Origin of the sequence: Mycobacteroides immunogenum (assembly GCF_001605725.1) — a bacterium.
Taxonomy (GTDB): Bacteria; Actinomycetota; Actinomycetes; order Mycobacteriales; family Mycobacteriaceae; genus Mycobacterium; species Mycobacterium immunogenum.
This window is the reverse complement of sequence record NZ_CP011530.1, coordinates 5291455-5349125: the sequence shown is the minus strand read 5'-3', so window position 1 is coordinate 5349125 and position 57671 is coordinate 5291455. Positions and strand designations below refer to the sequence as shown.

Annotated in this window: 30 protein-coding genes (2 of these 30 only partly in view); 19 read left to right on the top strand and 11 right to left on the bottom strand. The window is 63.0% G+C overall.

The annotated features are described in order from the left end of the window. Together ABG82_RS26325 and ABG82_RS26320 are read right to left on the bottom strand one after the other, a co-directional pair. A protein-coding gene (locus ABG82_RS26325) for a GAP family protein (RefSeq protein WP_043078401.1) crosses the window boundary here: on the bottom strand, nt 1-565 show its 5' portion. 221 nt of this gene lie to the left of the window's left edge; only the first 565 of its 786 coding nucleotides appear in the window; its start codon is at nt 563-565; its stop codon lies beyond the left edge, outside the window. Nucleotides 566-693: 128 nt separating this feature from the next. Next, nucleotides 694-1485, bottom strand: coding sequence for a GAP family protein (locus ABG82_RS26320; RefSeq protein ID WP_043078372.1), 792 nt, complete (start codon nt 1483-1485; stop codon nt 694-696). 89 nt (nt 1486-1574) lie between these two features. On the opposite strand from ABG82_RS26320, the gene ABG82_RS26315 reads away from it, so the two are divergent. From ABG82_RS26315 to ABG82_RS26305, 3 genes are all read left to right on the top strand, one after another. Continuing rightward, on the top strand, nt 1575-2555 hold the full coding sequence (locus ABG82_RS26315; protein WP_043078373.1) for a class I SAM-dependent methyltransferase: 981 nt from the start codon (nt 1575-1577) through the stop codon (nt 2553-2555). A 145-nt stretch (nt 2556-2700) separates the two neighbouring features. Beyond that, nucleotides 2701-3981 (top strand): glycosyltransferase, encoded by a 1281-nt coding sequence (locus ABG82_RS26310; RefSeq protein WP_043078374.1) that lies wholly within the window; start codon nt 2701-2703, stop codon nt 3979-3981. A 40-nt stretch (nt 3982-4021) separates the two neighbouring features. After that, complete coding sequence (locus ABG82_RS26305) at nt 4022-5299, top strand: glycosyltransferase (RefSeq protein ID WP_043078375.1); 1278 nt, start codon at nt 4022-4024, stop codon at nt 5297-5299. Here the strand turns inward: ABG82_RS26305 and ABG82_RS26300 are convergent. Then, on the bottom strand, nt 5275-6678 hold the full coding sequence (locus ABG82_RS26300; protein WP_043078376.1) for a cytochrome P450: 1404 nt from the start codon (nt 6676-6678) through the stop codon (nt 5275-5277). The two genes, ABG82_RS26305 and ABG82_RS26300, sit on opposite strands and share 25 nt — an antisense overlap. Nucleotides 6679-7216: 538 nt before the next feature. Here ABG82_RS26300 and ABG82_RS26295 point away from each other — a divergent pair. From ABG82_RS26295 to ABG82_RS26280, 4 genes are read left to right on the top strand one after another with little or no spacing between them, the layout of a single operon-like run. Next, on the top strand, nt 7217-7447 hold the full coding sequence (locus tag ABG82_RS26295) for an MbtH family protein (protein ID WP_043078402.1): 231 nt from the start codon (nt 7217-7219) through the stop codon (nt 7445-7447). Between the two features lie 17 nt (nt 7448-7464). After that, nucleotides 7465-31785, top strand: a complete 24321-nt coding sequence (locus tag ABG82_RS26290; RefSeq protein WP_054173123.1) for a non-ribosomal peptide synthetase — start codon at nt 7465-7467, stop codon at nt 31783-31785. Nucleotides 31786-31820: 35 nt separating this feature from the next. Next, nucleotides 31821-39920 carry an amino acid adenylation domain-containing protein gene (locus ABG82_RS26285; RefSeq protein WP_456152422.1) on the top strand — a complete coding sequence of 2700 codons (8100 nt, stop codon included), beginning with the start codon at nt 31821-31823 and terminating at the stop codon, nt 39918-39920. Between the two features lie 13 nt (nt 39921-39933). After that, a complete protein-coding gene (locus tag ABG82_RS26280) occupies nt 39934-40608 on the top strand; it encodes a methyltransferase family protein (RefSeq protein WP_043080268.1) in 675 nt (224 codons plus the stop codon). A gap of 17 nt (nt 40609-40625) precedes the next feature. Here ABG82_RS26280 and ABG82_RS26275 read toward each other — a convergent pair whose 3' ends face one another. After that, complete coding sequence (locus tag ABG82_RS26275) at nt 40626-41048, bottom strand: hypothetical protein (protein ID WP_043080277.1); 423 nt, start codon at nt 41046-41048, stop codon at nt 40626-40628. Nucleotides 41049-41073: 25 nt separating this feature from the next. Continuing rightward, complete coding sequence (locus tag ABG82_RS26270; protein WP_043080267.1) at nt 41074-41949, bottom strand: helix-turn-helix transcriptional regulator; 876 nt, start codon at nt 41947-41949, stop codon at nt 41074-41076. A 103-nt stretch (nt 41950-42052) separates the two neighbouring features. On the opposite strand from ABG82_RS26270, the gene ABG82_RS26265 reads away from it, so the two are divergent. From ABG82_RS26265 to ABG82_RS26240, 6 genes are read left to right on the top strand one after another with little or no spacing between them, the layout of a single operon-like run. Further along, a complete protein-coding gene (locus ABG82_RS26265) occupies nt 42053-42961 on the top strand; it encodes an alpha/beta hydrolase family protein (RefSeq protein ID WP_043080266.1) in 909 nt (302 codons plus the stop codon). Nucleotides 42962-43006: 45 nt separating this feature from the next. Next, nucleotides 43007-43924, top strand: a complete 918-nt coding sequence (locus tag ABG82_RS26260) for an alpha/beta hydrolase (protein WP_043080265.1) — start codon at nt 43007-43009, stop codon at nt 43922-43924. Nucleotides 43925-43938: 14 nt separating this feature from the next. Next, complete coding sequence (locus tag ABG82_RS26255) at nt 43939-44319, top strand: DUF2255 family protein (RefSeq protein WP_043080276.1); 381 nt, start codon at nt 43939-43941, stop codon at nt 44317-44319. A gap of 3 nt (nt 44320-44322) precedes the next feature. After that, nucleotides 44323-45264 carry an alpha/beta hydrolase gene (locus tag ABG82_RS26250; RefSeq protein WP_043080264.1) on the top strand — a complete coding sequence of 314 codons (942 nt, stop codon included), beginning with the start codon at nt 44323-44325 and terminating at the stop codon, nt 45262-45264. A gap of 12 nt (nt 45265-45276) precedes the next feature. Then, nucleotides 45277-46212 carry an alpha/beta hydrolase gene (locus ABG82_RS26245; RefSeq protein WP_196770498.1) on the top strand — a complete coding sequence of 312 codons (936 nt, stop codon included), beginning with the start codon at nt 45277-45279 and terminating at the stop codon, nt 46210-46212. 27 nt (nt 46213-46239) lie between these two features. Continuing rightward, on the top strand, nt 46240-46761 hold the full coding sequence (locus tag ABG82_RS26240; RefSeq protein ID WP_043080263.1) for an ester cyclase: 522 nt from the start codon (nt 46240-46242) through the stop codon (nt 46759-46761). A 15-nt stretch (nt 46762-46776) separates the two neighbouring features. Here ABG82_RS26240 and ABG82_RS26235 read toward each other — a convergent pair whose 3' ends face one another. The 3 genes from ABG82_RS26235 to ABG82_RS26225 form a co-directional block, all read right to left on the bottom strand. Next, complete coding sequence (locus ABG82_RS26235) at nt 46777-47397, bottom strand: TetR/AcrR family transcriptional regulator (protein WP_043080262.1); 621 nt, start codon at nt 47395-47397, stop codon at nt 46777-46779. Nucleotides 47398-47621: 224 nt separating this feature from the next. After that, complete coding sequence (locus tag ABG82_RS28385) at nt 47622-48854, bottom strand: glycosyltransferase (protein WP_043080261.1); 1233 nt, start codon at nt 48852-48854, stop codon at nt 47622-47624. Next, entirely contained in the window at nt 48854-49498 is a 645-nt protein-coding gene (locus tag ABG82_RS26225; protein WP_043080260.1) for a TetR/AcrR family transcriptional regulator, read from the bottom strand. Before ABG82_RS26225 ends, ABG82_RS28385 begins: the two co-directional genes overlap by 1 nt. 253 nt (nt 49499-49751) lie before the next feature. On the opposite strand from ABG82_RS26225, the gene ABG82_RS26220 reads away from it, so the two are divergent. The 4 genes from ABG82_RS26220 to ABG82_RS26205 all read left to right on the top strand — a co-directional run bounded on the left by ABG82_RS26220 (nt 49752) and on the right by ABG82_RS26205 (nt 52841). Further along, nucleotides 49752-50057, top strand: coding sequence for a hypothetical protein (locus tag ABG82_RS26220; RefSeq protein WP_043080259.1), 306 nt, complete (start codon nt 49752-49754; stop codon nt 50055-50057). 49 nt (nt 50058-50106) lie between these two features. Next, complete coding sequence (locus ABG82_RS26215; protein WP_043080258.1) at nt 50107-50412, top strand: hypothetical protein; 306 nt, start codon at nt 50107-50109, stop codon at nt 50410-50412. 1041 nt (nt 50413-51453) lie between these two features. Next, on the top strand, nt 51454-51945 hold the full coding sequence (locus tag ABG82_RS26210; RefSeq protein ID WP_043080257.1) for a C40 family peptidase: 492 nt from the start codon (nt 51454-51456) through the stop codon (nt 51943-51945). A 119-nt stretch (nt 51946-52064) separates the two neighbouring features. Further along, complete coding sequence (locus ABG82_RS26205) at nt 52065-52841, top strand: glucose 1-dehydrogenase (protein ID WP_043080256.1); 777 nt, start codon at nt 52065-52067, stop codon at nt 52839-52841. Here the strand turns inward: ABG82_RS26205 and ABG82_RS26200 are convergent. Both ABG82_RS26200 and ABG82_RS26195 read right to left on the bottom strand, forming a co-directional pair. Next, nucleotides 52835-53635, bottom strand: coding sequence for an alpha/beta fold hydrolase (locus tag ABG82_RS26200; protein WP_043080255.1), 801 nt, complete (start codon nt 53633-53635; stop codon nt 52835-52837). The two genes, ABG82_RS26205 and ABG82_RS26200, sit on opposite strands and share 7 nt — an antisense overlap. Nucleotides 53636-53645: 10 nt before the next feature. Further along, on the bottom strand, nt 53646-54065 hold the full coding sequence (locus ABG82_RS26195) for a TIGR03618 family F420-dependent PPOX class oxidoreductase (protein WP_043080254.1): 420 nt from the start codon (nt 54063-54065) through the stop codon (nt 53646-53648). A 133-nt stretch (nt 54066-54198) separates the two neighbouring features. On the opposite strand from ABG82_RS26195, the gene ABG82_RS26190 reads away from it, so the two are divergent. Further along, nucleotides 54199-54879: a hypothetical protein gene (locus tag ABG82_RS26190; RefSeq protein WP_043080253.1), complete on the top strand. Its 681-nt coding sequence runs from the start codon at nt 54199-54201 to the stop codon at nt 54877-54879. A gap of 3 nt (nt 54880-54882) precedes the next feature. Here ABG82_RS26190 and ABG82_RS26185 read toward each other — a convergent pair whose 3' ends face one another. Continuing rightward, nucleotides 54883-56448, bottom strand: a complete 1566-nt coding sequence (locus ABG82_RS26185; RefSeq protein WP_043080252.1) for an acyl-CoA carboxylase subunit beta — start codon at nt 56446-56448, stop codon at nt 54883-54885. A gap of 120 nt (nt 56449-56568) precedes the next feature. Between ABG82_RS26185 and ABG82_RS26180 the strand changes: the two genes are divergently transcribed. Next, nucleotides 56569-57671: the 5' portion of a LuxE/PaaK family acyltransferase gene (locus ABG82_RS26180; RefSeq protein WP_043080251.1), read on the top strand. The gene runs 55 nt beyond the window's last position; 1103 of the gene's 1158 nt are visible here — the first part of the coding sequence; it begins with the start codon at nt 56569-56571; the stop codon falls past the right edge of the window.

Below are 57671 nucleotides of genomic sequence, written 5' to 3'. Positions count from 1 at the left end.
AGGCCACCACGGGCGTGAGCACAAAGATAACCAGCATGGGTGGTGGCACACCGCAGAGGCCGAACACCAATGCGACCCATAAAGCTCCCTCTTCCCAGGCGCTTTGGAGGCGGCGCAGTGTCCGCCTGAACACTGAGCCGCCCGCTGTCTCGGTATCGCTGTGAGTGCCGAACGGCGACGTGATCGGGTTTGGCCTTTCAGAGATGGCCGTGCCTGCGGGCACGCTGCAGGCAGGGACCGGTTGGTGTGAACGTTCGCGGACCGAGCGCACGGCCAGCAGTGTCACGATCGAGAGCATGAGAAGACCCATGCCGAGGTTCACGACGCGGGTGGTGATGCTGCTGCCTGGGGTGGCCATATCTTCGACAAACGAACGAAAGGATGGCGCTATGTGCAACACCATCAGCGGTATCAATAGGCCGGCGAGACTTACGATCAGGGTGCCGAGCCAGTAGGCCGCCAGATTCTGCAGAGGCCGAGGCCGCGAGATCATCAAGACAATGATGGCGAGCAAGACCGGATTGACGGCGAACATGATTGCCATCGCGAGCAGTAGACCCCACACGGCCCCGAACACTACCCAGGCGGTGGCGGTTTCTTGGCGAAATTCACAACCAAATTACGCCGATGGTGCGAACCACGAGTTTGGCGAATCATTGTGCCCGAATAGGTTTCGCATCAGCTCCGACAGTGTCAAATGGCGCCGCTCCCGTGGAGGAGAAGGGAAACTCCAGCCACTATGCACATGGCGATCAGAATTTTTCGGCGGTGAGTCAATGCCCAATCGTGTAAGAGCTGCACAACCGCTTGAGTTTTCGCCGGTGCAACCGCGTAGCTGACCAGGGTGAGTTCGACGATGCCCAATACCCCGACGGCGAATACGATGGCGACGATGACTTGTGTCGCCGTGCCGGCCCCTGACGTCACTAGGATGGCGATGAGGAACAAACCCGCGTCCGGCTCGATACCACCGAGCAACAGGCCGATTGCGAATGAGACCCACAGGGCTCCGTTCTCCCAGGCATCGGTGGCGCGGGCCAGTAGCCGTCTGCCTGGAGAGCGACCCGCTGCCGTCACGGCATCATCGTCGCGTCCCAATAGCCGCGAGAGGGGATTTGTGGTTGGTGGATTCACTTCTGGTGCAGGCGCATTACCGCTGGACGCCATCTGAAGGTCGCGCTTCCGCAACATCGGTCGGACCGCTATCAGTGCGGCGACGGACAGCGCCACTAAACCCATGCCGAGCTGAATATGACGAATGGTGGGACTGGCCGCGGCATTCTCGGCGAAAGATCTGAACATCGGCGTGACATGCAGCAGGGTGAGCGGAAGCACCATGGCTGGGATGCAGCCGATAAGACAACCTGCCCAGTAGACGAGCAGGTTCTGTACGGGTCGTGACCGGGAGATCACCAGGAGCGTGATGCCGAGGCGTATCGGGTTGAGGGCCACCAGTACCACGAGCGCCAGTACCGATCCCCACACGTTCGGACACACTACGCGGTAGGTTCGTCGTCTGTGGTTCCTTTGAGAGTTGTTCTGTGGCGCACGGTCACCAGCGCTTGGAGATCTGAATGATGTTCGTTACCAGTGAGTGCCGGCTGTGTGGTTCATCCGGTCCCCATCGGAAGCTTGAAATCCGCGAGATGATGTTCGGGACCCGGGAGGTGTTCGACTATTTCAGTTGTGCCTCGTGTGACACCTTGCAGATCGTAAACGCACTGGAGGGCGACGACCTCATGCGTCACTATCCAGAGACTTATTACTCACACAATGGGTCAGGGCAGCCGAGAGCTCTTCAATGGTTGGTTACCCAGCGTGATCGATTCAAATTGCGAAGCGGTGGAAGAGTATTCGGTCCGATTATGACGGCGCCAGTGCCGGAGGGTGTCTTTCGTGTGTTGTTGGGAGGAGACGTCATCAGCATGCTCGCCCAGCTTGGCACCGAACGTGGCGCCCGGATCCTGGATGTTGGCTGTGGCAGCGGCGCCTTGTTGGACAGACTTGCCAGAGTTGGATTCAGCAGCCTGATCGGCGCCGACCCATTCATCACGGCAGACGGCGAATCGCAGGAAGGTGTACCGCTGCAGAAGCGGTATCTGGGCGATGTGACAGGCGAATTCGACCTGATCATGTTCAACCACTCGCTCGAACACATGCCCGATCCGGTGGCCACACTCCGGCTTGCGGCACAGAAACTCGCCGTCGGTGGTTTGTGCCTGGCGCGGGTGCCCACGACGTCATCGGAAGCATGGTCCATCTACGGGGCCAACTGGGTACAGGCCGATGCCCCTCGGCATATGGTCGTACCCTCGCGAGAAGGCATGGCGCTGGCCGCCGAACAAGCCGGATTGCGTATTTCCCGGACATTCGACGACTCAACGTTCGGTCAGTTCACGGGGAGCGAGGCCTACCGAGTTGACGTTCCGGTGACCGACCCCAAGATCCTTACGATGTTCCGCCCCAAGCAGATCTGGGAATGGGAGAAGCGCGCCAAGCGTCTCAATCAGCAGAACCGCGGTGACCAGACTGGATTCGTCCTTCGGCGCGCATGATGTGAAATCTGGACGTTCTGCCCAAATCTGTTGGATTTCAGGTTGATAGCGTGCGTACCGGGTTATGCTGCCGGGCGGTCGAGCCGTGGCAAGGCTCCCGCTTTCATTCCGCAGGAACACGGGAAGTGAAGGGCTGAGATCCGCGATGAAATTCGTACTGTCGTTTTATGGGACACGTGGTGATGTAGAGCCCGGTGTTGCTATCGGGCGGGAGCTGTTACGCCGGGGACATGAGGTGCGCATGATCGTGCCGCCCGACCTGGTGGGCTTCGTCGAAGCCGTGGGCTTGGCGGCGGTCGCCTGCGGCCCTGATGTGCGCGTCTGGCAGGACGTGAATCGGGACTTCTGGGCTAGATTCCTGCGGAATTTTTGGAAGAACTTCTGGCGGATCAGCGATCTCAAGGAGCTGTTGCGCGAGGACTGGCGTTTTCTCACGCAGTGCTGGGAAGAGGTCAGTTCGACGCTGCGTTCCCAGGCAGGGGATGCGGATCTGCTCTTCACAGGCGTACTCGGAGAAGAGTCGGCCGGGAACGTCGCGGAGTTCCTCGACTTACCCTTCGCCACACTGCACGTTTTTCCGATACGTGCCAACGGTCAGCTTGTCCCGGGTATGCCGGCGCGGGTGGGCCGCTCCATCATGAGGTTTTCGGAGTGGCTCGGGTGGCCGCTGTTCAAGAAACTTGAAGACCCTCAACGCCGTGAGCTGGGTCTTCCCAAGGCCACCAAGCCATCGCCGTGGCGGATCACCGAGCGCGGAGCGCTCGAAATCCAGGCATACGATGAGGCCTGCATGCCGGGGCTGGCGGCCGAATGGGCAGAGTTCGGGAACCGCCGTCCCTTTGTCGGGGCGTTGACATTGGACTTGCCAACGGATTCCGATGATGAGGTGGCGTCGTGGATCGCGGCGGGGACGCCCCCGATTTGTTTCGGATTCGGCAGCATGCCCGTCGAGTCTGCTGACAAGACGCTCGCCATGATCAGCGCGGCCTGCGAGGAACTGGGTGAGCGGGCTCTGCTGTGTGCGGGTGGCAGTGACTTCACGCATGTCCGGCATTTTGAGAACGTCAAAGTGGTTGCCGTGATGAACTACTCGACGGTCTTTCCGGCATGCAAGGCGATCGTGCATCACGGCGGGGCGGGCACCACGGCGGCCAGTTTGCGGGCAGGGGTTCCTACCTTGGTGTTGTCCACGGATTTGGACCAAACACTGTGGGGAGCCCGTGTGAAACGTCTGAAAGTGGGCACGGCCAGGCGGTTCTCGGCCACCACGGTGAAGACCTTGGTCGCGGACCTGCGCAGCGTCCTCGATCCGCGGTGCGTGAGTAGAGCTCACGAGGTGGCAACCCGCATGACCAAACCCGCCGAAAGTCCGGTGAACGCCGCAGATCTGCTGGAGAACTTCGCCCGCCTCAAGCGGGCCGGTTGATGACCCGACGTGTATCGGTGGCTTCCTGTAGGGACCTGCGATGAAGTTTGTGCTGGCAAGCTATGGGACGCGCGGTGACATCGAGCCGTGCGTCGCCGTCGGCCGTGAGCTCATGCGGCGGGGCCACGATGTGCGTATGGCGGTGCCGTCGGATCTGATCGACTTCGTCGCGGCCGCCGGGCCTCAGGCCGTTCCCTACGGACCGGATCTGCAGAATGTGCTGGACGCGCACCGTGAGTTCTGGACGCACTTCTTCCGTAATTTCTGGAAGATTCCGGAGTTGGTCGAGAAGCGGCGCGAAGTGGTCGAACCGTTCCTGCAATGCTGGAAGGACATCGTTGCCACGTTGACCTCGTTGGCGGATGGGGCCGACTTACTCTTTACCGGCGTGAACTTCGAAGACGCGGCGGGCAATGTCGCGGAGTATTACGACATTCCGTTGGCCACGTTGCATCTCTTTCCACTGCGGTCCAATGGTCAGTTCGTGCCGTACCTGCCGGGCTCGCTCGGCCGGTCGGCCATGAAGGCGGGGGAGTGGCTGGCTTGGCAGAACGCGAAAAAGGTCGAGCGTGTACAGCGCGGTGAACTGAAGCTGCCGAAGGCAATAAAGCCCTCGCCGTGGCGGATCACCGAGCGCGGTTCGCTCGAAGTTCAGGCCTACGACGCGGCGTGCTTTCCGGGGCTGGCGGCGGAGTGGGAGAGGTTCGCAACTCGCCGGCCCTTTGTTGGTGCGTTGACACTGGATTTGCCAACCCGTTTCGATGACGAGGTGGCCGCGTGGATCGCCGCAGGTGCGCCACCGGTCTTCTTCGGATTTGGCAGCCTGCCCGTCGAGTCCGCGGACAAGACACTGGCCATGATCAATGGGGCCTGTGCGCAGTTGGGTGTCAGGGCTCTCGTGTGTTCGGCCGGATCTGACTTTGGCGATGTGGTCGATCCCGAGAACCTCAAAATTGTGAGCGCGATGAACTATTCGGCGGCCTTCCCGAGGTGTCGTGCGGTGGTCCACCACGGCGGCACCGGTACCACGGCGGCCGGCCTGCGTGCCGGTGTCCCCACGCTGATTCTGTCCACGGATTTGGACCAGACACTGTGGGGCAGGCGCGTCAAACAACTCAAAGTGGGTACTGCCAGGCGGTTTTCGGGCACAACGGAGAAGACCCTGGTGTCAGACCTACGCTCCATCCTCGATCCACAATGCGCGGCCAGAGCCCGGCAGCTCGCCAGCCGCATGACCGAGGCCGCCGAAAGCGTCAAGGCCGCAGCAGATCTTGTGGAGAAGCTGGCGACCGACTACCGCTGTGGCTCCCGCGACTGACCAGATCCGTGGGAGCCTGCGGGGCACGTCGGGGCCACCGCGGGTCCGCAGGTCTTGATCGCTCGAACCCTGATAGCACCTCCGCGATGTGGCACGAAGGTGACGTGTTTGGCCTGCTGCTTTTCATCCGGCGCGGTGGTGGTGCCCAATTCCACGCGTCGCAGAATTTCGCGCAGCACAACACGTATCTCGACCATGGCGAAGGTGGCACCGAGGCAACGGCGGTTGCCGCCGCCAAACGGCAGCCAGGTTGTGGGGCTCAACGTCGTACCGACCATCCGCTCCGGGTCGAACCGTTCCGGGTCGGGATAAACCGCGGAGCTGGCGTGTACAAGGCCGATTGCGGGGTCCACCATGATGCCCGCGGGCAGTTGATAGCCGCCCACCGCTACGGATTCCTTGAGGACCCTGCCCGAGCTGAAGATGACCGGGCGGATCCGTAGGGTCTCTTTCACCACGGCATCGAGGTATTCGTCACCGGCGGGATCTCCCTCTGCGCTGGCATCGGCGGCTTCTGCGGCCTTGGCGAGCGCGGCCGGATGGCGGGTCAGTCGTTCCAATACCCAGGACAGCGCCGTTGCGGTGGTCTCGTGTCCCGCGGCGATAGACGTCAAGAGGTGGTCACGTAGTTCTTGATCTGACATGGTGCGGCCGTTGTCGTCGGTGGCACGGACCAGCATGGCGAGCACATCGGTGCGTTCTGCCAGGTTTGGATCGGCGCGGCGTTCGGCAATCTCGGCGTAAAGCAAGGCGTCGGTCTCCGCCATCCGTCGACCGACTCCTCGCCATGGCCAGTAGCGCCGCAGGTTCGGATTGGTGATTGCCGGGGTCTCCCACGGCTTCATGTACAGCAGACGCGGCACGACCTTACGCAGCGCAGCCAGCCGGGCGGGATCGGATGCGCCGATGACAGTTCGCAGGATCACCTCAAGGGTGATATCGGTTGTGCGGGGAGCAACGGGAAAACTCTCGCCGACCGGCCATTCGGCTATGTTTGCGGCGGCGATGTCGGCCATCTGGGCGGTCTGACGGGCGACGGCATCTCGGTGGAACGCGGGCATCAGCAGACGGCGCTGATCGTGGTGTTCGTCCTCGTCAAGGACGAACAACGAGCTGTCGCCGAGCAGACCGCGGAAGAACCAATGAGCTTCACCGGAATGGAAAACGTGCGGATCGCCCGCGTACACAGTTTTGATGTCGGCGGGGTCGGCAAGGTATACCACCTTGCCCGACAACGGAATACGCAATGTGAACATGTTTCCGTAGCGGCGCTGACAGCCGGCCAGGAAGCGAAGGCCGTAGCTCGCCATCAATATGGACTGGACTGCCAGAGGCAGCGGAGGCCCGGGTGGCAATGCTGTTTTCGCAATTTTGCTCACTATGCGTGATCCTAAGCACTAGACGGTATTCCAGCTCACTTACCGATGGCCCTGACTGTGACTGGCGTGAGTTTGCCTGTCTTGGACGATGACTCGGTCCGGGCCACGACGGCGCCTTTCAACCGTACGAGTGTTCGGCTCGCCGTGCGGGCACTTTCGATGGTTGGGCATGTCACGTGGAGGGCTCCGGGCCCGAGAATGGACGCCCTTGCCGCCCAAAGAATCTGGTCACGCCCAATACCTTGTCGGGCTTCCGTGAATGCGTGCCGCGAAGCTTGTAGCAAACTGTGAGACAACGGTGGTTGTCTGTGTCGTCACCGTGGCGGCCAGCTGTTCACGCCCGGTTTGGTCACGACTAGCAGCCAATTTAGGCCTGGTGGGACGGTTGTGGCGGGCAATCGAAACCGGCGCCGAGCATTTCCAACTGGCCAGTAGCAAGTATTGGCGATTTCTCTAAAAACGTGCACCGGTGACCTCTTCTCGGTTAGGTTCTAGAACAGGTTCCACTTATCTCGGGTGGATGGTTTCGGGAGAACTGTTGAGCATCAATCCATTTGACGACGACAATGGCAGCTTTTTCGTTTTGACCAACGATGAGGAGCAGCACAGTTTGTGGCCGGCGTTCGTCGACGTGCCGGCTGGCTGGCGAGTCGTCTTCGGCGCGGCTGACCGCGCCGCGTGTCTGGACAACATTGAGCGGCAATGGCCCGATATTCGGCCAAAAAGTCTGCGCGAGAGGGTGGCACAGGGTCGGACTGTTGATCAATAGGCGGCGGGTCGAGATCAATGGGATGTGAACATGAGGCGCTCCCGCTTACGCGGGGCCAACTGGATATTTGGCTTGCCGAGGAGTCCGGCGGTTCCGGCGCCAAGTGGCATTTGGGCATGCTCGGCCGCATCGAGGGCGTCATCGAGCACGAGCTGCTCGAGCGGGCCGTGCGTCAGGTGGTGCAAGAAGCCGAACCGCTCAGGGCCGTCTTTTCTGAAATCGATGGTCAGGTTTTGCAGACGGTCGTCGACTACCCGGATGTTGCGCTAGCCCATCATGACCTGAGTGGGTCCACGGACCCCATGGGTGATGCCTATCGAGTTGCGGGATCGATCCAGCGCGCGCCGATGCCCCTGGACGGGCCGTTGTTTCGGTTCGCCCTCATGCGGGTGCGATCCGACGACTTCTATTTCTTCGTGTGTTGCCATCACATCGCGACAGACGGAATCGGCATGGGACTGCTGTGTCATCGAATCGCGGCCGTCTACTCGGCGATCGCTACAGGTGAGCCGATCCCTCCGCCCATCTTCGGCTCACTGAAGAGCCTTGTGGATTGCGAGTCGAATTACGAGTCGTCCGAGGACTATCTGGACGATGAGGCCTACTGGGCCGACTGCGGTCCGCTCGACAGTGAACCTCGGTATGGGGTTGTACCTGCTATTTCCGGCCTCCGGAACGAATACGAGCCGTCTGCGCCAATCCAACTGGATCCCGAGGTGGTAGCCAAAACCCGTGAGCTGGCGCATGTGCTGGGGGTGCGGCGCGCCGCGGTGATCACCGCGGCGTGCGCCCTGCTGGTGCATGGTGAGGTCGGCGGTGCCGAGGTAGTGCTCGACTTCCCGGTGAGTCGGCGAGTGCGGCCAGAGGCGATGCTGGTGCCCGGCATGAGCTCCGGGGTGGTGCCACTGCGATTGACAATATCGCCGGCGGGCACCGTGACCGGCCTGTGTGAACAGGTTGCTGACAGGATCCAAGAAGCCCTGCGGCATCAGCGTTTTCCGCTGCGGGCGCTTGAGAGCAAGACCGGATTGCGGCGGGGCAGGCATGCGTCGGACCATGCCGCCATCAACTTCATCCCCACCACGCGCTTGGCCGACTTCGCCGGCGCCGCGGGATCGGGGACGGTAACCCACACGGGCCTCGTGGACCAGTTCGGGCTGGTTTTCATCAAGAACGACGAAGAGCTTTTCCTCAGTACCTCAGGCGTGGGGACACTGTTCGCCGGCTGCGATGCGCGTGCGCTCGCGGACAGGTTCGAGCAGGTGTTGTCGGCGATGACCGCTGACCCGAGGACCCTCCTCTCAGCCATCGATGTCCGTGATGAGGCCAGGTCTCCGCAGCTGGACATCTGGAGTAACCGGGAAGCCCTGATATGCCCGGTGCCCCGATCGCAGTCGATTCCGGAGTTGTTCGGGCGGTGGGTGGTTCGTGATCCGGGGGCTGTTGCGGTCAGTTGTGGTGGGCGTGCGGTTACCTATCGTGGGCTTGATGAGGCGTCGAACAGGTTGGCGCATGTGCTTGTTGGGCATGGTGCGGGTCCGGGGCGTCGGGTTGCGTTGTTGTTCTCGCGTTCGGTTGAGGCCGTGGTGGCGATTCTGGCGGTGTTGAAGACGGGTGCGGCGTATGTGCCGATTGATCCGTCGGTGCCGGATGCGCGGTTGGGGTTTGTGTTGTCCGATGCTGAGCCGGTGGTCGCGGTGAGCACTGCGGTGTTGGCGGGCAGATTGGCTGATTACGGTCTCCCGGTCATCGATATCGATGACCGGGCGGTACATGGCCACCCTGGTTCGGCATTACCCACCATGCCGGCACCCGACGATCTCGCATACGTGATCTACACATCTGGCACCACCGGCACGCCGAAAGGTGTTGCTATCCCGCATCACAACGTGACCCGCTTGCTGGCGGCAATCGATGCTGATCTGGAGTTTTCGCCGGGGCAAGTGTGGTCACAGTGCCACTCGCTGGCCTTTGATTTCTCGGTGTGGGAGATCTTCGGAGCACTGCTGCACGGCGGCCGGCTGCTGGTGGTTCCCGAGGCGGCGACGAGGTCGCCGGAAGATCTTCATGCGCTGCTGGTGCGTGAACGTGTCAGTGTCCTGAGTCAGACGCCGTCGGCGTTTTACGCACTGCAGGCGCTGGATGCGGCGCTGCCGGAACCACGGCAGCTCGGCCTCGAGGTGGTGGTGTTCGGCGGTGAGGCGCTGGAGCCGCAGCGCCTCGGGGCCTGGTTGACGGACCATCCGGGGGCGCCCCGGCTTGTCAACATGTATGGGATCACTGAGACGACGGTGCACGCCTCGTTCCGTGACATCACGATCGCGGACATGGGCCGCGCGGAAAGCCCAATCGGGGTGCCGCTGACCGATTTGGCATTCTTCGTGCTCGATGACTGGCTGCGCCCGGTGCCGGTTGGCGCACTCGGCGAGCTGTATGTGGCGGGCGCGGGCCTGGGTTATGGCTACCTTCGCCGGAAGTCGTTGACGGCGAGTCGATTTGTCGCCTGCCCATTCGGCGGGCGAGGCACCAGGATGTATCGCACCGGGGACCTCGCGGCCTGGGGTGAGGACGGGCAGCTGCGCTATCTGGGCCGTGCCGACGAGCAGGTCAAGATCCGCGGATATCGGATCGAGCTCGGCGAAGTGCAATCAGCATTGGCGGCTCTCGGCGGAGTCGAGCAGGCCGCGGTGATCGCACGCGAAGACCGCGCCGGCGACAAGCGGTTGGTGGGCTACATCACCGGCAGCGCTGACCCGGTGGAGCTGCGTGCGGCCCTTGGGGTTCAGCTGCCGTCGTACATGGTGCCCGCCGCCATCGTGGTGTTGGAGAGCCTGCCGCTGACGGTTAACGGCAAGCTCGACAAGAAGTCCCTGCCTGTGCCGGAGTATCGGGCCGTCGAGCAATACCGCGGCCCGGCGACAGCGGTTGAAGAGGTCTTGGCCGGTATCTACGCCCAAGTTCTTGGCCTCGAACGGGTCGGCGTGGACGACGCGTTCTTTGAACTGGGTGGAGACAGCATCCTGGCGATGCAGGTGTCCTCGGCGGTGCGAATGGCTGGCCTCGTATGCCGTCCCCGCGACATCTTTGTGCTGCAGACGGTCGCCCGGCTGGCTGCGGTGGTCGGGTCCGCGACCGCGGCCGATGAGCCGCTCGATGAGGGCACGGGGCGGGTCGTTGCTACCCCGATCATGCAGTGGCTTAAGGAAATTGATGGGCCGATCGGCGAGTACAACCAGACGGTGGTCGTGCAGGCTCCGGCTGGTGTCACCCTGGCGGAAGTCAATGCCGTAGTGCAAGCCGTGCTCGATAGGCACGCCATGCTGCGGTTGCGAGCCGAGGACGATGGCGCCGGTGGCTGGGCGTTGACTGTTCCCGAATCCGGGTCGCTAGGTGCCGCCGAGTGCCTGGAATCGATCGGAGTATTGACGGAAGAGGCCCTGATAGCGGCGAGGTCTCGGCTGGATCCTGCGGCGGGCGTGATGCTGCGCGCGCTGTGGGAGGTATCCACGAGCCGACTGGTCCTGGTCATCCACCACCTGGCGGTGGACGGCGTCTCCTGGCGAATTCTGTTGGAAGACATCAATATCGCCTGGGCGCAGCTGACGAACGGGCAACCCATCGTGTTACCGCCCGCGGGAACATCGTTCCGGCGATGGTCGGAGCTGCTAACCCGCTCTGCGCGGAACACACAGATCGTGGAGCAGTCGGACCGGTGGCGGGAACTATCGGCCACCACGGCGATCTTCCCGGCGGCACGACCCGAAGCCGATACCTACCAGACCGCGGGCCGGCTCTCGGCGTCGCTGGATGCCGAGACCACGCGCATGCTGCTCGGTGAGGTACCCACGGCGTTTCATGCTGGGCTGCAAGATATTTTGCTGATCGCTCTGGCGCTGGCTGTGGCGGAGTTCTCCGATACCGCAGAGCCCATCGCCATCGATGTGGAGGGTCATGGCCGTCAGGAGGAGTTGGCGGAGTTGGGTGGTGTGGGCGATGGCGGTGTTGATCTGTCGCGCACGGTGGGCTGGTTCACCACGAAGTATCCGGTGTCGTTGGCTGTTGGTGGGCTGCGGTGGACGCAGGTGGTGGCCGGGGATGTGGCGCTGGGGGCGGTGATCAAGGATGCCAAGGAGCAGCTTCGGGCTATGCCCGATGGTCTGACCTATGGTCTCTTGCGGTATCTGAATCCGGAGGTGGATCTTCCTGAATCCGATCCGGCGATCGGATTCAACTACCTGGGCCGTGTCGCTCGGGACACGGGAGATGGCTGGAGTATCTGTGCCGAGGATCCGTCATTGACGCGAGTCGCCGGCATGGTGCCCACACCGTTGGGCCATACCGTGGAGCTCAACGCCATCACCCTGGAGACCGAGGCCGAGGTACACCTGAACGCCGACTGGACGTGGGCGCGCTCGGGACTCGATCGCACTCAAGTCGGCCGATTGAACCAGCTGTGGTTCGACGCGCTGGCTGGGATCTGCGCGCATGTGCGCAGCGGCGGAGGCGGATTGACCCCGTCGGATATCGCCCCTGCCGCGCTGACTCAGGGACAGATCGATGCGCTGGGCCGACAGTATCGCCTCACGGATGTGCTCCCGCTGACCCCGCTGCAGCAGGGATTGCTGTACCACGCCGGTGCCACACACGGATCTGACGATGTGTATGCGATGCAACTGAGCATTGCGATAGCCGGACCGCTCGATCCGCCGCGGATTCGCGACGCGGTGCGGTCGGTCATCGCTCGGCATCCGCAGCTGAACGCCCACTTCCACGACCGGTTCGATCCGCCGATACAGGTGATTTCCGTGGATCGTGCCGTGCCCTGGCGTTACGTCGAGCTGGACGCCCATCACGGTGATGTCGACAAGCAGATACAGGAGATCAGCGCTGCCGAGCGCGCAGCCGTGTGCGACCTCGTCAATCAACCCGCCATTCGGGCAGCTGTCGTTCGCACCGCCGGTGATCAGCACCGATTCATACTGACGGCCCATCACATCGTGCTCGATGGCTGGTCGATGCCGATTCTGATGCGCGAGATCTTCACGAGCCTTGCGGGTCAGCGGCTACCCGCACCCCCGCGATATCGCAGTTTTGTCACATGGCTTTCCGAACGGGATCGCGGCGCGGCACAAGCAGCGTGGCGCGAGGCGATGGCAGGTTTCGATACGCCCACGCTGGTGGCCCCGTCCGGCCAAGAAGAAATAGGACACCGCGGCGTCGAATCCTTCCGACTGACGGAAGAGATGACCGCCGGGCTACACGAATTGGCGCGTTCGTGTCGGACGACGGTCAATGTGGTGTTGCAGGGTGCGTGGGCGTTGCTGCTCAGTTCGTTGAGTGGGCAGGACGATGTGGCGTTCGGTACTACGGTTTCGGGTCGTCCGGCTGAGGTGCTTGGTGCCGAGTCGATGGTGGGTCTGCTGATCAACACGGTGCCGGTGCGGGCCACGATTTCCGGGGCGAGTACTACCGAAGAGTTGTTGCGTCAGTTGCAGGGTGCGCACAATGACACGTTGGAGCATCAGCATCTGGCGCTCAGTGATATCCATCGGATCACCGGCCAGGAACGGCTGTTCGACACCCTCATGGTGTTCGAGAACTACCCGATCGATGCCACCGCGGAGTGGGATATCGACGGGTTGACCATCACCGGGTTCGACTTCCGTGAATCCAACCACTATCCGCTTGCGGTGCAGGTCCTACCGGGCCGGGAACTGAGCCTGCGCGTCGAGTACAGCACCGGTGCTTTCGACTTCGATACTGTCGAAGGTCTTTTCGGCCGGTTCACCAGGATTCTGACCGCCATGACCACCGGCCCGGATCGTCCGCTGTGGTCGATCGATCTGCTTGACGAGGCCACCCGCGCGCAGCTGGACACCTGGAGCAACCGCGAGAGTTTACACAGATCGACTGCGGTGCAATCAATTCCGGCGCTGTTTGGTGAGCAAGCACTGCGTACTCCCGAGGCGGTGGCAGTGACATGCGACGGCCGGTCGATGACTTATCGGGAACTCGATGAGACCGCGAACCGGCTCGCGCACCTACTCAACGGGCAGGGCGCCGGTCCGGGTGAGACGGTGGCGCTCCTCTGTTCCCGATCGACAGAGGCGATCGTGGCGATACTCGCCGTCCTGAAGAGCGGCGCGGCCTACGTGCCGATTGATCCCGCGTTGCCGGCGGCCCGCATCGGGTTCATGGTTGCCGATGCCGCGCCGATCCTTGCGGTCACCACCGCGGACCACCGTTCCGGGCTGGACGGATGCGATATCGGCATCATCGATATCAATGATCCCGCCGTTTCCGCGCAGCCGTGCACCGCGTTGGCAGGGCCGCCCCCTGACGACATCGCGTACATCATCTATACCTCGGGCACCACCGGAACTCCGAAGGGTGTCGCCGTTGCGCATCGCAACGTTCCCGGGCTGTTCGGCTCGCTGCACACGGACGTGCCATCCGGGCCCGGAGAGGTTTGGGCACAATGGCATTCGTATAGTTTTGATGTCTCGGTGTGGGAGATCTTCGGCGCACTACTGCACGGCGGGCGCCTGCTGGTGGTACCCGAGGCGGTTGCTGCGTCACCCGAGGAGTTCCATGAATTGCTTGTCACCCAACATGTCAGCGTCCTGAGTCAGACCCCGTCGGCGGCCGGCATGATCTCGCCCGAGGGGCTGGAGTCGGCAGCACTGGTGGTGGCGGGGGAGGCCTGCCCGCCCGAGCTGGTAGACCGGTGGGCGCCCGGGCGTGTGATGATCAACGCCTACGGCCCTACCGAGGCCACCGTGTACGCGTCGATCAGCACACGGCTGGCCATCGGCTCCACGGTGCCGATCGGCGCGCCGGTGTCAGGAGTGGCGCTGTTCGTGCTGGACGCGTGGCTGCGGCCGGTCTCTCCGGGCGTGGCCGGCGAACTCTATATCGCTGGTCGAGGTGTGGGCGTGGGCTACTGGCGCCGAAATGGGATGACCGCAAGCCGATTTGTGGCATGCCCCTTCGGTGTGCCCGGGGCACGCATGTACCGCACCGGCGACCGGGTGCGGTGGGGTGCCGACGGGCAGTTGCACTATCTGGGCCGTGCCGACGAGCAGGTCAAGATCCGTGGATACCGGATCGAACTCGGTGAGGTACAGGCGGCGCTTGCCGCTCTCGACGGAGTGACCCAGGCGGTGGCGATCGCGCACACAGACGAGCGCGGCGTTGTGCGCCTTGTCGGATATGTCACCGGGACAGCCGATCCCGGCTGTGTTCGCACGCAGCTCGCGGAGCGATTGCCTAGCTACATGGTGCCGGCCGCAGTGCTGACGATTGATGCCGTACCGCTTACGGTCAATGGCAAGCTCGACCGGCGGGCCTTGCCCGCACCGGATTACGGCGACACGGAGCGGTATCGGGCGCCGAGTAGTCCCGCCGAGCAGATCCTGGCTGACATCTACGCACGTGTTCTCGGGCACGAGCGGGTGGGGGTCGATGACTCCTTCTTCGATCTCGGTGGGGATTCGCTGTCGGCCATGCGCTTGATCGCCGCGATCAATACGGCGCTGAACGCCGGTATCGCGGTGCGCTCGCTGTTCGACGCACCGACGGTGGCTCAACTGGCAACTCGTATCGGCGGGGAAGGCCAGCGGCTGGCACCGTTGGTCGCCGCCGCGCGGCCCGCCGATGTGCCGCTGTCGTTCGCTCAGTCGCGGCTCTGGTTCCTGGACCAATTACAGGGTCTCTCAGCCATTTACAACATGACAGCTGCGTTCCGGATCGACGGAGCGCTGGACATTGACGCGCTGGCCGCGGCATTTGCCGATGTGGTGACACGTCATGAAAGCCTGCGCACCCTCTTCACCGCTCCCGATGGAATCCCTCGGCAAGTGGTGGTAGACCCGGACAGCGCTGAACTGGGCTGGGAAGTCGTCGACGCCGGCGACTGGACCGTGGGGCATTTGCGCGATGCCATGGAAGCGGTATCTCGTCATACGTTCGACTTGTCCGCCGAGATACCGTTGAGAGCGGCGCTGTTCCGGGTATCCGATACCGAGCATGCGCTGATCACCGTGGTGCATCACATCGCCGCCGACGGCTGGTCGATCACCCCGTTGATAGCCGATCTGGGTGTGGCCTATGCCAGTCGGTGCGTGGGTGCCGCACCTTCCTGGGTGGACTTGCCGGTGCAGTACGCGGACTATGCGCTATGGCAGCGCGCGCAATTCGGTGACCTCGGGGACGTCGATAGCCGAATCGCGCGGCAGCTGGACTACTGGCACGGTGTATTGGCGGGCATGCCAGAGCGCATCGCGCTGCCGGCCGATCGTCCGTATCCGCTGGCGGCCGACCAGCGCGGGGCGACGATCGCGGTGAATTGGCCCGCCGCGCTGCAGCAGCGAGTTGCCCGGCTGGCGGGCGAGAACAACGCGACCAGCTTCATGGTGGTACAAACGGCGTTACTCATTCTGCTTTCCCGGCTGGGCGCGACTTCTGATGTTGCGGTGGGCTTCCCGATCGCCGGCCGTCGCGATCCGGCCCTTGACGAACTTGTCGGGTTCTTCGTGAACACGCTGGTATTGCGCGCCGACCTGTCTGGAGATCCCACGATCTCCGAGGTCTTGGCGCAGGTACGCATCCGCAGTTTGGAGGCCTTCGACAACCAAGACGTGCCGTTCGAGGTGCTCGTCGAGCGGCTGAACCCGGCGCGTTCCCTGGCACATCACCCCCTGGTCCAGGTGGCGCTGGCGTGGCAGAACTTCGCCGGGCGTGACGCCAATGATTCCGCTGCCGCGGTCGAGATGGGTGATCTGCGGGTAGCCCAGCTGCCGGTAGACACGCACACAGCCCGTATGGACGTGAACTTCTCGCTGGCAGAACGCCGAACGAAACTTGGCGAGCCCGCGGGAATCGGCGGAACCGTGGAATTCCGCACAGATGTATTCGATACCCGCACTATCCAGACCCTGGTCGCGCGGCTGGAGCGGGTGCTGACAGCGATGACCGCAGACCCGGCGGCACGGCTGTCCTCGCTGGAGCTGCTCGGCGACGATGAACGGTCGCACCTGGCGGGTCTGGGAAACCACGCGGCCGTGACGGGGCCCGCGCCCCGGCCGGTATCGGTGACCGGGCTTTTCGCCGAGAATGTGGCACGTACCCCTGACGCGGTGGCGGTCACCTGTGGGGAGAGGTCATGGACGTACCAGGAGTTGGATACAGCAGCGGACCGGCTGGCGCATTCACTGGCGGCTCACGGGGCCGGCCCGGGCCTGCGCGTGGCCGTGTTGTTCCAGCGTTCAGCCGAGGCGATTGTCGCGATACTGGGCATTCTCAAGACCGGCGCCGCATACCTTCCGATCGATCCCGCGGTGCCGGACGCGCGCCTCGATTTTGTCCTCGCCGACGCGGATCCTATTGCCGCCGTCACCACCGCTGAGCTGGCTGGCCGGCTGGAAGGGCGCGGACTTGCAGTCATTGACCTCGATGAAATCAGTGTCAACGCCGCGGTCGCCGATCCGACGACCGCCCTGCCGGAGCCGCTTGCCGATGACGTTGCCTATCTGATCTATACCTCAGGTACCACCGGAGTGCCCAAGGGCGTTGCCCTCAGCCATCTCAATGTGACTCAGCTGCTGGAGTCTCTTGATGCCGGGCTGCCACGTCCGGGAGTGTGGTCGCACAGTCACTCCCTGGCCTTCGATGTCTCGGTGTGGGAGATCTTCGGCGCGCTGCTTCGAGGTGGACGGGTGGTGATCGCCCCGGAGGAGGTGGCGGGCTCTCCGGAAGATCTGCACGCGTTGCTGGTTCGCGAGCACGTCACCGTGATAACCCAAACACCTTCTGCGGTGCGGATATTACCGCAGGAAGGCTTGGAATCCGCGGCGCTCGCTGTGGTAGGTGAGGCATGCCCGCCGGAGGTGGTGGATCAGTGGGCTCCCGGTCGGGTGATGGTCAATGCCTACGGCCCCACCGAAACCACGATGTGCGTGGCGATCAGTGCCCCGCTCGTCGCGGGCCGGGGTGTGCCGATCGGTGCGCCGGTGTCCGGGGCGGCGTTGTTCGTGCTTGACGAGTGGTTGCGCCCGGTGCCGGCCGGTGTGATTGGCGAATTGTATGTCGCCGGAGCAGGTTTGGGATACGGCTACGTGGGCCGTGCAGCACTGACGTCGGGACGATTTGTAGCCTGTCCGTTCGGGCTCCCGGGCACCCGGATGTATCGCACCGGGGATCTGGTGTGCTGGGGACCCGACGGACAGCTCCAATATCTGGGCCGTGCCGATGAGCAGGTGAAGATTCGAGGGCATCGCATCGAACTCGCCGAAGTTCAGGCAGTATTGGCGAGTCTGGACGGCGTAGAGCAGGCAGTGGTGATCGCACGTGAAGATCGTCCGGGCGATAAGCGCTTGGTCGGCTACATCACGGGGACGGCCGACGCCAGTGTGCTGCGGACCGCGATGACAGATCGATTGCCCGGCTACATGGTGCCTGCCGCCGTGGTGCCTCTTGAAGCTATCCCGCTTACGGTGAACGGCAAACTCGATACCCGGGCGCTTCCCGCTCCCGATTACCGCGACCGCGACCGCTATCGGGCTCCGGGGAACGCCGTGGAAGAGGTTCTGGCCGACATTTACGCACAGGTTCTCGGGCTGGAACGCGTGGGTGTCGACGATTCGTTCTTCGACCTGGGCGGCGACAGCATCCTGTCCATGCAAGTGGTTGCCCGGGCGCGGGCCGCCGGCCTGGTGTGTCGTCCCCGTGATGTCTTCGTCGAGCAGAGCGTGAGCCGGCTGGCCCGGGTGATCGAAGTGACAGCGGGTTCGCGAGGTCCGATCGATGAAGGTATCGGTCCGGTGCCGCCCATGCCGATCATGCGGTGGCTCAGTGGAATTGATGGTCCGATCGATGAGTTCAATCAGACGGTGCTGGTGCAGGCTCCTGGCGATGTCACCGAGCATGATGTCATCATCGTGTTGCAGGCATTGCTGGACCGGCACGTCATGCTCCGGCTGCGCGCCGAGCGCGACGGTGCCGGTGGGTGGTCGCTGACGGCGCCCGAAGCCGGTGTGGTCCAGGCCATCCAGTGTTTGAACACCGTTGAGCATCTCAGTGACAGTGCCGTGGAGTCGGCGCGATCACGGTTGAATCCGGCGGCAGGAGTGATGCTCAGCGCACTATGGGTGCGGTCCACCTCGCAGCTGGTGTTGATTGTCCATCACCTCGCTGTAGACGGTGTGTCCTGGCGGATTCTTTTGGAAGACCTCAATATTGCTTGGGCGCAACATCGAAGTGCCCAGCCTGTGGTGTTGCCGCTCGCCGGCACGTCACTGCGGCGCTGGTCGGAGCTGTTGGCCGAACACGCGCAACGTCCGGGGACTGTGGAGTACGCGGAGGCATGGCGCCAGATTTCGGCGGCACCGGCCATCTTCCCGCCCGTTCTGCCCGGCATAGATACCTTCGAAACCGCGGGGCAGCTCGGAGTTTCATTGGACGCCGAGACCACCCATGCTCTCTTACATGAAGTGCCTGCTGCGTTTCATGCTGGGCCACAAGACATTCTATTGATAGCTTTCGGGCTGGCATTGTCCGAATTCTCGGCCGCCATCACCACCACTGTCGGCATCGACGTCGAGGGGCATGGCCGGCATGAAGAGCTTGCCCCGGGGCTCGACCTGTCACGCACCGTGGGATGGTTCACCACCAAGTACCCGGTGGCGCTGGCGTTGGCGGGGGTTTCCTGGTCCGATGTGATCGCCGGAAACGCGGCGCTGGGCGCGGCGATCAAGGATGCCAAGGAACAACTTCGTGGTCAGCCCGACGGTTTGACCTTTGGTCTGTTGCGATACCTGAACCCCGATGTCGATCTCGGGACAGCCGATCCGGCTGTGGCGTTCAACTATCTCGGCAGATTGAGTGGGGGTACGGCCGCGGCAGCCGAGGATCTGTGGCGGATGCCCGCCGACAGCATGTCGGCCATCACGGTGGCCTCCTCGATCCCGATGCCGCTGACACACACCGTGGCCTTGAACGCAGGGGCCATCGAGACCGATGACGGACTACAGCTGCGGGCGAACTGGACCTGGGCGTCGTCGGCACTGGATCGCGATCAGGTAGGTCGTTTGAGCCAGCTGTGGTTTGACGCGTTGACGGGCATTTGTGCGCACGTGCACTCCGGAGGGGGCGGCCTGACGCCGTCCGATATCGCCCCTGCCCGATTGAACCAGCGGGAGCTGGATGCGCTGCAGCAGCAGTATCGAATCTCTGATGTACTGCCGCTCACCGCATTACAGCAGGGGTTGATCCTTCACAGTGGAACGGACGCCGGCGCTGACGATCTGTACGTGGTGCAGCTCGACATCACCGTTGACGGCGCGCTGGATCCGGAGCGGCTGCATGATGCCGTTCAGGCAGTGGCCGTTCGTCATCCGCATCTGGCGGCCCGGTTCTGTGCTCAGTTCGGACAACCGGTACAGGTCATTCCCGCAGACCCCACCGCGGCATGGCGGTATGTCGAACTGAACACCGGGCTCGACAGTGCCGAAACGAATGATGAGGTGCGACGACTGTGCCTCGCCGAGCGCGCCGCGGTCTGCGACCTCACCCAGCCCCCCGCATTCCGCGTGGTTCTGATTCGTACCGCTGCCCAGCGGTATCGATTTGTACTCACCAATCACCACATCGTGCTCGACGGTTGGTCGCTGCCGATTCTGCTGCAGGAGATCTTCGCCTGCTACCGGGGACAGCGGTTGCCGGCCGCTACGCCGTTCCGCAGCTTCGTCAGCTGGCTGGCAGACCGCGACTCGTCCGCCGCGCATGCGGCGTGGGGTGAGGTGCTGGCGGGTCTTGAAGCCCCCACTCTGGTTGGCTCATCGCAGAAATCCGGGCTGGGGCGTCGGGGTGTGCGGACACATCAGTTGTCCGAATCGATGACTCGAGCACTGAGTGACCTGGCACGATCTCAGCGCACCACCATCAATACTGTGCTGCAGGGTGCATGGGCGCTGCTACTCACCTCGCTGACCGGCCAGCAGGACGTGGTCTTCGGTGCTGTGGTTTCGGGGCGTCCCGCCGATGTGCTCGGTGCTGAATCGATGGTCGGTCTGCTGATCAATACCGTGCCCGTGCGGGCAAACATCACGGCGGCCACCTCCACGGTGGACCTGCTCGAGCAGCTCAACCAATCGCACGCTAAAACACTTGACCATCAACATATTTCGTTGAGCGAGATCCATCGGATCGTTGCCCATGAACGGCTGTTCGACACATTGTTCGTCTTCGAGAACTACCCGGTGGATGCGGCCGCGTTGTCGGATGTGGACGGAATTGCCATCAGCGAGATCACCAGCCACGAGTCCACCGACTATCCCCTGACGATGCAAGCCATACCCGGCGACGAACTGCGACTGCGCATCGAATACGACACCGCGGCTTTCGACATATGCGGCATCGAAACCTTCGTCAAGCGAGTCGAATCGGTCTTGTCGGCGATGACAGCAGATCCGGATAGGCCGTTGTCGGCGGTCTCGATGCTCGATGAAACCGAACATGATCGACTGCAGCGATGGGGAAACCGGGGAGTGCTGACCCGCCTTCCGGCGTCGGCGTCGATCCCCGAACTGTTCGCCGTCCAGGTTGAGCGGCACGACGAGTCCGTGGCGATGGTCTGCGGGAGCCGCTCGCTGACCTATCGGGAACTGGATGATGCGTCCAACCGGTTGGCGCACTTTCTGATTGGGTGCGGCGTCGGTCCGGGCACCCGTGTGGCGTTGATGTTCCCGCGCTCGGCAGAGGCGATCGTGGCGATCCTGGCGGTGCTCAAAACCGGTGCGGCATACTTGCCGATCGATCCGGCACTGCCTAATGCGCGCGTCGAATTCATGCTCACGGATGCGGCGCCGATGGCCGCCGTCACCACCGCTGACTTGGTCGATCGCTTCCACACCCATGACCTGACGATCGTGGATGTGGCGGACCCGGCTATCGGAGCTTGTCTCAGTACAGGACTGGCGGCACCTTCCCCGGACGATATGGCGCACATCATCTACACCTCGGGGACCACAGGATTGCCGAAGGGCGTCGCCGTCACCCAGCGCAATGTCACGCAACTGTTCAACTCGTTGCAGATCGGCGTGCCACTGGAGCCAGGGCAGGTGTGGACGCAGTTCCATTCGTATGCCTTCGATTTCTCGGTGTGGGAGATCTGGGGTGCGCTACTGCACGGTGGCCGGCTGGTTGTGGTGCCCGAGGCCGTGGCCCGCTCCTCGCAGGACTTCCACGATCTGCTGGTGCGCGAACAGGTCACGGTGTTGACACAGACGCCGTCGGCCGCGTCGATGCTGTCGGTCGATGGTCTGGATGCGACGGCCTTGGTGATCGGGGCGGAGCCGTGCTCGCCTGAGCTGGTCGATCGTTGGGCACCGGGACGAGTGATGGTCAATGTCTACGGGCCGACCGAGACCACCATGTGGTTATGTGCCAGTGCGCCGTTGGCACCGGGTTTGGGCGCACCACCCATCGGTTCTCCGACGGCGTGGGCAGCGTTCTTCGTGCTGGACGAGTGGCTGCGGCCGGTGCCCGCGGGCGTGGTCGGTGAGCTGTACCTGACCGGTGCGGGTGTGGGTATCGGCTATTGGCGCCGAGCGGGCCTGACCGCCGCCAGGTTCATGGCATGTCCGTTCGGTGAGCCCGGTACACGCATGTATCGGACGGGTGATCTGGTGCGGTGGCGCGCCGACGGACAGCTCGATTACCTGGGGCGTGCTGACGAACAGGTGAAGATTCGTGGGTATCGCATCGAGCTCGGCGAAATCCAGTCGGCGCTCGCGGCATTGGAGGGAGTCGAGAACGCCGCGGTGATCGCGCGTGAAGACCGACCGGGCGACAGACGGCTGGTTGGTTACATCACCGGTACTGCGGATCCGGCTGCCGCGCGTGCCGCGCTGGCAGAACGGCTCCCCGGCTACATGGTGCCCGCTGCTGTGGTGGGCCTGACGATCTTGCCGATGACGGTCAACGGCAAGCTGGATGTGCGGGCGCTACCCGCACCGGACTATCAGGATGCTGACCACTACCGCGCACCGATGGGTGCGGTGGAAGAGATCCTGGCCGGAATCTACGCACGGGTGCTGGACGTGGAGCGCGTCGGTGTCGATGATTCCTTCTTCGATCTGGGTGGTGACTCCGTATCCACGATGCGCTTGGTGGCGGCGGTCAATGCGGCGCTGAATAGCAATCTTTCGGCTCGGACGGTGTTCGAGGCGCCCACGGTGGCGCAGCTGGCGCCGCGTGTAGGCGATGGTGTGGGAGCGCTGGAGCCGCTTGGCGCCGTGGAACGTCCCGCGGTGATTCCACTGTCGTTCGCGCAGAATCGCCTCTGGTTCGTCGATCAACTGCAAGGGCCTTCACCGGTTTACAACATGCCGGTCGGGCTGCGGCTCTACGGGTCGCTCGATGTCGATGCGCTGGGTGCGGCGCTGGCCGACTTGATCGGTCGCCACGAAAGCCTGCGCACGCGTTTCGAGGCACCGGACGGGAACCCGCGACAGGTTGTGGTGCCCCGCGGCAACGCCGAATTCGGTTGGGACGTGGTCGATGCCCGCGGCTGGCCGACGGCCCAACTGGATGAGGCCATTGCCGCGGCGGTCTGTCACAGCTTCGATTTGGCTATCGAAATACCTTTCTATGCACAGGTTTTCCGGATGGCCGACGAGGAACATGTGTTGGTTGCGGTGGTGCACCATATTGCTGCCGACGGCTGGTCGCTGACTCCGCTGGTACGTGACCTGAGTGCGGCGTACGCCAGCCGCTGCGGCGGGAACGCGCCGGACTGGGCGCCGTTACCAGTGCAGTACGTCGATTACACGCTGTGGCAGCGTGCACAGTTGGGTGATATCGACGACAGCGAAAGCCCTCTCGCCGCGCAACTGACCTACTGGGAAGAGACGTTGACCGGTCTTCCGGAACGCGTGGCGCTGCCGACCGACCGGCCCTATCCGCCGGTGGCTGATCAGCGTGGTGCCACCGTAGCGGTGCAGTGGCCCTCAGAGCTGCAGCAGCAGGTGCGGGCCGTGGCGGGCGAGCACGGCGCGACCAGCTTCATGGTGATGCAGGCCGCACTTGCGCTACTGCTGGCCAATATCAGCGGCACATCGGATGTGGCCGTGGGGTTCCCGATCGCCGGCCGCCGGGATTCGGCGCTGGATGAGCTGGTCGGGTTTTTCGTGAACAACCTGGTGCTGCGCGTCGATCTGACCGGTGACCCCACTGTCGCGGAACTGCTTGCGCAGGTGCGTCAACGCAGTCTGGCCGCGTACGAGCATCAGGACGTGCCATTCGAGGTCTTGGTGGAACGGCTCAACCCGACCCGGAACCTGACCCACCATCCGCTGGTGCAGGTGGCGCTGGCATGGCAGAACCTCCCCTGGCAGGACGCGGGTCCGGCCGACGGGCTACGTCTGGGCGATCTGCGTGTCGCGCCGCTGACGGTCGACACGCACACCGCCCGTATGGATCTCACCTTCTCGCTGGGAGAGCGGTGGACCGCTGCGGGGGAGCCTGCCGGGATCGGTGGTGCGGTTGAATTCCGCACCGACGTATTCGACCGAGCCAGCATCGAAACACTGATCACGCGATGGCAACGCGTCGTGGCGGCCATGACATCCGATCCTTCCCAACGGCTTTCAGTGATCGACCTCCTGGATGAGGCGGAGCACACCCAGGTGGACAGATGGGGGAACCGCGCAGTGTTGCGCCGACCCGTAGCTTCAGGTGACTCGATACCGGCTCTGTTCGCCGCCCAGGTTATGCGTGCACCCGAGTCGGTGGCGATCAGTTTCAACGGGTGTCAGCTCACCTACTCCGAGCTGGACGAGGCATCTAATCGTTTGGCGCACCGGTTACTCGCATACAACGTGGGGCCAGGCGTATCCGTTGCGCTGCTGACCGAGCGCTGCCCGGAAGCTGTGGTGGCGATGCTCGCGGTGTTGAAGGTCGGGGCGGCGTATCTACCGATCGATGCCGCGCTGCCCGATGCGCGGATTGAGTTCATGATCAGTGACGCCGTGACCACGACGGCGATCGTCACGACGGGTCTGGCCGACCGGCTGGCGGGGTACAACCTGGAGATCGTCGATGCCAGCGATACCGTCGCGGCGGCAGCCACTGTGGCGGAGTTGCCGCTGCCGAGCGCGGACGATATCGCCTACATCATCTACACGTCCGGCACCACCGGCGTACCCAAGGGGGTGGCGATCACCCACCGCAATGTGACGCAGCTGATGGGTACACACAAGACCTTCTTGGCGGGGCAGTCTTGGGCTCAATGGCATTCGTACGCGTTCGATGCCTCAGTCGAGGAGATCTGGGGCGCGTTGTTGCATGGCGGACGATTGGTGGTGGTGCCAGAAGCAGCGGCGCACTCACCCGAGCACCTCACTGCTCTGCTGGTCGCCGAACAGGTGACTGCGTTGAGTCAGACTCCGTCCGCGGTGGCGATGCTGGTGCCCGAGTCGCTGGGCTCGATGTCATTGTTGGTAGCCGGTGAACCGTGTTCGGCTGAGGTGGTGGCTCGTTGGGCACCCGGGCGGTTGATGGTCAATGCCTACGGGCCGACTGAGACTACGATTTGCGCGTCCCGGACGGCGCCGCTGGCAGGGGAATCTGGCGCACCGTCGATCGGTGCGCCAGTTCCCGGCGCGGCGATGTTCGTGCTGGATAGGCTGTTGCGCCCGGTTCCCCCCGGAGTTGTCGGCGAACTGTACATCGCCGGCCACGGCGTGGGCGTCGGCTACGTAGGGCGGGCGGATTTGACGGGATCGCGATTCGTGGCGTGCCCGTTCGCTGATGCGGCGCCCGGTCAACGGATGTATCGCACAGGTGATCTGGCGTGCTGGGGCGCGGACGGGCAGCTGCGCTATGTGGGGCGCGCCGATGATCAGGTCAAGATCCGCGGCTATCGCATCGAGCTTGCCGAAATCCGGACAGTACTGGCCGGACTCGACGGGGTCGAGCAGGCGGCTGTGATCGCCCGGGAAGATCGCCCGGGGGATAAGCGTCTGGTGGGCTATGTGACTGGAACCGCAAACCCGGCCAAGTTACGTGCGCAGTTGGCCGAACAGTTACCGGCCTACATGGTTCCAGCGGCAGTGGTGGCACTGGCGGAAATGCCAATGACCGTGAACGGCAAGCTCAACGCCCGGGCCCTGCCAAAGCCGGAGTATCAGGACATTGATCGATACCGCGCACCGGGAACCCTTGCCGAGGAGGTATTGGCCGGGATCTACGCGCGGGTGCTGGGAGTGGAGCAAGTCGGTGTCGATGACTCGTTCTTCGATCTGGGCGGGGATTCACTGTCCGCGATGCGGTTGATCGCGGCGGTGAACGCGGATCTGAACGCCACGGTGTCGGTGCGCACTGTCTTTGAAGCACCGACCGTCGCCCGGTTGGCTACGCGTCTTGGTGGAGAATCGGCCGCATTGGCCCCATTGGTGGCTGTTGAGCGTCCGGCCGAGATTCCGTTGTCATTCGCGCAGTCCCGATTGTGGTTCCTGGATCAACTGCAAGGACCGTCGCCGGTCTACAACATGGCAACGGCGCTGCGGATCAGCGGAGAGCTGGATGTCGATGCGTTGGGTGTGGCGCTGGCCGACGTGGTGGCCCGTCATGAGAGCTTGCGCACCCGGTTCTGCGCGACGGATGGCGTGCCACAGCAGGTAGTTGTGCAACCCGAGCACGCCCACTTCGGGTGGGATGTCGTAGATGCCAGCGGGTGGACGGCAGCTCAGCTGCACGACGCCATCGGGGAGGCGGCACGCCACACATTCGACCTAAGCCATGAAATACCATTGCGGGCACGACTTTTCCGAGTTACCGGCGATGAGCATGTACTGGCGGCAGTGGTGCATCACATCGCTGCTGATGCCTGGTCCATCACCCCGCTGGTATCCGACCTCGGCATCGCCTATGTCAGTCGGTGCGCGGATCGGGCACCTGGCTGGGCGCCGCTGCCGGTGCAGTATGTCGATTACACGCTGTGGCAGCGTGCTGAATTCGGCGGATTCGAGGACCGCGAAAGCCGGATTGCGACTCAGTTGGCCTATTGGCAAGAAGCGCTGGCCGGCATGCCCGAGCGTGTGGAGCTGCCCACTGATCGGCCCTACCCGCCGGCTGCCGATCAGCGTGGCGCCACGATGAACGTGCAGTGGCCCGCGGTATTACAGGAGCAGATTGCCCGCGTCGCAAGAGAGCACAACGCGACGAGCTTCATGGTGATACAGGCGGCGCTGGGCATACTGCTCGGCAAGCTCAGCGGTAATACCGATGTAGCCGTGGGATTCCCGATAGCCGGCCGCCGTGATCCCGCCCTTGACGAGTTGATCGGCTTCTTCGTCAACACCCTGGTGTTGCGGTTGGACCTGACCGGAGACCCGACAGTCGGGGAGCTACTTGCCCAGGTGCGTGGACGTAGCCTGGCCGCGTATGAAAACCAGGACGTGCCTTTCGAAGTGCTTGTCGAGAGGCTCAACCCCACTCGGTCGCTCACCCATCACCCGCTGATCCAGGTGGCGCTGGGTTGGCAGAACGTGCCCGGGCAAGGCACCGGGACATCCGGACCCGGACTGGCGCTGGGCGACCTGGAGGTGAGCCCACTGGCGGCGGACACTCAGACCGCTCGCATGGACTTGAGCTTCTCTCTCGCCGAATCCCGCACTCGCACCGGCGATCCGGCAGGGATTGACGGAACAGTGGAGTTCCGCACCGACGTCTTCGACCGAGCCAGCATCGAAAGATTGATCGGCCGATTCGAGCGGGTGTTGTCCGAGATGACCGCGGACGTCGATAGGACGCTGTCATCAATCGATCTGGTGGATTCCGATGAACACGCTCTTCTCGATGTGCTGGGCAATCGTGCGATGCTGACAGAGCACGCGACGGCCGAGGTGTGTGTGCCCACGTTGTTCGCCGAACAGGTGAGGCTTACGCCGGATGCGGTGGCGATCAGCAGCGCGGAGCAGTCGGTGACTTACCGTGAATTGGACGACGCCGCAAGTGTACTGGCGCACAGGATTGTCGGATTGGGCGCGGAACCGGGCCGCTGTGTGGCCCTGCTGCTCGAAAGATCTGTGGACGCAATTGTCGCGATGTTGGCAGTGCTGAAATCGGGTGCCGCATATCTTGCGATCGACCCGGTGCTGCCCGCGGCGCGCATCGATTTCATGTTGGACGACGCGGCCCCGATCATCGTGATCACCACCAGCGATCTGGAGGGGCGGCTCGACGGCCGCGCGATCGGCATCGTTGACATCCACGGGCCCATCGTTCCAGCCGATTTACCGTCGAATGGTCTGTCCGGCAAGGAGATCCCTGTCCCTGATCCCGAGGACATCGCGTACCTCATCTATACCTCGGGAACCACGGGGGTTCCCAAAGGCGTGGCGGTGACCCACCGCAATCTGACACATCTGGCCCGCTCGACTCCGGGGCAGCTGCCCGTCGGCCAGGTGTGGACGCAGTGTCATTCGTACGCGTTCGACTTCTCGGTGTGGGAGATCTGGGCCGCCTTGCTAGGGGGTGCACGTTTGGTGGTGGTTCCGGAGTCCGTCGTGAGTTCGCCCGATGACTTCCATGCACTGCTGGTCAGCGAGCAGGTCAACGTACTCACCCAAACCCCTTCGGCCGCAGCAACACTTCCGTTGCAAGGGCTTGAATCGGTGACGTTGCTTCTCGGCGGTGAGGCCTGTCCGGCTGAGGTCATCGACCGTTGGGCACCCGGACGAACGGTGATCAATGCCTACGGCCCCACCGAAATCACGGTCTACGCGTCGATGAGTGCGCCGCTGGTCCCCGGATCGGGAGCAGCGCCGATCGGGTCACCGGTCCCGACCTCCGCGCTCTTCGTGCTCGATGAGTGGCTGCGACCGGTACCGGTCGGGGTGATCGGTGAACTGTATGTGGCTGGTGACGGGGTGGCTTGTGGATATCTGGGGCGATCGGGATTGACGTCATCGCGCTTCGTGGCCTGCCCGTTCGGCATGCCCGGTGCGCGCATGTATCGCACCGGCGATCTGGTGAGCTGGCGTGCTGATGGGCAGCTGCAGTATCTCGGGCGGGCCGACGATCAGGTGAAGATCCGCGGGCACCGGATCGAACTCGGTGAAGTGCAGGCCGCATTGTCCGCGCTTGATGAGGTGGCGCAATCGGTGGCGATCGTCCGCGAGGACCCGCCCGGTGTCATGCGCCTGATCGGTTATGTCATGGAATCGGCGCCCGGGGCCGTGGACCCTTCCCGGCTGCGAAACATCCTGGCGGAAAGCGTTCCCGGATATATGGTCCCGAGTGCCATCGTCGTTCTGGACGCGTTGCCCTTGACGGTGAATGGCAAGTTGGACGTCCGCGCATTGCCTGCTCCTGAGTATCAGGATGCCGACCGGTACCGCGCTCCGGGCGATGCGATCGAGGAAATGCTGGCCGGCATCTATGCCGAGGTGCTGGGCCTCGATCGGGTCGGGGTCGACGACTCCTTCTTTGATCTTGGCGGAGACAGCATTTTGTCCATGCAGGTGGTCGCGCGTGCACGCGCGTGTGGGGTGACGTGCCGGCCCCGTGACATCTTCGTGGAACAGACCGTAGCCCGACTGGCGCACGTGGTCGGAGTGGCCGGTGACGACACCCATCCGGCCGACGAAGGTGTGGGACCGGTAGCGGCGACACCGATCATGCGATGGTTGCGTGAGGTCGAAGGCGCGGGTGGCACCGTAGATCAGTTCAACCAGACTGTGGTTATCCAAGCTCCCTGCGGCGTAACCGCATCCGATGTTGAAATAGTTCTTGGCGCACTGCTGGACCGGCACGCGATGCTGCGGGTACGTGCCGCGGATTGGTCGCTGGTTGTCCCGGAGAAGGGTGCGACACCAGTACAGCTGAAGTCGGTGGAGGTGCTCACCGATGAGGAGTTGGTGGTAGCCAGATCGCGGTTGAATCCGGCGACAGGCGCGATGGTCAGCGCGCTGTGGGTGACATCGACGAGCCAATTGGTGCTCGCCATCCATCATCTGTCCGTCGATGCGGTGTCGTGGCGGATTCTCTTGGAAGATCTCAACATCGCCTGGGCACAGCACCGCCAGGGGCAACCCGTGGTACTGCCGGTGTCGGGCACCTCCTTCGCCCGCTGGACGGCGCTACTCGCGGAACACTCGCGTGATGCGGCCGTTGTAGGTCAGGCTGAGCGCTGGCAGCAGGTGTTGGCGACCCCGGCCACGTTGCCCGCCGTGCGTCCCGGGTCGGATACCTATGCCAGCGCCGGTCATCGCACGGCGTCACTGGATGCCGAAACCACCCGCGCGCTGCTCGGTGAAGTCCCAGCCGCGTTCCACACTGGGGTACAGGACATTCTGTTGATCGCCTACGCGTTGGCATTGACCGAGTTCGTGGGGGTCACCTTACCGGTCGGCATCGATGTCGAAGGGCACGGCCGGATCGAGGACCTGGACGATTTCTCCCCAAGCGTTGATCTGTCACGTACCGTTGGCTGGTTCACCACGAAATATCCGGTAGCGATTAGTGTTTCAGGAAAATCTGGGAGATCCACGGGCAGGCTGCCCTGGAACCAGGTGGTGTCCGGCGACCCGGCGCTGGGTCGCGTGATCAAGGACGCCAAAGAACAACTTCGCTCCTTGCCGGAGGGCACGACGTACGGGCTTGTGCGGTATCTCAACTCCGATATCGAATTCTCCGGATCCGAGCCGACGGTGGGATTCAATTACCTTGGCAGGTTGGGTGGTGCAGGAGCCGTCCACTCGGAAGGTGCTGCGGAACTTTGGCAAGTCAGCCAGGACACCGCGGAAGTGGCGGCCGCGGCCACCGCAATTCCGATGCCACTGGGCCACACTCTGGAGCTCAATGCCAGCGCTGCCGAAACGGTAGATGGCCCAAGCCTTTATGCGGCGTGGACATGGGCGCCCTCGGTCCTGAATGAGGAGCAGGTCGCTCGGCTCGGCCGGCTGTGGTTCGACGCCCTTGCCGGGATCTGTGCGCATGTGCGCACGGGCGGCGGTGGCTTGACGCCGTCCGATATCGCCCCGGCTAGGCTTACTCAGCAAGAGCTCGATGATCTCGGCAGGGAAATCGAGGTCGGCGATGTGTTGCCCTTGACGCCGCTGCAACATGGGCTGTTGTTCCAGGCCAACGCAAGTCGCGGTAACAGTGACGATCTATACGCCATGCAGCTTGACGTCACCATTGCCGGCCCGCTCGACGCACAGCGGCTGCAGGAAGCGGTGCGCACGGTGGTGAGCCGCCATCCCAACCTGGCGGCTCGGTTCGACAAGCGATTCGACGAACCCGTGCAGATCATTCCTGCTCGCCCCGCCGTGCCATGGCTTTGCGTCGAAATCGCCGGGGAAAATCGCGATTTCAATCAACGTCTGCAGGAACTGTGTGCGACTGAGCGTGCGGCGGTCTGTGATGTGGTCAATCAATCGGCATTTCGTACCGCGCTGATTCGCACTGGCGAGAACGAGCACCGATTCGTCATGACCTATCACCACATCGTTCTTGATGGCTGGTCGCTGCCGATCCTGCTACACGAGGTGTTCGCCAGCTATTACGGGCAACGCCTGCCGGTAGCGGGGTCTTATCGCAGATTTGTCACCTGGTTGGCAGCGCGAGATGTCGATGACGCCCGCAGGGCGTGGCGTGAAGTCTTGGCGGGATTCGAGACGCCGGCTCTGGTGGCGCCCAAGGGCAGCACACCGGGGCGGCGCACTACCGAAACATTTCGGGTATCCGCCGAAACATCGCACGCAGTAGGCGAACTGGCCCGGTCGCAACACACCACCGTCAACACGGTCCTGCAGGCCGCGTGGGCACAGGTGTTGATGTGGCTGACGGGCCGGCATGATGTCGCGTTCGGCGTGGCGGTCTCCGGCCGCTCGGCCGAGGTAGCGGGCGCGGATTCGATGGTTGGCTTGCTGATAAACACGGTGCCGGTGCGTGTCACCGTGACGCCGGACACCACCATTGCCGAACTGCTGGGCAACCTTCAACGTCAGCACAGCGACACCCTCGAGCACCAGCACCTGGCGCTCAGTGAAATCCAGCATGCCGTGGGCCAGGACCAGCTGTTCGACACGTTGTTCGTCTACCAGAACTACCCGGTCGAGGCGGTGACGTCAGCGATGGCAGACGGGTTGGCCATCACCGAGGTCAGCGGCCGTGAGTACAACCACTATCCGCTGACCCTGCAAGCAATGCCCGGAACAGAACTGGTTCTGCGGGTCGAATTCGATACCGGTCTATTCGGCGCGAGTCGAGTGCGAAAAGCCGTCGAACGGTTCCAGCGCGTGCTGGAGGCCATGACGGGGGAAGGGCAGTAACAGTGAAGGCCGATGCGACCAGGCGGCTGTTGTCGATGGATCTGGGTGACGACGACCGCGCCGAATGGGAAGAATGGGGCAATCGGGCGGCCCTGGATCTGCCTGCGACTTCTGTGTCGATTCCGGAGTTGTTCGGGCGGTGGGTGGTTCGTGATCCGGGGGCTGTTGCGGTCAGTTGTGGTGGGCGTGCGGTTACCTATCGTGGGCTTGATGAGGCGTCGAACAGGTTGGCGCATGTGCTTGTCGGGCATGGTGCGGGTCCGGGGCGTCGGGTTGCGTTGTTGTTCTCGCGTTCGGTTGAGGCCGTGGTGGCGATTATGGCGGTGTTGAAGACGGGTGCGGCGTATGTGCCGATTGATCCGTCGGTGCCGGATGCGCGGTTGGGGTTTGTGTTGTCCGATGCTGAGCCGGTGGTCGCGGTGAGCACTGCGGTGTTGGCGGGCAGGTTGGCTGATTACGGCCTGCCGGTCATCGATATCGACGGTGTGCCGGCCGATGGGGAATCGGCCACCGTCCCTGGTGCGCCCGCGCCGCCGCGCGGAGACGATATCGCATACGTGATCTACACATCTGGCACCACCGGCACGCCGAAAGGTGTTGCTATCCCGCATCATAACGTGACCCGCTTGCTAGCGGCAATCGATGCTCGGCTGGAGTTTTCGCCGGGGCAGGTGTGGTCACAGTGCCACTCGCTGGCCTTCGATTTCTCGGTGTGGGAGATCTTCGGAGCACTGCTGCACGGCGGCCGGCTGGTGGTGGTGTCGGACACGGTGGTGCGGTCACCGGAACAGTTTCATGCGCTGTTGGTCGATGAGCAGGTCGATGTGTTGAGTCAGACGCCGTCGGCGTTCTATGCGCTGTTGGCCGCAGACCTGGCCCGGCCACAAGACGCGCAACTCGACCTGGAAGCGGTGATATTCGGCGGGGAAGCACTGGAACCCGAGCGCCTGTGCAGTTGGTTCCAGGACCATCCGCGATCGCCGCGACTGATCAATATGTATGGGATCACCGAGACGACGGTGCACGCCTCGTTCCGCGAGATCAGCACCGCGGATATCGGGGACGTGGGCAGTCCGGTCGGAGTTCCACTGGGACACCTCGCATTCGCTGTCCTCGATGAGTGGTTGCAGCCGGTTCCGGCGGACGTCGTCGGCGAGCTGTATGTGGCGGGCGCGGGCTTGGGCTATGGCTACACGGGGCGGGAACCGCTGAGCGCCACACGATTTGTGGCTTGCCCGTTCGGGGGACCGGGCAGCCGGATGTATCGCACCGGAGATCTGGTGTCCTGGGGTGAGGACGGGCAGCTGCGCTATCTGGGCCGCGCCGACGAACAGGTCAAGATTCGCGGACACCGGATCGAACTCGGCGAAATCCAGTCCGTTCTCAACGGTTTGGATGGTGTCGGGCAGGCTGTGGTGATCGCCCGCGAAGACCGTCCTGGCGACAAGCGGTTGGTGGGCTACATCACCGGCGCCGCCGATCCCTCCGGGCTGCGTGCGGCATTGGCAGACAGACTGCCGCCGTACATGGTGCCTGTGGCAGTGGTAGCCGTTCCGGGTCTTCCTTTGACGGTCAACGGTAAGCTCGACAAGAACGCGCTCCCCGCACCGGAGTATCAATCCGTCGACCAGTATCGGGCTCCGACAAATCCGACCGAAGAGATTCTGGCCGGTATCTACGCCCAAGTCTTGGGCCTGGATCGGGTCGGTATCGACGACTCCTTCTTTGATCTGGGTGGGGATTCACTGCTGGCGATGCGTCTGGTCGCCGCGCTCAATCGGTCGATGGACGCCGGCCTTGAGGAACGCGCTGTGTTCGACGCCCCGACGGTTGCGCAGTTGATGCTCCGTATCGGGGGCGACGAAGGCCGGTTTGAGCCGTTGATCGCGGGGACGCGACCCGCAGTGATGCCACTGTCGTACGCTCAAAGTCGCCTGTGGTTCATCGACCAATTGCATGGTCCATCTCCGGTATACAACTTGGCGGTCGGGCTGCGGCTGCGGGGCCAGCTTGATGTCGCCGCCCTGGGTGCGGCGTTCGTGGATGTGCTGGCTCGCCATGAGAGCCTGCGCACCATGTTCCCGTCGGTCGACGGGATACCGCAGCAGCTGATCGTTCCCGTCGAACAGGCCGAGTTCGGCTGGGATGTCGTTGATGCCTCGGACTGGCAGACTGAGCGCCTGGACGCCTCGATCACGGAATCAGCCCAGTACTGCTTCGACCTGTCCTCCGAGATTCCGATGAGAGCAAGGCTTTTCCGTGTCGCCGCGGACGAGCACATCCTCGTGGCGGTCGTGCACCACATTGCCGCGGACGGCTGGTCCATCACCCCGCTGGTGGCGGACCTGGGAGTCGCCTACGTGAGCCGGTGTGCGGGGCAAGACCCTGACCGGAAACCGCTGGCCGTTCAGTATGCCGACTACACGCTCTGGCAGCGTGCACAACTGGGTGACCTCGATGACGACGACAGCCGCATCTCACGGCAGCTGGCCTACTGGGAGAACGCCCTGGCCGGGATGCCCGAGCGCCTGGCACTCCCGACCGATCGGCCGTATCCCATGGTCGCTGATCAAAGTGGTTCCAGGGTAGAGGTGGTATGGCCGGCCGATCTGCAGCGGCGGGTCAATCGCTTGGCCCGCGAGCACAATGCGACCAGCTTCATGGTGATGCAGACCGCCCTCGCCGTGCTTTTCTCTAAGCTCAGCGCGAGTTCTGATGTGGCCGTGGGATTCCCGATCGCCGGTCGTCGTGATCCGGCACTGGATGAGCTGGTCGGATTCTTCGTCAACACCCTGGTGCTGCGGGTCGATCTTGCGGGAGACCCCAGCGTTGCCGATGTGCTGGCCCAAGTGCGGGCACGCAGTCTGGGGGCCTTCGAGAATCAGGACGTGCCGTTTGAGTTGCTAGTTGAGCGATTGAATCCGACACGGTCGCTGACCCACCACCCGTTGGTGCAAGTGATGTTCGCGTGGCAAAACATCCCTGGGCAGATCGGAGATTCACGTGGTGGAGCGGCGTTGGCGGATCTGCAGCTCACCCAGCTGCCGCTGGACACCCATTCCGCTCGCACGGATCTGTCATTTTCACTCGCCGAGTCGTGGACCGAAGCAGGTGAGCCTGAGGGGATTTCGGGAACAGTGGAGTTCCGCACGGATGTGTTCGACGCGAGGAGTGTCGAGGCGCTCATCGGTCGGCTCCAGCGGGTGCTGGAGAGCATGACCGCCGACCCGGCCCTGCCTTTGTCGGGAATCGAGGTGCTGACTGCCGAAGAGCTGGCGCAGCTGGACGAGTGGGGCAATCGCGCGGAGTTGTCGCGGCCGGCGACCTCGGTGTCGATACCGGCCTTGTTCGCACAGCAGGTGTCTCGCGTTCCGGGAGCGATCGCCGTCAGTTTCGGGGATGGACACCTGTCGTACCAGGAGCTGGACGAAGCATCGAATAGGCTGGCACACTTACTTATTCAGTACGGCGCAGGGCCTGGAGAACGAGTGGCGCTGCTGTTTCCGCGATCGGCGGAGGCCATCGTCGCGATCATGGCAGTACTCAAGACCGGTGCCGCCTACCTGCCCATAGATCCCTCGGTGCCCGACGCACGCCTGGAATTCGTGCTGTCCGACGCCGAGCCTCTGGTCGCTGTGACCACTGTCGATCTCGTGGAACGCCTCGACGGGCGCGGTGTGGTGGTTATCGATGTCGACGATTCGGCACTCGGAGCCCAGCCGGTGAGCACGCCGCTTACGGGGCTGACCGCTGATGATGTCGCGTACTTGATCTATACCTCAGGCACCACGGGTGTGCCGAAAGGTGTTGCCATCGCGCACCGGAACGTGACTGGTCTGCTGCGGGCACTGGCGGACGACCTGGAGCTGTCCGCGGGTCAGGTCTGGGCACAGAGCCATTCGCTGGCTTTCGATTTTTCGGTATGGGAGATCTTCGGCGCGTTGTTACATGGCGGGCGGCTGGTGATCGTGTCCGAGACGGTGGTGCGGTCGCCCGAAGAGTTTCACGCCTTGCTGGTCGATGAGCAGGTGAGTGTGTTGAGCCAGACGCCCTCGGCGTTCTATGCCTTGCAGACCGTCGATGCGATGGGTACCGAGTCCGTCGGACAGCTCGGTATCGAAGTGGTGGTGTTCGGCGGGGAAGCCTTGGAGCCACAACGTTTGAAGCCGTGGCTGGACCGGCATCCTGCGCTACCCCGGTTGGTCAACATGTATGGGATCACCGAGACGACGGTGCATGCCTCGTTCCGCGAGATCGTCGCGGCGGATATGGAGCGCTTGGCAAGCCCGATCGGTGGCCCTCTGGCGCATCTGGGGTTCTTTGTGCTTGATGGTGCGTTGCACCCGGTACCGGCCGGTGTCGTGGGTGAGCTATATGTGGCGGGCGCGGGGCTGGGCTACGGATATGTGGGCCGGACCGGCCTGACGGCGTCCCGGTTTGTGGCATGTCCCTTCGAGGGAGCCGCGGGGCAGCGGATGTATCGCACCGGCGATCTGGCGAGCTGGGGCATCGATGGGCAGCTGCAGTACGCGGGGCGCGCCGATGAACAGGTCAAGATCCGTGGACACCGCATCGAACTGGGCGAAATTCATGCGGCGCTCGTCGCCCAGCCCGGCGTGGAACACGCCGCGGTGATCGCTCGTGAAGACCGTCCCGGTGACAAGCGTCTGGTCGGATACATCACCGGTATCGCTGACCCCGTTAAGGTTCGCGCTCGGCTGGCCGATTGTCTCCCCAGCTATATGGTTCCCGCCGCGGTGGTCTCCTTGGCGGCTTTGCCGCTGACGGTCAACGGCAAGCTTGATAAAAAGGCTTTGCCCGCACCGGAATACACCGATGTCGACCATTATCGGGCACCGGCCAGCCCCGTCGAAGAAATCCTGGCCGGCATCTATGCCCAGGTTCTGGGCCTGGAGCGAGTCGGTGTCGATGACTCATTTTTTGATCTGGGCGGCGACAGCATTTCGGCCATCCAGGTGGTGTGGCGGGCCCACGGCGCGGGCCTGGTCGGCAGACCGCGAGACATCTTCGTACAGCAGACCGTGGCCCGGCTCGCGCGGGTGGTCAGAATGGCCGACGGTTCGGATGGTGTTGTCGACGAGGGCATCGGACCGATGGCAGCCACGCCGATAATGCACTGGCTCAAGGGAATTGAAGGACCCATTGGGGAGTTCAACCAGACGGTGGTGTTGCAGGCGCCCACCGGTGTCACTGAGGCAGCGGTAGTCATCATGTTGCAGGCGTTGCTTGACCGGCACGCCATGCTGCGCCTGCGGGCCACCGATGACGACAACGGTGGGTGGTCGTTGACGGTGCCCGAGCCGGGCGCGATCGCCGCGGCAGACTGTCTGTGCACGGTGGATGTTCTCTCCGATCAAGCGCTGGTGGAGGCGCGGATGCGCCTGAATCCGGCGGCCGGGGTGATGTTGAGCGGGCTATGGGTGGCTTCCACGAGCCAACTGGTGCTGATCGTTCATCACCTGGCCATTGACGGAGTTTCCTGGCGGATTCTGTTGGAGGATCTCACGATCGCCTCGACTCAGCTGCGTGGCGGGCAAGAGGTGCTGCTGCCGCCCGCAGGCACATCGTTCCAGCGGTGGTCGGATCGGTTGGCCGAGCATGCGCGCCACCCGAACGTGGTGAGTCAGGCCCCGGCATGGCGGCAGGTGGGGTCCATCACCTCGAGTCTGGCTGCCCCGCAGCCGGCTGAAGACACGTTCGCCTCGGCCGGATACCTGACGGAGTTTCTGGATGCCGAGACCACACACATGCTGCTCGGTGAGGTGCCTGCCGCGTTCCATGCCGGAGTACACGAGATTCTGTTGATCGCCTTTGCCTTGGCCTGGGCTCAACACTTGGGTACCGGTGGCGCACCGATCGCCATCGATGTGGAGGGTCATGGCCGTCAGGAGGAGTTGGCGGAGTTGGGTGGTGTGGGCGATGGCGGTGTTGATCTGTCGCGCACGGTGGGCTGGTTCACCACGAAGTATCCGGTGTCGTTGGCTGTTGGTGGGCTGCGGTGGACGCAGGTGGTGGCCGGGGATGCGGCGCTGGGGGCGGTGATCAAGGATGCCAAGGAGCAGCTTCGGGCCATGCCCGATAGTCTGACCTATGGTCTCTTGCGGTATCTGAACCCGGAGGTGGATCTTCCTGAATCCGATCCGGCGATCGGATTCAACTACCTGGGCCGCCTGGGATCCCCAGCGGCGTACTCATCCGGAGACGTATGGCGATTCAGCCAAGACGGACTGTCATTGACAGGTGCTGCGGGTGCGATGCCGATTGCGTTGCCACACACCGTGGAACTCAACGCGGTGACCATCGATACCGATACCGGGCCGCACTTGAACGCCACCTGGACATGGGCGCCTACGGCACTGGATCGCATGGCGGTGACCAGGATAAACCGGCTGTGGTTCGACGCACTGGCTGGAATCTGTGCGCACGTGCGAAGGGGCGGAGGCGGATTGACCCCGTCGGATATCGCTCCGGCTCGGCTCAGTCAGCAGCAGATCGACGGGCTGCAGAGTCAGTTCCCGATTGCTGACGTGTTGCCGCTGACGCCCTTGCAGCAGGGTCTGCTGTTCCATGCGGGCATTGCGAACAGCTCAGGTGACGATGTGTACGCGGTGCAGTTCGATATCGCGCTCAGTGGTGCACTGGACGCGGACCGGCTGCGTGAGGCGTTGCAGGCAGTGGTTGTGCGGCACCCGCATCTGGCAGCTCGCTTTTGTGACCAGTTTGAACAACCATTGCAGATCATTCCCGCTGACCCCGTGGCTCCCTGGAGATATATCGAATTATCTACGGGTGTAGATGATTTCGGCATTGATGAGCAGATTGAGCAGGTATGTGTCGTTGAGCGCGCAGCGGTTTGCGATCTCGCCGCACAGCCCGCGTTCCGGGCTGTGCTTATCCGGACCGGCGAGGACCAGCACAGGTTCGTTCTTACCAATCACCACATTGTTCTCGATGGTTGGTCGATGCCGATTCTGATGCAGGAGATCTTTGCGGGATATCACGGGGTGCGGCTGTCTCCGGCTACGTCGTATCGCAGTTTTGTCACGTGGCTTTCCGAACGGGATCGCGATGCGGCAGAGGTAGCGTGGCGCAAGGCGATGGCAGGTTTCGAGACACCGGTGCTGGTCGGCCCGCCGCAGAAGCTGCAGTTTGGGCGCCGCAGTGTTGGCCTCTTTCGGGTGCCGGTGAAAACCACCAGATCCCTTACCAAATTGGCGCGTTCGTGTCGGACGACGGTCAATGTGGTGTTGCAGGGTGCGTGGGCGTTGCTGCTCAGTTCGTTGAGTGGGCAGGACGATGTGGCGTTCGGTACTACGGTTTCGGGTCGTCCGGCTGAGGTGCTTGGTGCCGAGTCGATGGTGGGTCTGCTGATCAACACGGTGCCGGTGCGGGCCACGATTTCCGGGGCGAGTACTACCGAAGAGTTGTTGCGTCAGTTGCAGGGTGCGCACAATGACACGTTGGAGCATCAGCATCTGGCGCTCAGTGATATCCATCGGATCACCGGCCAGGAACGACTGTTCGACACCGTGTTCGTGTACGAAAACTATCCGACCAGCACAGGGGCGGCCGCTGACTTCGGCGAATTGTCCATCACCGGCTTCAGCAGTCGTGACTACTACCACTACCCGATCGCGGTACAGGCCGGGCCTGGCCGAGAACTGGAACTTCGTGTGCAGTACGACACCGACGTGTTCGACGCGGAGAGTATCGAGGAGTTGATCGAGAGGTTCAATCAGGTATTGGTCGCGATGACCGCGCATCCTGGCCGCAAGTTGTCGTCGCTGGATCTGCTGAACGGTATTGGCCGAGATCGGTGGAGCGAGTGGAGCGCGGTACAGGCCGCCGAAGCGCGGGGTACCAACGGTGCGTATTGCCCGCCGGCCACCTTGAATGAGCAGATCCTGTCCAGCATCTTCGCCCATGTGCTTGGCGTGGACCGTGTCGGAGTGGACGAGTCGTTCTTTGATCTCGGCGGTAATTCGCTTGGGGCCATGCGTGTGGTCGCTGCGATCAATACAGCCCTGGAGGCCAATCTGACGATGCTCGCGCTGTTCGACGCACCATCGGTGCGAAGTTTGGCGCAGCAGTTGGAAAACTCCCCGGCACGGTGAGACAGGAGAATCTGTGAAGGCCGTTGCGAGAGTCGTAGCGCTCGGACTCGTTGAGCTTGCCGTGTTCGGGTCGGTGTTGTTCCTGCTCGCCGGGACGTACCACTATTGGCAGGTATGGGCTTTTCTGGTGGTGTTCGGGCTGTCTACATGGATCCCCACCATTTACGTACAACGGGCCGATCCCGCCGCGCATCAGCGGCGCAAACGCGCGGGTCCCGCGGCGGAAACCCGAGTGCTGCAGAAGGTGCTGATCGGCGGTTGGTATTTCTCGCTGGCCGCGATGGTTGTGATCAGCGGCCTGGATCATCGCTTCGGCTGGTCGTCGGTGCCCGCGGCGATCTGCGTGGTTGGCGATGTCCTGGTGGCGATCGGCTTGGGGGTGACCAGCCTGGTGGTGATTCAAAACCGCTTCGCGGCCTCCACTGTTCAGGTGGAGTCGGGCCAGACACTTGTCACCGGTGGTTTGTATGGGCTTGTTCGCCACCCGATGTACACCGGCAACGTCATCACCATCATCGGGTTTCCGTTGGCCCTCGGCTCATATTGGGGCCTGCTCTCAGTGGTCTCCGGCCTGTTGGTGCTCATCGTGCGGATTGCCGATGAGGAGAAGCTACTTCTCGAACAGCTGGACGGATACCGCGCCTACACGCAGACCGCGCGGTATCGCCTGATGCCCTACATGTGGTGACTGTGGGTCGTGGCGTATCACCAGAACCATTGCGCACGAACGAATCCGGATAAGAGAATACCGAAACCGCCGATTTCGCCCAGGATGAGCAGGACCATGGCCAGGTGCATTCCCGCGCCCGGTTTTTCAAACTGATTCGTGGTGTCGCGAAGCATGCCGTGCGCGATGTAACTGACGATGGCCGCGACGAAGAAGAACACCAGCACCATTGCGGCGGTGATATTTACCCAACTGGGCCACGCACTCAGCTCGACGAATACCGCGGTGAGCAAGGTTGCGAACGAGTAGAGCAGCGCAGCCCGATGCGCGGTGTCGACATACGGGTGGGCAAGATGGTTCGGGCTGGTGATCATCTGGCGGTATTTCCACACGCCAAGGACCAGGGATAGCAGAAAGATGAGCCCCGCTGCCAGCAGTGTTACCGCGGTGCTGGTACTCAGGACATACCCGGATGTGGTCACCTGGTCATTCTGCCGTGGTGTCGGCAGGCCGATTCTGCTGGGTTGCCGCCCAACTGCCGAGCAGCTTAAGCCTTTCCGCAGTAGTGGAATTGGGCTCGGCAGTCATGACATAGAGCGTCAGGCCGGGGTCGGCAGTGAGATCCAGGCCGTCGAAAGTCAGGTCGAGTTGTCCGACGGCGGAATGATGCAACGTCTTCAGTCCAGTGCGGTGGAACCGGACATTGTGAGCACCCCAGCGCGTTCGGAACTCCTCACTGCGCGTCGATAGCTCACCGACCAGATAGGTGAGCTTCTCGTCATACGGATCGCGGCCCGCGGCGGTACGCAGGATGGCGACCGCGTTGTCGGCGTGTTGATCCCAGTCGACGAAGAAGTCTCGCGATCGCAGATTCAGAAAGAGAAACCTGGCGATGTTGACCGGACGTTCCGGATCGGTGGCGGCGTCTCGGTACAAAGCCGCACCGAGCTGATTGGCGGCGAGCATGTCCAGGCGTTCGTTGCTTACCCACGCGGGCGCGCCGATCAGTGCGTCCAGGAGATGCTGAACACTCGGCCGGATCTTTCGGGCAGACGGTCGGCGTTGCGGGCGTCGGGTGTTTTGCGCGGACTGCGCCAGATCGAAGAGGTGGGCATGCTCAGCTTCGTCGAGTTGCAGGACCTTGGATACCGCGTTCAGCACGGAATCGGAGACCCCGCTGATGTTCCCGCGCTCCATGCGCGTGTAGTAGTCCACGCTGACACCGGCCAGCAGCGCGACCTCTTCGCGGCGTAAGCCGGGTACCCGTCGTGTGGAGCCGTAATCGGGGATACCTGCCTGTTCGGGGGTGATCCGCGCCCGACGGGTGGCCAGGAACTCCTTGATTTCCTTTCGCTGGTCCATGCCGCCCAGCGTAGGGCGCAAATCTGCCACCAGAGGGGGTTTGCTAGTACCTGGGTTCAACGGCCACTGGTACCGCCGGGCGACAAGGCGTTGTCTTGGATACATGACCGAATCCCCACAGCAGGCCTTTGTGGACGGCCTGGCCGACTTCTTCGCGACCGGCGCACGCACTCCGATCTTGCGCAGGCCCGACGAACTGGGTCTTGCCTACGAGGATGTGTTCTTTCCATCCATGGACGGAGTGACTCTCGAAGGCTGGTTCATTCCCGCGGCCTCGGACCGGCTGGTTATCTGCAACCATTTCATGCCGGGCAATCGCTACGGATATCCGGGACACCTGGAGCCGTGGACCAACGCCGGTGGCTTCGAGGTGAACTTCCTGCCGCAGTACAAGGCGTTGCACGACGCGGGATACAACGTACTCACCTACGACCTGCGCAACCATGGTCTGAGCGACACCGGGAGCGGTGGGATCGTGGGTATCGGGTTGCTGGAGTATCGGGACGTGATCGGGTCGCTGCGCTATGCCGGCACCCGTCCGGATACCGCAGGCATGAAGACGGGTTTGTTGAGCGTCTGTCTGGGCGCCAACTCCACCATGGTGGCGATGCGCAAGCATCCCGAGGAGTTCAGCAGCGTGCAGGCCATGATCGCGCTGCAGCCAACGGCAACACGCCCCATCATTGAACGTGCCGCCGAGGGCCTGGGTCTGGAACCTCTCGCTGCTTCCGCAGCATTCGACGAGGCGATCCGGCGCCGCACCAGCTTTCGCCTGGACGAACTGTCCCCGCTCGACCACGCACAAGCAGTCCGGATTCCCACGCTGCTGGCCCAGGTACGTGCCGATACCACGACCAAGATCGAGGTTGTGCAACAGATCTTCAACAACATTGCGGCAACGGATAAAGAACTGCATTGGATTGAGGGAACCGACCTGCGGTTCCAGGGATACAACTACTTCGGGAGACACCCAGAAGTGATGATCGATTGGTTCGATCAGAAGGTGAATTAACCAGTAAAACAACGCAATTCATCCCACCTAGCGAGGAGAACGTCGATGACATCCATCACCTTTCCTAATGGCCCGATCAGCATGGCTGGCGACCTTTTTCTACCGCCTGACTTCGATGATCGGGCTACATATTCGGCGCTGATCACCGTGCACCCCGGCGGCGGCGTCAAGGAGCAGACAGCCGGCCTGTACGCGGCCAAGCTGGCCGAACAAGGTTTCGTCACGCTGGCGTTTGACGCCTCATTTCAGGGTGAAAGTGGCGGTGATCCACACCATTTGGAGGATCCGGACGCACGTGTGGAAGACATCCGGGCCGCCGTTGACTACCTGCAGGCCCTGGACTATGTGGCCGCGGAGCGCATCGGTGTTTGGGGCATCTGCGCGGGTGGTGGATACGCCGTGACGGCAGCCATGACCGATCACCGGATCAAGGCTCTGGGCACCGTGAGTGCGGTTAACATCGGGGCATCGTGGCGCCGCGGGTGGTACGGCACGGGCACCGATGCCGATGCGGTGCCTGTGCTTGACGCCGCGGCGCAGCAGCGCACCGCGGAGGCCGACGGCGCCGAAACGGCCTATGCCGCATATGCTCCGGCGGAGATCGATGAAGACACACCTTATGACCTGGCGCAGGCGCGCGAGTACTACCTGACCGATCGCGCCCAGCACCCCAACGCCAAGAACAAATACCTGATGGCAAAGAGCCTGTCGAAGATCATCGCGTACGACGCGTTCCACCTGGTGGAGGACTTGCTCACGCAGCCGATTCTGATCGTCGCGGGCAGTGAGGCGGGATCGCTGTGGGCCTCCACGGAGCTGCACTCTCGTGTGCGTGGCGAGAAGAAGCTGGTGTTCGTGGCAGACGCCACGCACATGGACTTTTATGACGTACCCAAGTATGTCGACTTGGCGGTGGCGGAAGCGGTGCCGTTCTTCACCAAGTACTTGGCGCGGGAGGAATGAGTTCGATGGCTTCGATGGCACTGACAAGAGATCAGCGAGATGTGTTGGGTGCTGCCCACGAGGTGCAGGTGAGTACATATCGCCGCGACGGCACCCGGCGGCGACCCATACCGATCTGGACGGTGCGTGTGGAGGACGAGGTGTACGTCCGGTCGGCGCTGGGCCCCGATGCTGCCTGGTACCGCAACGCCCTCAAAGACAACCGGCTGCATGTGGATGCTGGTGCGGTGGCAATAGATCTGGCCCTGGAAACTGCGGCCGACGCGGCGATCAATGTCGCGGTCGATGCCGCGTACCGCGCCAAGTACCCCCATGGTGGCAGCGCCACCACCACCATGGTGACTGCTCCTGCTGTCGATACCACCGTCAAACTGATTGCACTCGAAGGGAACTGAAACATGGCACTGGACAACCGGGAATCGGTCAAGGTCAAGACCCCGTACTGGGATATCGCGGCCGACATCTACTTCCCACCCAACTTCGATAAGTCCGAGAAGTACCCCGGGATCGTCAGCGTCCACCCGATCGGCAGCTGCAAAGACCAGACTTCGGGCAACATCTACGGAACAGCCTTAGCCGATGAGGGTTTCGTTGTGATTGCCTTTGACGCCAGCTTCCAGGGTGCCAGCGGCGGCGAACCCAGATTCATCGAGGATCCCACCCAGCGGGTCAAAGATGTCAGCCACGTCATCGACCATCTCGTGACACTGGCCTACGTCGATGCCGACAGGATCGGCATCATCGGGGTCTGCGGCGGTGGTGCCTACTCGATCAATGCCGCAACCACCGAGCGCCGCATCAAGGCCGTCGCCTCCATCACCGGCGTGAATTTCGGCCGTCTGATGCACGAGGCGTTCTCCGGCTACGATCCGATCGCAACCTTGGAAGCCATTGCCGCACAGCGCACCGTAGAAGCTCAGGGTGCAGCACTCAAGGTCAACAACCTGTTGCCCGGCGATCCCGCCGACGCCGAGAAGCAGGGCATCACCGAGATCGACGTCGTCGAGGCCACCGAGTACTACCGCACTCCGCGCGGTGAGAAGCCGCACGGAGCGACCAGCTCGCTGTTCTCACATCAGGCCACCGCCGTGGGCTGGGATGCCTTCAACCGCCTGGAGGTGCTACTCACGCAGCCGGTCATCCTGGTGGTCGGCGACAAGCCGGGTGCCTTCGGTGCCTACCGTGACGGTCTGGAGGTGTACCGGCGCGCCGCGTCCAAGGACAAGGAACTCGTCGTCGCCGAGGGCTGGTCGCACTACGACCTGTACGACAAGCCGGAACCCGTGGGCATCGCGCTGGCCGCGCTGATCCCGTTCTTCAAGAAGCATCTCGGAAACTAAGGAGCGCATCTCATGAGCACAGATAACGTGAAGACGGTCGCGGTGAAGGCCCCGTACTGGGATATCGCGGCAGACGTCTACTTCCCGCCCGGATTCGACGAATCGGCGAAGTACCCCGCGATCATCAGTGCACATCCCATTGGCAGCTGTAAGGAACAGACCTCTGGGAACGTCTATGGCGCGGCGCTGGCCGCGGAGGGTTTCGTGGTGATCGCCTTTGACGCCAGCTTCCAGGGCGCCAGCGGTGGTGAGCCGCGCTTCATCGAAGACCCCACGTTGCGGGTGCAGGACTTCAGTCACGTCGTGGATTACCTGGTAACCCTGCCGTACGTGGACGACAACCGGATCGGCGTGCTCGGGATTTGCGGTGGCGGGGGGTATTCCATCAACGCCGCGATGACCGAGCGCCGGATCAAGGTCGTCGGGACGGTCGTGGGAGCCAACTACGGTCGTTTGATGCTTGAGTCGTTCACGGGCTACGACCCGATTGGCGCGCTTGAGGTCATGGCCGCACAGCGCACGGCAGAGGCGCGAGGTCAGCAGCTTCGGGTTGACGACCTGTTGCCGCCATCGCCGGAAAAAGCGAAAGAACTCGGGCTCACCGAGATCGATGTCTTCGAGGCCACCGGGTACTACCGGACTTCGCGTGGACAAAAGCCGCACGGTCTCAACAGGGCGTTGTTCTCGCATCAGGCGACTGCCGTTGGGTGGGACGCCTTCAATCGTGCCGAAGTACTTCTCACCCAGCCCCTGATCGTGGTCGTCGGTGACAAACCAGGTGCGTTCGGTTCGTATAGGGATGGGCTTGAGATCATTCGCCGCGCCGCGTCCAAGGACAAGGAACTCGTCGTCGCCGAGGGCTGGTCGCACTACGACCTGTACGACAAGCCAGAGCCCGTGGCGCTGGCGCTGGCCGGACTGATCCCGTTCTTCAAGAAGCATCTGTAGCAGTGGCGGCCCGGGAATGATGGCGGCATGGAATCTGTCCGTGCAGAACGGGAACAGTTAGTTCTTCAGCACTTCCGCGATGAGGTGGATCAGGATTGGGACGCGGTGCTGGCGACCTTCCCGCATCCGCGATACGAGTTGATTCCGCTCGCAGTGGTGTACGACGGCTATGACGAGGTACGCCAGTACTACGTCGACACCCGGATCGCTTTTCCGGATCAGCGTCACGAAATGATCCGGCTGCGACACACCGATGACGCGGTGATCTGCGAGTTCTATCTACTGGGGACACACAGGGGTCCTTTCGGGGCGGTGCCCGCGACGGGCAGCAGCTTCAAGGTCCGCATGACCGCCTACTTCATCTTCGACGGCAGCACCTTGGTTTGTGAACGCATCTACTGGGATGTACTGACCATGATCAGGCAACTCCTTGGTGGCCTGAACTTCGCGAGTCCGGCGAGTTACCTGGTCTTGGTGAAGGCACTATGGGGAATGCGGGCGCTGTCCGGTGCCGAGCCGCGCGATGATGTCCACCGGATTCCGGACTGAGCGTGGCGCGAGCGCCTATCTGCCGTGGCGAAGGCCCTCGAGTCCCGCCACGATGAGCCGGAGACCGAAATCGAACTCCTCATCGAGTGGGACGAGCGTGACTCCGGCGGTGGCCAGCGTCGACGGGAAATCCGCGATATCGATGTTTTCGACGAACCGGGTCATCAGAGCCATGTCGGCCTCACTGGCCCGGTGTTCGACGCCTATCTGATTGGCGTAACCCAGCACATAGCGTCCAAGCGTCATATAGATACGGATCGCCTCGGCCGGTGAGAAGCCGGCCTGAAGGCAGAGCGTCAACGTGTGCTCGCGAATCATGAAGACATTGGGTCCGACCGGAATCTGGTCGGCCAACAGTGTGGCGACGTTGGGATGGCGGCGCAGGGCATCGAAGAGCGCACGTGAACTCACCGTGCATGCCTCCTGCCACGACATCTTCGCCAGCTCACGGTCATCGAACTTCACCTCGCCGAAGACCCTGTCCACAACGTGCGCGACGACCTCGGTGCGGTTCGCGAAATGCCGGTAGATGGTCGCCGTCCCGGAATCGAGGCGGCGCGCCAAGGCACGCATGGACAGTGCCTCTCCGCCCTCTTCGTCGACGATCAGCAACGCCGCGTCGACGATTGATTCCATGGGTAGGGGCGGGCGGCCGCGTGTGCGTCGGGCGTCCGTCATACCCGCCAGTATGTCTGCCTTGACAGCGCGGGGCAATTACGGCAACACTGTTGCCGTAATTCTTTAAGCAGGTACGACCAGGAGACCGCGACCGAGTTCACACCCCGCCGGCATCGGGGGGCGACTCACGAGGGGTGTCGCGGACTTCCTCGGTCACCCTGGCAAGGCCCGTGCGTGGTACCTCAACGCAATAGTCGGTCGACGGTCGAGGCAACATGGGCCGCCCCGTCCTCCGCGGCGAGCATGCCCGCGAGCCTGCGGGTTCGGTCCTTGAGTTCATGGTCGGTGACCGCGGTGCGGATGGCATTGGCCAGGCGTTCAACAGTCAGGACTCGTTGCGGGATGACGTCGGCGCAGAGCCCGAGATCACGCAGCCGCCACGCCCAGAAGGGTTGATCGCCCAGTCCCGGTGCGGCGATCGCGGGCACACCGGCGCGCAGTCCGGCGGCGGTCGTCCCTGCGCCGCAGTGATGTACGACGGCAGCCACCTGGGGGAACAGCCAACTGTGCGGGACCTCGTCTATGGACAGGATGGTGTCGCTTGCGACATCGATTCCTGCCCAACCGGATTGCACGATGCCCCGCACGCCGGCCTTTTGTAACGCCTTTCGCGCGAGCTCTGAAAGATGCTCGGCTTGTTTGGCCGATGTCATGGTGCTCCCCAGCCCGAGGTAGACCGGGGGCGGGCCCGCTGCGAGAAAATCGACGAGCGGAGAGGCGGGGCGCCAGTGTGGATCCTCTTGTGGCCACCAGTACCCGCACACCTCCAGGCCCGGTCGCCAGTCCGCTGGTCTCAGCACAACATGCGGCGAGAAACCATGCAGAACAGTCCATTCCGATTCCGTGCGGCCGCGCCGCAGCCGCCTGGCCGATACCTTTGGCAGGCCGAGATCTCGGCGAATGCCGGCCACCACGCCGCCGTAGAGACGATCGACAAGCCCCGCGCCGGCCCGGGATACCAGACGATTACCTGCCGCGCCGGCCGACCAGTTCCCGAGTGCGGCGGGCGGAAACTCCGCGGTAGCAGAAAACGGCTGGAACCGGATACCAACGGATGGAATCCCTTTCGCCTCGGCGAGGGAATGCCCGGCCAGTTCTGAGAACGGTGACAGCAGCAGGATATCGGCGGGCGCGTCATGTACAGCCGCCAGCAGTGCGCTGCCGAGCGATCGCATTCCCCTGGGCGAGAGAAACTCGGTGAGCGCCTTGGTGACGTTGACGCCGGCCCCGTCCGGGGGCGTGTCCGGTCCAGTGATACCGCGAAAAGCAATGCCGGAGTTGACTACCAAGGGTTCGAAGCGGTGGTAGGCGGCGATGGTCACGTGGTACCCGGCCGCTCGGAGACGGGTGCCGACGCCCGTCAAGGGGGCAACGTCCCCGTGGCTACCGAGGGCCGCGATGACCACGTCGGCCATCACGCGTTCCTTACTACTCGGCCGAACATTTTCACGAGGTCTTCGCCGTACCGGTCGGCATCGAAGTCTGGATCACGCAGAATCTTCTCTACCACCGCGTTCACCGCTCCTTGCAATGCGATAGCAGTGGAATCGACAGGGAAATAGCAGAATTCGCCAGACTTCTGTCCCGATCGGAGAATCTTCGATGGATCAAGGTCGGTGAGTTGTTTGGACAGCTCGGGTGTGAGCCCGAGGTCGTTGAAAGATTTTCCGCCGCTGGGTTTGTAACTTGTACCGAGTTGTGCCAGTGCGGCCAGCTGTGTGCGGTGGGTATCGAAATAGGCAACGCTGGAACGGATGTAGGCCGCAAGCTTGTCGGTTTGGGTACGCGCCCGGTCTATGGCCGGGGGCACAGTCGCCAGAGCGGCCTGGTACATGGAGGCGATGACCGCCTCGATGAGTCCGTCCTTGGTGCCGAAGTGGTATAGGACAACGCTCATCGCGATGCCGGCCCGGTCGGCGATCCTGCGGATCGTGGTTTGGGGGTAGCCCACCTCCGCGATGACCTCAATAGCGCAGGTAATGATCTGTTCCCGGCGCGCGGTCTCGGTGAAGGTGCGTCCGGGGCCAGTTTTAGATCGCATGATCGAATCATAGATCAAGTGATCTATGAAAATGTGGCAGTTTCACCTGGTTAACGGACGGTTAACGGCTATATACCACTTTTCTCAGACCCTAACCCCCATGGGGTACTCTGAGATTTAGCTGAGAATCAACCGAATATCTCATAAGTTGGGAACTAGGTGTTCGGTAAACCCGTTGAACTGGGTGAATACATCAACGTTGATGTCTTAGGCAAGTGAGGTCCACTGCCCTGGCCATTAGCAAGTTGACCGAGCAGAAAGGAAACATCACATGAATAAGTCACTCGTTGCAATCCTTGGCGGAGTCAGCGTCGCTGCGACAGTCGCGATGCTGGGCGCACCCATCGCCGCAGCGGGCCCGACGCCTCCCCCTGGCTGTTACGCCAATAAGAACAGCGTCAACAACCCCCAGCAGAGCGCATGTGTGACGCCCGGCGGTACTGCCTACGAGCAGGGCGCTCACCAGCCGACCTATGAGGGTGCGAACCCGCACGTTCCGCTGGGTACCAACCCGCACGTTCCGTACGGCACATTCAAGATCAACCCGAGCCAGTCGCCCTCGCCGGACAACGCATAACCACCCGCAAGGCGGCTTCGTCTTCAAAGATGTAGAAGGAGCGCAAGCAATGAAGAAGATCGTGATGGCAGCGGTGGCGGCGCTCGGCGCCGCCGGGCTGTCTCTCGCGACAGCGACTGCCGCGCTGGCCGGCCCTGCCGAGAACCCGGAGTCGGTGATCAACGAACTGAAGTCCAACGGCTACCGGGTGATCATCACGAAGGTAGGGTCGGATCACCCGTCGCAGTGCACTGTTCAGGGAGTGTCTCAGCAGTCTGGCGTTCAGAATGTGCAGCCAGGGCGCAATATGCGTAATCAGCCGACGACGCTTCCGACAGCGGGGCAAAAAGTCGCCTACGTGACGCTGGCCTGCTAGTTGCTCTTTCCGGGCGGCGGCTGTCGGTACATGCTCGATCGCCGGCCCACTCACTGGTAGCTGGGCTGGGGACGAAGCAAACCTGAGTTGTGCTTGGCGCCAAGGCATTCAATTTCAAACGAGGCATCACCAGTCGAGATGGAAGCCTAGGCCTGCGTGCGTATGTGTCCCGGCGACACAAGATTTCGTGTCGTGATGCGATTCCCGTGGGCCTTTCCATTGACATTCCGGTCGCCCAGGGGCGGCTGGCCGCATCTGGCAACGGAATTGTTGATGGACCTGCGTGCAGGACTGATCGCTGAATTCGAGGTGGCGGCGGTTGCTGCTGAGGAAACGGCTGCGTGCGCACATGCCGATTCCGCCACCAGTGCGGGATCCGTTGCCATACCGATAGATACGTGTCGGTATCGCGGGTGGTCTGCCTGCTTGTGGGCTCGGCGCGATCCGATTGATTTATCACGAAAAGCGTTGTTAATAAACGTTCTTCATTCCTGGTGTCACGGGTGCCTTCCGAGAAGTGCTATCGGGCTTGCCTTGCCCAGATAGTGGGCGGGTGTACTGGGGATTCCCAGGCCACAAATGTCTGGGACGGAAGTGGATTCAAAAAGGCCGATGCCGTTTCGGCCCTGGAATCTCGGTTGAGTTGTCACATTCTCTACGTTGACCGGCTGACGGGCTCACTAAAGAGGTATCGACGACCGAATGGGATAGCGCGCAAGCCATTCCACATAGTGAGATGCGTGGTGGACAAAAGGTGGGATAGGTAACAGAAAATTTCCTGAGTTAATACAAGTGATGCGCTGATGTGCAGGAAAAGTGACCGATGTCGGCGGCGCGCAGCTAATTTTGAAGCAAAGTTGTCCAACATTCGACAAACCGATGTTGTCCTGCATGTTTGTCCGACTAGACGAACGGCGTGGCATGCACTACCGTAATCAGTAACGTGTTGGCGGACAGTAATTCTCGCCATAGTCATGGGCAAGTATGACGGAAGCCACATATTTTGGCCGACCGTCAAGCTGGTTGTTAGCGTCGCGTCCCATGTCTGATCTCGCAGCTTTGCTGGCGTTTATCCATCAGGTCTCGGGTACGCCATACGTCTCGGGCGGAGACACTGCACGGGGCACCGACTGCTCCGGCCTGGCCTCCTGGGTGGCCAACGTCGCCACCGACCGTCCCGCATTCGGTTCCCGGTTCAACACCGGGAATCAGGAGGGTGCGCTCCTCGCCCGTGGTTTCAAGTACGGCACCGCGCCTGGTGCGCTGGTGATCGGTTGGAACGGTGGTCACACCGCCGTGACTCTGCCCGACGGTACCGCCGTATCCAGTGGTGAGGGCGGCGGCGTGAAAATCGGTGGTGGTGGTGCCTACCAGCCGCAGTTCAAGCGCCACATGTACCTACCTATGGATAACGACGACGCAGCGGGCTCCGCGCCCCTGGATATGCAGGCCAGCGGCGATGGCCCCGAGGTGATTCCCGCGTCGGTGCTCGCACCGCCGCCCGCCGAGGAAACGGACGCGGCCGAGATCTAACGGGATCGCTAAACCTCTGGTGTAAAACACAATTGGGGTGCACCAGTGTCATCGCACACTCCTCCCGATGGGCGGGACAAGTGCGCTATCCCTGGTCGGGGTCGTGGTTGCCTGTAGGGATGAATGGCAATGCGGCTCTGCTGCAGGGAAAGAACATCATCGTTACCGGCGGGGCCCGTGGTCTCGGCGCTGCTTTTGTGCGTGACATCGTGTCCCAAGGCGGTCAAGTGATCATCGCGGATGTGCTGGATGAGGATGGGCGCGCGCTGGCCACCGAATTGGGCGGGGCGGCACGATTCGTCCATCTGGACGTCACCGATGCCGAGCAGTGGCGGGCGCTGGTCGAGAGCGCACTCGCGGAATTCGGATCCGTCGCCGGGCTGGTGAACAACGCGGGCATTTCCAGCGCCGCGCTGGTGGCCGACGAATCGCTGGGACACTTCCGCAAGGTGATCGAGGTGAACCTGATCGGTGTCTTCATCGGTATGCAGGCCGTCATTCCCGCCATGCGGGCCCGTGGCGGTGGCTCGATTGTCAACATCTCGTCGGCAGCGGGCCTGATGGGGCTGGCACTTACCTCGGGATACGGCGCGTCGAAGTGGGGCGTGCGGGGCCTGTCCAAGGTCGCAGCCGTCGAACTCGGCCCCGAGCGGATCCGGGTCAACTCTGTCCACCCGGGCGTCATCTACACCCCGATGACCGCCCAAGCGGGCTTCCAGGAGGGCGACGGCAATATGCCGATCACCGCCATGGGGCGAGTGGGCACCCCCGACGAGGTTGCGGGCGCTGTCACCTATCTCTTGTCGGACGCCGCGAGCTATGTCACCGGCGCCGAGCTGGCGGTGGATGGAGGGTGGACTGTCGGCCCCACCCTGAAGACGATGACGGGTCAGTGATCGCCCAGTAGTCCCAGGAGCTCCTGTGCTACCCGCGCGGGAAGCTCCAGCTGGGGGAAATGCGTGGTGCCGTCCAGGCGCGTGTAGCTGAACCACGGATTACGTGCCCGGAACTCGTCATGCACCTCGTCGTAGGCGGTGCGCTGTGGCTTGCAGAAGATGTGGTGAACGTGCCGCGGTTCGGACAGCTTCTCCATCCGCGACATCGGCGAGCCCCACGTGGCATACGCCTCCTCTATGACCCGGCCGGCCCGCGCCCAGACATCGAACCCGAATCCGCCCATTTCGGATCGGATGTGGCGGTTGACGGCTTCGTTGCCACTACCCGCCAACCAGCTGCGCAGAAACTCCAAACGACTTGACTGCCAGCGTTGCGGATCACGAAACGCTCTGATCCCATTCAGGAATTCGGCCGGCGCTGCCGTCATAATCAGGTCCACGATCGTGACGGCCGGTACCCGCGCCGGGCCCAGGTGATCGGCGAGTTCCAATGCTGCCCAACCGGCATGGGCGTGCGCCACGGGAACGAATGCCCCCACGCCCAAGGCATCGAGAAGCCCGATTGCGTCCGAAACCTGCTCCGCAAGACCAAAATCGGGAACGGGTGTGCGATCGATGCCGTGTCCGCGCCAATCCATGCGGATCACGCGGTGGTGGGGGATCAGATAGGGCAGAAGCTCGTCATAGGCGCGGTGATCGTGCCCCCATCCGGTGAGTAGCAGGATCGCGGGGCCGTTGTCCAGGCCCTGGTCGTCGAAGGTGAGTTGGGTGCCGTTGAGGGAGATGGTGTACATCGCTGTCTCCTTACAGGGCGGCATGGACGCGGACGGGATTCACGCGCACGATTACTTCGCCGGGGGCGCTGTGATGCTCGTCCACGTAGGCCTCGGCGCGGTCGGCACCCAGGTACCGGGCGGTGATGTCGATCAGGGTGGCGCGCACCCCGGAGCTATCGGTTTCCACCTTTGCCTCGCCCTGGACCTGAACGTAGCGATAGGGCTCAGTTTGCGTCGCCACCGCGATCACAACTCGTGGATCACGCTGCAATGCTTTGATTTTCAGAGTACTGAGCTGGGTCACAAACTGCAGGTGATCATCGGCGAGCCGATACCAGACGGGCAGGATCAGCGGTCGCCCATCCGCTCCCAGATATCCCAATTGCCCGATCAGCGCGGGATCGGAACCAAGGAAGTCGCGGACGGCGGCATCATGGATCGAGGTCATAGCTGACCAACCTAAAATCTCAAGTGCTCTTGAGGTCAATTCGGCGTGCGCGGCGCCACGGCGGGCGATGCCGTAGCGGATTCGCTTCGGATACTGCCGCAGGCGCCGTGCGTTTCGGGATAATGATTGGGTGATGCGCAGGATCGTGATCGGTGCGAGTGCGCTGGCGCTTATCGGGGCGGGGCCTTCCATCGCCTGCGCCCACGCCGACCCGCAAGCATGCGTGCCGGAAGATATGGCCCGGCCGCAGGCCGAACTCTTTGCCACCAACAACACCGCCACCATCACCGACCCGGCGGATGGGCGGCTGCGGGATCCGCTCGACGACTTCTCGCTGCAAGTAAGTGCGATGACGGTTCAGAATCTGGTGCTCCCAGTGCGGTCGACGTCCGTCGACGGTGTCTATTGGTCGCACGACAACAACCGGATGACATACGAGCGCTCGCGCGCATTTGAACTCGCCTGCGTGGATCGCGATGATCTGCGACGCATCGGGGAACAGGTTGGTAGGCAGTTCGGTCAGGAATCGGTGCTTACCTTCGAGTATCTTCCCGCTGGTGATGCCGGCATCAACGCAGTGGCGCTGGAGGTTCCAGCCGTCGACCGAATCAAATTCCACGACGCGCTGATCGCGGACGCGGCCGCGCGCGAGGCCCTGTCCGGAGGGTCGGTGACCGACGATGGATGGCTCATTCTGATTGCCGATGTCGAGGATATCGACATCGCGCGCCGACTTGTCGGTGCCGCGGGCGGCCGCTGGCAGGACGCCGTGATTCGCTACGGAAAACGCGAGTTCGTGGAGACCGCGGGCTAGCGACTACCAGGTGTCCACCACGGTGCGCCTGGGTGGCAGTGGTTCGCGCAGGGCAGCGGCAAAAGTGGACGCGATCAGCGCGCGTGTCTCCGCCGGGTCGATCACATCGTCGATCTCAAAGATCTGAGCAGCGTTGAGTGCCTTGGCATTCTCTTGGGCGGCGGCGGTGGCCTGACGAACCGCCTGCTCCCGTGCGGCCGTGTCGGCAATGGCCTCGAGTTCCTTTCGGAGTCCCAGACGCACCGCACCTTCCAGGCCCATGGGGCCCAAATGTGCGCTCGGCCATGCCACCGTAAGCAGCGGCTCGTGCAGGCTGCCGCCGGTCATCGCTTGTGCGCCAAGGCCATAGCCGCGGCGCAGAATGACGGCGACCAGCGGTACACGCAGCGCGGCACCGGCGACGAGCATGCGAGAGGCGCGCCGAACCAGCGCGTCGGCCTCCGCGGCCGGGCCCACCATGTAACCGGGGCAATCGACCAGTGATAGCACCGGAAGGCCAAAGGCATCGCACAGTTGTAAGAACCGGGCGGCCTTGTCGGACGCGGCGGCGGTGATGGCCCCGGCCATCACCATCGAATTGTTCGCGAGGATGCCGACCGCTCTGCCCTCGATGCGTGCGAGTGCGGTCACCATCTCGGGTGCGAATTTCTCCCGCAAAAACATCGTCGAGCCGGTGTCGGCGAGCGTTTCGATGATGGGTCCCACCGGGTATGCCCGCCGGGCACGTTCGGGAATCATTGTCCGCAAGGTTGTTTGGTCTGCCGCGGCGCCAGGCTCTGTCGTGCCCTGGAAATAGCCGATCAGTCGTTTGGATACCGCGACCGCCTCCTCCTCGTCGTCAACGACCACATCGACCACACCGTTCGGCGACTGGACGGCTAGGGGTCCCACGTCATCGGGATGCACCTCACCGAGACCGCCGCCGGCGATCATGGCGGGACCGCCCATGCCGATCGAGGTGTCTTTGGTGGCCACGATCAGATCGGAGCAGCCCGCGATCACCGCATTGCCCGCGAAGCATCGGCCTTTGACCACAGAGATCCGCGGCACCACCCCCGATAGTGCGGCCCACAACTTGAAAGCGCGTACGTCGAGCATCGAGACCACGGGGTAGTCGGTATCGCCAGGCCTGCCCCCACCACCCTCGGCGAAGAACACGGTCGGGAGCTTCATGCGCTCGATGAGATCGAAGAGCCGGTCCTTCTTATGGTGCCCGAGCGCACCTTGGGTTCCCGCCAACACGGTGTAGTCGTAGGACAGCACGGCGCAGGCGCTGCGCTCGGCGCCGAACAGGTGGCCGTTGATTCTTGCGGTACCGGCCACCAGACCGTCCGCAGGTGTGCGGGCGATCAAGTCGGCGAGTTCGCGGCGGCCACGTTGCGCGGCGATGGCGAATCGCCCGTATTCCACGAATGATCCGGCGTCCACCAGATCGGCGATGTTTTCACGGGCGGTGCGACCGCCGGCCTGATGGCGGCGTGCAACCGCGTCCGGGCGGGCAGCATCCTCGGTGAGCGCACGTCTCGTTAGTAGCTCGGCATGCTCGGCCCGCAACGGTTCATCAGCCATGGGGCGGACTCTGCCATACCGCCGCGGGAACACTTGACGATCTGCGGGAACTTTTTCTCACGATGATTCGACCACTCCACCGGTGCCCTGTGTGGGCTAGGCAGTCAAAGGAGATATGCAGTGGACTTGGTCACCATGCTCGGCATGCCGGGGGAAGCCCTCCGGGTGACACGGGAGGACTGGCGGCGGTCGCTTACCGATGTGGTGCGCGAGTCCTTCGCGCTGCACTTCGAACGCAATGGCTTCTATCGGGCCCAGTGCGACGCCATCGGCCTGACTCCGGGCGATATTCGGGATCGCGCTGACCTGCGCCGTGTGCCCCTACTTCCCGTCAGCATGTTCAAACAGGCTGGGGCGCACGTACTCATGACCTGCGGGCTTGAGGACGTCGAGATCGAGATCCGGTCCACCGGCACCAGTGGTGTGCCCTCAGTGGCACGACGCGACTCCACCACGGTGACCAGGGCGTCGGTGGGAATCTTCGGCGGTTACCGCGATTTCCTGGGCATCTCCCAGGGGGCTGGGCTGTTCCTGTGCCCATCGACCGCCGAGGTGCCCGAGATGGGCATGGTAAAGATCTTCAACCTGCTCACCGGGATGCTCGATGACCACCGCTACGTGGTGCGTGATTACTCCTTTGACCCGGAAAATGCGTTGACACACCTGCGGAACTGGGAGGGGAAGATGACCCGTCATCTCATCGGGCCGCCCTTCATCATCGCGCGATTCATGAAATATCTGGAGTTAGAAGACATCCCGCTGACGCTCGACCCCGACTCGCTGATCATCATGCTCGGAGGCTGGAAGCAGTACACCGGCAACTCGATAAGTCGCGATGATTTCAACGAGAAAGCACAGCGGCTGCTGGGAATCGACCGCACCCGCATCCGCGACATGTACGGAATGATCGAGTCCAACATGCTCGCAATCGAGTGTGAGCATCAGCGTAAGCATGTGCCGCCGTGGTGTTACATCTCGATCCGGGACGTCAACGATGCCTCCGTCGAACTCGAGCCGGGAAAGACCGGCGGGATAGCGATTCTCGACGCGTTGAACACCGCGTATCCGGGTTTCCTGCTGTCCGACGACATCGGCGAGGTGGACGAGAGTGACTGCCCGTGCGGCCGTACCGGGCAGACCGTCAAGTTCCGCAGGCGCCGCCAGGGGGCCGAACTGGGATGTTGCGCGGTGAGTATCGAAAAGTACATTGACTCACAGGAAGT

What these genes read in the sequence shown, in the direction of transcription:
- ABG82_RS26315 (WP_043078373.1), top strand. Translation starts at nt 1,575, where the DNA reads ATGATGTTCGTTACCAGTGAGTGCCGGCTGTGTGGTTCATCCGGTCCC.
- ABG82_RS26310 (WP_043078374.1), top strand. Translation starts at nt 2,701, where the DNA reads ATGAAATTCGTACTGTCGTTTTATGGGACACGTGGTGATGTAGAGCCC.
- ABG82_RS26305 (WP_043078375.1), top strand. Translation starts at nt 4,022, where the DNA reads ATGAAGTTTGTGCTGGCAAGCTATGGGACGCGCGGTGACATCGAGCCG.
- ABG82_RS26290 (WP_054173123.1), top strand. Translation starts at nt 7,465, where the DNA reads ATGGGATGTGAACATGAGGCGCTCCCGCTTACGCGGGGCCAACTGGAT.
- ABG82_RS26285 (WP_456152422.1), top strand. Translation starts at nt 31,821, where the DNA reads ATGGATCTGGGTGACGACGACCGCGCCGAATGGGAAGAATGGGGCAAT.
- ABG82_RS26270 (WP_043080267.1), bottom strand. Translation starts at nt 41,949, where the DNA reads ATGGACCAGCGAAAGGAAATCAAGGAGTTCCTGGCCACCCGTCGGGCG.
- ABG82_RS26265 (WP_043080266.1), top strand. Translation starts at nt 42,053, where the DNA reads ATGACCGAATCCCCACAGCAGGCCTTTGTGGACGGCCTGGCCGACTTC.
- ABG82_RS26260 (WP_043080265.1), top strand. Translation starts at nt 43,007, where the DNA reads ATGACATCCATCACCTTTCCTAATGGCCCGATCAGCATGGCTGGCGAC.
- ABG82_RS26255 (WP_043080276.1), top strand. Translation starts at nt 43,939, where the DNA reads ATGGCACTGACAAGAGATCAGCGAGATGTGTTGGGTGCTGCCCACGAG.
- ABG82_RS26250 (WP_043080264.1), top strand. Translation starts at nt 44,323, where the DNA reads ATGGCACTGGACAACCGGGAATCGGTCAAGGTCAAGACCCCGTACTGG.
- ABG82_RS26245 (WP_196770498.1), top strand. Translation starts at nt 45,277, where the DNA reads ATGAGCACAGATAACGTGAAGACGGTCGCGGTGAAGGCCCCGTACTGG.
- ABG82_RS26240 (WP_043080263.1), top strand. Translation starts at nt 46,240, where the DNA reads ATGGAATCTGTCCGTGCAGAACGGGAACAGTTAGTTCTTCAGCACTTC.
- ABG82_RS26235 (WP_043080262.1), bottom strand. Translation starts at nt 47,397, where the DNA reads ATGGAATCAATCGTCGACGCGGCGTTGCTGATCGTCGACGAAGAGGGC.
- ABG82_RS28385 (WP_043080261.1), bottom strand. Translation starts at nt 48,854, where the DNA reads ATGGCCGACGTGGTCATCGCGGCCCTCGGTAGCCACGGGGACGTTGCC.
- ABG82_RS26220 (WP_043080259.1), top strand. Translation starts at nt 49,752, where the DNA reads ATGAATAAGTCACTCGTTGCAATCCTTGGCGGAGTCAGCGTCGCTGCG.
- ABG82_RS26215 (WP_043080258.1), top strand. Translation starts at nt 50,107, where the DNA reads ATGAAGAAGATCGTGATGGCAGCGGTGGCGGCGCTCGGCGCCGCCGGG.
- ABG82_RS26210 (WP_043080257.1), top strand. Translation starts at nt 51,454, where the DNA reads ATGTCTGATCTCGCAGCTTTGCTGGCGTTTATCCATCAGGTCTCGGGT.
- ABG82_RS26205 (WP_043080256.1), top strand. Translation starts at nt 52,065, where the DNA reads ATGAATGGCAATGCGGCTCTGCTGCAGGGAAAGAACATCATCGTTACC.
- ABG82_RS26200 (WP_043080255.1), bottom strand. Translation starts at nt 53,635, where the DNA reads ATGTACACCATCTCCCTCAACGGCACCCAACTCACCTTCGACGACCAG.
- ABG82_RS26195 (WP_043080254.1), bottom strand. Translation starts at nt 54,065, where the DNA reads ATGACCTCGATCCATGATGCCGCCGTCCGCGACTTCCTTGGTTCCGAT.
- ABG82_RS26190 (WP_043080253.1), top strand. Translation starts at nt 54,199, where the DNA reads ATGCGCAGGATCGTGATCGGTGCGAGTGCGCTGGCGCTTATCGGGGCG.
- ABG82_RS26185 (WP_043080252.1), bottom strand. Translation starts at nt 56,448, where the DNA reads ATGGCTGATGAACCGTTGCGGGCCGAGCATGCCGAGCTACTAACGAGA.